At 73.9% G+C, this 54,754-nt stretch carries 53 protein-coding genes (1 of these 53 only partly in view); 28 read left to right on the plus strand and 25 right to left on the minus strand.

Translation table 11 applies throughout. The features are described from left to right. Positions 1-27: 27 nt before the first annotated feature. From MPTA5024_RS02585 to MPTA5024_RS02595, 3 genes are all read right to left on the minus strand, one after another. The gene (locus MPTA5024_RS02585; protein WP_036319323.1) at positions 28-786 is read right to left on the minus strand and encodes an alpha/beta fold hydrolase; all 759 of its coding nucleotides are present in this window, start codon (positions 784-786) and stop codon (positions 28-30) included. Positions 787-862: 76 nt separating this feature from the next. Beyond that, positions 863-1,822 carry a sigma-70 family RNA polymerase sigma factor gene (locus MPTA5024_RS02590; protein ID WP_036319326.1) on the minus strand — a complete coding sequence of 320 codons (960 nt, stop codon included), beginning with the start codon at positions 1,820-1,822 and terminating at the stop codon, positions 863-865. Next, positions 1,819-2,175 carry an STAS domain-containing protein gene (locus MPTA5024_RS02595; protein WP_036319328.1) on the minus strand — a complete coding sequence of 119 codons (357 nt, stop codon included), beginning with the start codon at positions 2,173-2,175 and terminating at the stop codon, positions 1,819-1,821. The genes MPTA5024_RS02590 and MPTA5024_RS02595 overlap by 4 nt, the downstream gene beginning before the upstream one ends. A gap of 195 nt (positions 2,176-2,370) precedes the next feature. Here MPTA5024_RS02595 and MPTA5024_RS02600 point away from each other — a divergent pair, with 195 nt between their 5' ends. The 5 genes from MPTA5024_RS02600 (at position 2,371) to MPTA5024_RS02620 (ending at position 10,807) form a co-directional block, all read left to right on the plus strand. Further along, positions 2,371-6,471 carry a SpoIIE family protein phosphatase gene (locus tag MPTA5024_RS02600; protein WP_036319331.1) on the plus strand — a complete coding sequence of 1,367 codons (4,101 nt, stop codon included), beginning with the start codon at positions 2,371-2,373 and terminating at the stop codon, positions 6,469-6,471. A 218-nt stretch (positions 6,472-6,689) separates the two neighbouring features. Further along, complete coding sequence (rox, locus tag MPTA5024_RS02605; RefSeq protein WP_036319334.1) at positions 6,690-8,153, plus strand: rifampin monooxygenase; 1,464 nt, start codon at positions 6,690-6,692, stop codon at positions 8,151-8,153. Positions 8,154-8,398: 245 nt separating this feature from the next. Then, complete coding sequence (locus tag MPTA5024_RS02610) at positions 8,399-9,088, plus strand: DUF998 domain-containing protein (protein WP_036319337.1); 690 nt, start codon at positions 8,399-8,401, stop codon at positions 9,086-9,088. Positions 9,089-9,121: 33 nt separating this feature from the next. Continuing rightward, complete coding sequence (locus MPTA5024_RS02615) at positions 9,122-9,493, plus strand: YciI family protein (RefSeq protein ID WP_036319340.1); 372 nt, start codon at positions 9,122-9,124, stop codon at positions 9,491-9,493. 33 nt (positions 9,494-9,526) lie between these two features. Further along, a complete protein-coding gene (locus MPTA5024_RS02620) occupies positions 9,527-10,807 on the plus strand; it encodes an RNA polymerase sigma factor (protein WP_051457629.1) in 1,281 nt (426 codons plus the stop codon). A 70-nt stretch (positions 10,808-10,877) separates the two neighbouring features. Here the strand turns inward: MPTA5024_RS02620 and MPTA5024_RS02625 are convergent, their stop codons facing one another. Beyond that, positions 10,878-11,579, minus strand: coding sequence for a hemerythrin domain-containing protein (locus MPTA5024_RS02625; RefSeq protein ID WP_036319344.1), 702 nt, complete (start codon positions 11,577-11,579; stop codon positions 10,878-10,880). Between the two features lie 401 nt (positions 11,580-11,980). Here MPTA5024_RS02625 and MPTA5024_RS02630 point away from each other — a divergent pair, with 401 nt between their 5' ends. Next, the gene (locus MPTA5024_RS02630; protein ID WP_036319347.1) at positions 11,981-12,964 is read left to right on the plus strand and encodes an SAM-dependent methyltransferase; all 984 of its coding nucleotides are present in this window, start codon (positions 11,981-11,983) and stop codon (positions 12,962-12,964) included. Between the two features lie 30 nt (positions 12,965-12,994). Here the strand turns inward: MPTA5024_RS02630 and MPTA5024_RS02635 are convergent, their stop codons facing one another. Next, positions 12,995-13,492, minus strand: coding sequence for a winged helix-turn-helix transcriptional regulator (locus MPTA5024_RS02635; RefSeq protein ID WP_198166919.1), 498 nt, complete (start codon positions 13,490-13,492; stop codon positions 12,995-12,997). Between the two features lie 274 nt (positions 13,493-13,766). Here MPTA5024_RS02635 and MPTA5024_RS02640 point away from each other — a divergent pair, with 274 nt between their 5' ends. From MPTA5024_RS02640 to MPTA5024_RS02650, 3 genes are all read left to right on the plus strand, one after another. After that, positions 13,767-14,321 (plus strand): DUF302 domain-containing protein, encoded by a 555-nt coding sequence (locus tag MPTA5024_RS02640; protein ID WP_051457630.1) that lies wholly within the window; start codon positions 13,767-13,769, stop codon positions 14,319-14,321. Between the two features lie 78 nt (positions 14,322-14,399). Then, complete coding sequence (locus MPTA5024_RS02645) at positions 14,400-15,158, plus strand: SDR family oxidoreductase (protein WP_198166920.1); 759 nt, start codon at positions 14,400-14,402, stop codon at positions 15,156-15,158. 64 nt (positions 15,159-15,222) lie between these two features. After that, positions 15,223-15,990, plus strand: coding sequence for a GNAT family N-acetyltransferase (locus MPTA5024_RS02650; RefSeq protein ID WP_051457998.1), 768 nt, complete (start codon positions 15,223-15,225; stop codon positions 15,988-15,990). Here MPTA5024_RS02650 and MPTA5024_RS02655 read toward each other — a convergent pair. The 4 genes from MPTA5024_RS02655 to MPTA5024_RS02670 form a co-directional block, all read right to left on the minus strand. Next, a complete protein-coding gene (locus MPTA5024_RS02655; protein WP_036319357.1) occupies positions 15,923-18,187 on the minus strand; it encodes an LLM class flavin-dependent oxidoreductase in 2,265 nt (754 codons plus the stop codon). The two genes, MPTA5024_RS02650 and MPTA5024_RS02655, sit on opposite strands and share 68 nt — an antisense overlap. 64 nt (positions 18,188-18,251) lie before the next feature. Further along, complete coding sequence (locus MPTA5024_RS02660) at positions 18,252-18,632, minus strand: winged helix-turn-helix transcriptional regulator (protein ID WP_036319360.1); 381 nt, start codon at positions 18,630-18,632, stop codon at positions 18,252-18,254. 50 nt (positions 18,633-18,682) lie between these two features. Next, a complete protein-coding gene (locus MPTA5024_RS02665; protein WP_036319363.1) occupies positions 18,683-19,285 on the minus strand; it encodes a PadR family transcriptional regulator in 603 nt (200 codons plus the stop codon). Between the two features lie 109 nt (positions 19,286-19,394). Then, a complete protein-coding gene (locus tag MPTA5024_RS02670; RefSeq protein ID WP_051457632.1) occupies positions 19,395-19,856 on the minus strand; it encodes a MarR family winged helix-turn-helix transcriptional regulator in 462 nt (153 codons plus the stop codon). A 102-nt stretch (positions 19,857-19,958) separates the two neighbouring features. Here MPTA5024_RS02670 and MPTA5024_RS02675 point away from each other — a divergent pair, with 102 nt between their 5' ends. After that, entirely contained in the window at positions 19,959-21,131 is a 1,173-nt protein-coding gene (locus tag MPTA5024_RS02675; protein ID WP_232326414.1) for an FAD-dependent oxidoreductase, read from the plus strand. Here the strand turns inward: MPTA5024_RS02675 and MPTA5024_RS02680 are convergent. Further along, positions 21,071-22,603, minus strand: coding sequence for a hypothetical protein (locus MPTA5024_RS02680; protein ID WP_051457634.1), 1,533 nt, complete (start codon positions 22,601-22,603; stop codon positions 21,071-21,073). The two genes, MPTA5024_RS02675 and MPTA5024_RS02680, sit on opposite strands and share 61 nt — an antisense overlap. Positions 22,604-22,689: 86 nt before the next feature. Here MPTA5024_RS02680 and MPTA5024_RS02685 point away from each other — a divergent pair, with 86 nt between their 5' ends. Then, entirely contained in the window at positions 22,690-23,838 is a 1,149-nt protein-coding gene (locus MPTA5024_RS02685) for a sensor histidine kinase (RefSeq protein ID WP_036319366.1), read from the plus strand. Further along, on the plus strand, positions 23,835-24,491 hold the full coding sequence (locus MPTA5024_RS02690) for a response regulator transcription factor (protein WP_036319369.1): 657 nt from the start codon (positions 23,835-23,837) through the stop codon (positions 24,489-24,491). Before MPTA5024_RS02685 ends, MPTA5024_RS02690 begins: the two co-directional genes overlap by 4 nt. Positions 24,492-24,515: 24 nt before the next feature. Here MPTA5024_RS02690 and MPTA5024_RS02695 read toward each other — a convergent pair whose 3' ends face one another. Together MPTA5024_RS02695 and MPTA5024_RS02700 are read right to left on the minus strand one after the other, a co-directional pair. Beyond that, positions 24,516-25,211, minus strand: coding sequence for a DUF1275 family protein (locus tag MPTA5024_RS02695; protein WP_084369389.1), 696 nt, complete (start codon positions 25,209-25,211; stop codon positions 24,516-24,518). A gap of 64 nt (positions 25,212-25,275) precedes the next feature. Next, positions 25,276-25,860 carry a TetR/AcrR family transcriptional regulator gene (locus tag MPTA5024_RS02700; RefSeq protein ID WP_036319372.1) on the minus strand — a complete coding sequence of 195 codons (585 nt, stop codon included), beginning with the start codon at positions 25,858-25,860 and terminating at the stop codon, positions 25,276-25,278. A 164-nt stretch (positions 25,861-26,024) separates the two neighbouring features. Between MPTA5024_RS02700 and MPTA5024_RS02705 the strand changes: the two genes are divergently transcribed. From MPTA5024_RS02705 to MPTA5024_RS02725, 4 genes are all read left to right on the plus strand, one after another. Continuing rightward, the gene (locus MPTA5024_RS02705) at positions 26,025-27,470 is read left to right on the plus strand and encodes an MFS transporter (protein ID WP_036319375.1); all 1,446 of its coding nucleotides are present in this window, start codon (positions 26,025-26,027) and stop codon (positions 27,468-27,470) included. Between the two features lie 146 nt (positions 27,471-27,616). Next, positions 27,617-27,970, plus strand: a complete 354-nt coding sequence (locus MPTA5024_RS02710) for a YciI family protein (protein WP_198167066.1) — start codon at positions 27,617-27,619, stop codon at positions 27,968-27,970. Positions 27,971-28,353: 383 nt separating this feature from the next. Next, positions 28,354-28,764, plus strand: a complete 411-nt coding sequence (locus tag MPTA5024_RS02720) for a YciI family protein (RefSeq protein WP_198167067.1) — start codon at positions 28,354-28,356, stop codon at positions 28,762-28,764. Continuing rightward, positions 28,761-29,906: an RNA polymerase sigma factor gene (locus MPTA5024_RS02725; RefSeq protein ID WP_036319386.1), complete on the plus strand. Its 1,146-nt coding sequence runs from the start codon at positions 28,761-28,763 to the stop codon at positions 29,904-29,906. The genes MPTA5024_RS02720 and MPTA5024_RS02725 overlap by 4 nt, the downstream gene beginning before the upstream one ends. Positions 29,907-29,963: 57 nt before the next feature. Here MPTA5024_RS02725 and MPTA5024_RS02730 read toward each other — a convergent pair whose 3' ends face one another. The 3 genes from MPTA5024_RS02730 to MPTA5024_RS02740 all read right to left on the minus strand — a co-directional run bounded on the left by MPTA5024_RS02730 (position 29,964) and on the right by MPTA5024_RS02740 (position 32,718). After that, positions 29,964-31,382: an MFS transporter gene (locus tag MPTA5024_RS02730; protein ID WP_036319389.1), complete on the minus strand. Its 1,419-nt coding sequence runs from the start codon at positions 31,380-31,382 to the stop codon at positions 29,964-29,966. Next, entirely contained in the window at positions 31,375-31,821 is a 447-nt protein-coding gene (locus MPTA5024_RS02735) for a MarR family winged helix-turn-helix transcriptional regulator (protein WP_036319392.1), read from the minus strand. Before MPTA5024_RS02735 ends, MPTA5024_RS02730 begins: the two co-directional genes overlap by 8 nt. Positions 31,822-31,893: 72 nt before the next feature. Beyond that, entirely contained in the window at positions 31,894-32,718 is an 825-nt protein-coding gene (locus MPTA5024_RS02740; RefSeq protein WP_036319394.1) for an MBL fold metallo-hydrolase, read from the minus strand. An 84-nt stretch (positions 32,719-32,802) separates the two neighbouring features. Here MPTA5024_RS02740 and MPTA5024_RS02745 point away from each other — a divergent pair, with 84 nt between their 5' ends. Next, positions 32,803-33,291 (plus strand): winged helix-turn-helix transcriptional regulator, encoded by a 489-nt coding sequence (locus tag MPTA5024_RS02745; RefSeq protein ID WP_232326134.1) that lies wholly within the window; start codon positions 32,803-32,805, stop codon positions 33,289-33,291. Between the two features lie 173 nt (positions 33,292-33,464). Further along, a complete protein-coding gene (locus tag MPTA5024_RS02750) occupies positions 33,465-34,868 on the plus strand; it encodes a sensor histidine kinase (protein WP_157099265.1) in 1,404 nt (467 codons plus the stop codon). Between the two features lie 5 nt (positions 34,869-34,873). Here the strand turns inward: MPTA5024_RS02750 and MPTA5024_RS02755 are convergent, their stop codons facing one another. Together MPTA5024_RS02755 and MPTA5024_RS02760 are read right to left on the minus strand one after the other, a co-directional pair. Next, positions 34,874-35,467: a TetR/AcrR family transcriptional regulator gene (locus MPTA5024_RS02755; protein ID WP_036319397.1), complete on the minus strand. Its 594-nt coding sequence runs from the start codon at positions 35,465-35,467 to the stop codon at positions 34,874-34,876. 76 nt (positions 35,468-35,543) lie between these two features. Further along, on the minus strand, positions 35,544-36,161 hold the full coding sequence (locus MPTA5024_RS02760; protein WP_232326136.1) for a TetR/AcrR family transcriptional regulator: 618 nt from the start codon (positions 36,159-36,161) through the stop codon (positions 35,544-35,546). Positions 36,162-36,217: 56 nt separating this feature from the next. On the opposite strand from MPTA5024_RS02760, the gene MPTA5024_RS02765 reads away from it, so the two are divergent. Continuing rightward, complete coding sequence (locus tag MPTA5024_RS02765; protein ID WP_051457637.1) at positions 36,218-37,054, plus strand: class I SAM-dependent methyltransferase; 837 nt, start codon at positions 36,218-36,220, stop codon at positions 37,052-37,054. 48 nt (positions 37,055-37,102) lie between these two features. Here MPTA5024_RS02765 and MPTA5024_RS02770 read toward each other — a convergent pair whose 3' ends face one another. Continuing rightward, positions 37,103-38,110 (minus strand): NAD-dependent epimerase/dehydratase family protein, encoded by a 1,008-nt coding sequence (locus MPTA5024_RS02770; protein ID WP_036319402.1) that lies wholly within the window; start codon positions 38,108-38,110, stop codon positions 37,103-37,105. A gap of 108 nt (positions 38,111-38,218) precedes the next feature. Between MPTA5024_RS02770 and MPTA5024_RS02775 the strand changes: the two genes are divergently transcribed. Further along, entirely contained in the window at positions 38,219-39,709 is a 1,491-nt protein-coding gene (locus MPTA5024_RS02775; RefSeq protein ID WP_036319403.1) for an FAD-dependent monooxygenase, read from the plus strand. A 48-nt stretch (positions 39,710-39,757) separates the two neighbouring features. On the opposite strand, the gene MPTA5024_RS02780 is transcribed toward MPTA5024_RS02775, so the two are convergent. Beyond that, a complete protein-coding gene (locus MPTA5024_RS02780; RefSeq protein WP_198166921.1) occupies positions 39,758-41,095 on the minus strand; it encodes an erythromycin esterase family protein in 1,338 nt (445 codons plus the stop codon). Positions 41,096-41,157: 62 nt separating this feature from the next. Between MPTA5024_RS02780 and MPTA5024_RS02785 the strand changes: the two genes are divergently transcribed. After that, complete coding sequence (locus MPTA5024_RS02785; RefSeq protein WP_036319405.1) at positions 41,158-41,736, plus strand: helix-turn-helix domain-containing protein; 579 nt, start codon at positions 41,158-41,160, stop codon at positions 41,734-41,736. 111 nt (positions 41,737-41,847) lie between these two features. Here the strand turns inward: MPTA5024_RS02785 and MPTA5024_RS02790 are convergent, their stop codons facing one another. After that, a complete protein-coding gene (locus MPTA5024_RS02790) occupies positions 41,848-42,708 on the minus strand; it encodes a class I SAM-dependent methyltransferase (protein WP_051457638.1) in 861 nt (286 codons plus the stop codon). A gap of 166 nt (positions 42,709-42,874) precedes the next feature. On the opposite strand from MPTA5024_RS02790, the gene MPTA5024_RS02795 reads away from it, so the two are divergent. The 3 genes from MPTA5024_RS02795 to MPTA5024_RS02805 are packed head-to-tail and all read left to right on the plus strand — an operon-like array spanning position 42,875 to position 45,078. After that, entirely contained in the window at positions 42,875-43,477 is a 603-nt protein-coding gene (locus MPTA5024_RS02795) for a dihydrofolate reductase family protein (protein WP_036319409.1), read from the plus strand. Between the two features lie 45 nt (positions 43,478-43,522). Next, complete coding sequence (locus MPTA5024_RS02800) at positions 43,523-43,846, plus strand: YciI family protein (RefSeq protein WP_036319411.1); 324 nt, start codon at positions 43,523-43,525, stop codon at positions 43,844-43,846. Further along, on the plus strand, positions 43,843-45,078 hold the full coding sequence (locus MPTA5024_RS02805; RefSeq protein ID WP_036319413.1) for an RNA polymerase sigma factor: 1,236 nt from the start codon (positions 43,843-43,845) through the stop codon (positions 45,076-45,078). The genes MPTA5024_RS02800 and MPTA5024_RS02805 overlap by 4 nt, the downstream gene beginning before the upstream one ends. A gap of 28 nt (positions 45,079-45,106) precedes the next feature. Here MPTA5024_RS02805 and MPTA5024_RS02810 read toward each other — a convergent pair whose 3' ends face one another. After that, positions 45,107-45,790 carry a TioE family transcriptional regulator gene (locus tag MPTA5024_RS02810; RefSeq protein WP_157099266.1) on the minus strand — a complete coding sequence of 228 codons (684 nt, stop codon included), beginning with the start codon at positions 45,788-45,790 and terminating at the stop codon, positions 45,107-45,109. 90 nt (positions 45,791-45,880) lie between these two features. Here MPTA5024_RS02810 and MPTA5024_RS02815 point away from each other — a divergent pair, with 90 nt between their 5' ends. Next, complete coding sequence (locus MPTA5024_RS02815; protein WP_036319417.1) at positions 45,881-47,047, plus strand: erythromycin esterase family protein; 1,167 nt, start codon at positions 45,881-45,883, stop codon at positions 47,045-47,047. A gap of 12 nt (positions 47,048-47,059) precedes the next feature. On the opposite strand, the gene MPTA5024_RS02820 is transcribed toward MPTA5024_RS02815, so the two are convergent. Beyond that, entirely contained in the window at positions 47,060-47,944 is an 885-nt protein-coding gene (locus MPTA5024_RS02820) for a helix-turn-helix domain-containing protein (RefSeq protein WP_051458000.1), read from the minus strand. Positions 47,945-48,107: 163 nt separating this feature from the next. Between MPTA5024_RS02820 and MPTA5024_RS02825 the strand changes: the two genes are divergently transcribed. Both MPTA5024_RS02825 and MPTA5024_RS02830 read left to right on the plus strand, forming a co-directional pair. Further along, complete coding sequence (locus MPTA5024_RS02825) at positions 48,108-48,974, plus strand: oxidoreductase (RefSeq protein ID WP_036319424.1); 867 nt, start codon at positions 48,108-48,110, stop codon at positions 48,972-48,974. A 34-nt stretch (positions 48,975-49,008) separates the two neighbouring features. Beyond that, entirely contained in the window at positions 49,009-49,926 is a 918-nt protein-coding gene (locus MPTA5024_RS02830; RefSeq protein ID WP_157099267.1) for a hypothetical protein, read from the plus strand. Here MPTA5024_RS02830 and MPTA5024_RS02835 read toward each other — a convergent pair whose 3' ends face one another. Then, positions 49,927-51,126 carry a hypothetical protein gene (locus tag MPTA5024_RS02835; protein WP_157099268.1) on the minus strand — a complete coding sequence of 400 codons (1,200 nt, stop codon included), beginning with the start codon at positions 51,124-51,126 and terminating at the stop codon, positions 49,927-49,929. A gap of 25 nt (positions 51,127-51,151) precedes the next feature. Then, positions 51,152-53,074, minus strand: a complete 1,923-nt coding sequence (locus MPTA5024_RS02840; RefSeq protein ID WP_198166922.1) for a BTAD domain-containing putative transcriptional regulator — start codon at positions 53,072-53,074, stop codon at positions 51,152-51,154. Between the two features lie 101 nt (positions 53,075-53,175). Between MPTA5024_RS02840 and MPTA5024_RS02845 the strand changes: the two genes are divergently transcribed. Further along, positions 53,176-54,132: a tyrosine-type recombinase/integrase gene (locus tag MPTA5024_RS02845; protein WP_036319428.1), complete on the plus strand. Its 957-nt coding sequence runs from the start codon at positions 53,176-53,178 to the stop codon at positions 54,130-54,132. Here the strand turns inward: MPTA5024_RS02845 and MPTA5024_RS02850 are convergent. Next, a protein-coding gene (locus tag MPTA5024_RS02850; protein WP_036319431.1) for a TetR/AcrR family transcriptional regulator crosses the window boundary here: on the minus strand, positions 54,129-54,754 show its 3' portion. It continues 10 nt past the right edge of the window; only the last 626 of its 636 coding nucleotides appear in the window; its start codon lies off the right edge, out of view; it ends in the stop codon at positions 54,129-54,131. The two genes, MPTA5024_RS02845 and MPTA5024_RS02850, sit on opposite strands and share 4 nt — an antisense overlap.

The following is a 54,754-nucleotide window of genomic DNA, read 5'->3' on the forward strand; positions in this document are numbered from 1 at the left end:
CCCTAACGCGGGCCGGCGCGCACCAGGTCAGGCCCGGCGGATCGGGATGAACGTCGGGCGGGGCTCCTCCGTCAGGAACGCGGCCACGATCCGCGTGCACAGCTCGGGCTTCTCGTGCAGGAGCACGTGCGAGGTCCCCGGGACGACGGCGAGCTCCGCGCCGGGCACGCCCCGATAGAGCGCGAGGGTGTGCTCCAGGTGGACCATGTCGTCGTCGGCCGCCATGACGAGTGTCCGCGCGGTCACGGACGGCAGGTCCTCCTCGGCCAGCGGCGGCGGCTCGGTCGCGGCCGCCTCGACGATCTTGCCGACGACCACGGGGAAGTGGTCCCGGCCGTCCGGGGAGACCTCGGCGTACGCGGCCACGACCTGTTCGGGCATCTGGGCGCCGGCGGTGGGGGTGAAGATCCAGCTCTCCCGGGTGACGCCGCAGCTGATCAGGACCAGGCGGCGCACGAGGTCGGGGCGGCGCAGGGCGACCAGCAGGGCGACGGTCGCGCCGATGCTGTAGCCCGCGAGGTGCGCGGGGCCGCCGACGGCCTTGTCGATGAACGCGGCCGTGTCCTCGGCCATCAGGTCGAGCGTGATCGGCCCCTCGACGTCGGGGGTGTGGCCGTGGCCGCGCCGTTCGGGGGTGAACACCGTGAACCGGCCGGCCAGCGTGGCGAGGTTGCCGGCGAAGTCGCGCGCGTCGCTGAACCCGCCGTGCAGCAGCACCAGGGGCTCCCCCGCGCCCTGCCGGTCGTACCAGGTCCGCACGCCGTTGACCTCGATGTGGTCCGCCATGATCGCGCCCTCTCGTCTCGTGTCGTCTGCCGGGAGGTGATACGACGCGGGCGGCCGGAACTCATCGGAGCCCTGGTCAGGGCGACGGCGGCAGCCCGAAGAGGGGGAACAGGCGCGGGCCGTCGAGGTAGGAGGTCAGGCCGGCCACCCGCCCCTCCCGGACCTCCAGCACCACGAGCGCGAACGGCCGGTGCCCGCCGTCGCCGTCCGGCAGGTAGTGCCCGAACGCCGGCATGCCGTTGGCCGCCGTGGGCACGAGCCGCGACCCCGCGCAGGGGCCCGCGGAGTGGACCAGGGCGGCGCGGATGTCCGCCCGGCCCGACAGCCACCAGGCGAACGGCGGCATGGACATGGTGGCGTCCTCGTGCAGGAGGGCGACCAGGGCCTCGACGTCGTACCGCTCGAACGCCTCGACGTAGCGGGCGAGCAGGCGCCGCTGCCCCTCGTCCAGCGGCCGGTACGGCTCGGCCCCCGGCTCTCCCGCCGTGGCCAGCGCCGCCCGGGCCCGCTGGAGGCCGCTGTTGACCGAGGCCACGGTCACGCCGAGCAGCCCGGCCACCTCGGCGGCCTGCCAGCACAGCACGTCGCGCAGGATGAGCACGGCCCGCTGGCGGGGCGGCAGGCGCTGGAGGGCGGCCACGAACGCCAGCGCAACGGTCTCCCGGGCGACGGCGATCTCGGCGGGGTCGCCGCCCTCCGGCAGGACGCGGCCGTCGGGGACCGGCAGCACCCACGCGCCGTCCGGCAGGGGCGCGCCGATGTCGGGCCCCGGCGCCGAGGCGGGGCCGAGGTCCACGGCCCGGGCCCGCCGCTGGGCGCCCTTCAGCATGTCGAGGCAGATGCCGGTGGCGATGCGGTACAGCCAGGTCCGGGCCGAGCCCCGGCTCTCGTCGTACCGGTCGAGGACGCGCCAGGCCCGCAGGAACGTCTCCTGGACCGCGTCCTCCGCCTCGAACGGCGAGCCGAGCATGCGGTAGCAGTAGCCGGTCAGCTCTCCCCGGTGCCGTTCGGCCAGCGTGGTGAGGTCCGGCCTCACGCGGTGAGGGCGGCCACGGCCGCCTCCTGGGTGTCGAAGACGGTGAACAGCCGGTCGAGCCCGACGATGCTCAGCATGCGGGTGAGATTGTCGTCGGGACCGGTCAGGACGAGCGGGGTGCCGCTGCTCCGGGTGTGGTGATAGGCCCGCACCAGCATCGTGAGGCCGGTGGAGTCGCAGTAGGTCACCCCGGACAGGTCGATCACGACGCCGGGGCCGGGGCTCTCGGGCAGGTCCTCGATCGCCCGCCGGAAGGAGCCCGCCGTGTGGAAGTCGAGATCCCCCGCCACGTGGAGCAGGACGAGTCCCGCCTCGTGGGGGTGGGTCGTGACGGTCAGCGGCGTGTCGGGCACCGGAAGCTCCTGCTCACGGGTGTCGTCGGTGACTCCCCATCTGGACGGACGGAACGGCGACCGCCCTGACAGGGGCCGCGCGGCCTTATCCTACGAAACGCCGCAGCCCCGGCGGTCCCCGGGCGGAGGGCCGGGCCGCGGCGGCGTCCGTGATCCGCTCGGGTCGGGGACGTCCGGACCAGGGAGGACGAGCGGATGAGCGATGCCGGGCGGAGCGGGCCACGCGACCTGATCTTCCCCGGTGGCAGCGAGATGGCCCGGCGCATGCGGGAGTTCGCCTGGGAGGACACCCCGATGGGCGACCCCGCGCAGTGGCCCGCGAGCCTGCGCACGGCCGCCCGGATCTGCCTGACGTCCCGCTTCCCCATGATCGTGTGGTGGGGTCCCGGCCTGCGGTTCCTCTACAACGACGCGTACCTGCCCCTGCTCGGCACCAAGCACCCGGCCCTCGCCACGCCGGGCGAGCACGTGTGGACGGAAATCTGGCACATCATCGGGCCCATGCTGGAGTCGGTGACGGCCTCGGGCGAGGCCACCTGGTCGGAGGACCTCCTCCTGCCGATGAACCGGCACGGCTACTGGGAGGAGACGTACTGGACCTACTCCTACAGCCCCCTCCACGACGACGACGGCACCGTACGCGGGGTCTTCACGGCCGTCAGCGACACCACCGAGCGGGTCATCGCCGGGCGGCGGCTGGCGGCTCTTCAGGACCTGGGCGCGCAGGCCGGCATCGGGCGGAGCGTCGAGGAGGCCTGCCACCTGGTCGCGGGGGCGCTGGAGCGCGCCGCGCGCGACGTGCCGTACGCCGCCGTCTACCTGCGCCGGCCCGACGGGGCGGGCCTCGACCTCGCCGCCACCAGCCCCCGCGGCGCCGCCGCCCTGGACGGCTGGCCGCTGGAGGAGGCGCTGGCCAACCGGCCCGTCGCCGTCGACGACGTGATGGAGCGGTTCGGCGAGCTGCCGGCGGGCGGCTGGCAGACGCCTCCCACGCAGGCGGTGGTGCTGCCGCTGCCGGGCGAGACCGGATCCGCGCCGGCCGGCGTGATCGTGCTGGCCGCCGGCGCGGGACGGGCGCTCGACGAGGCGTACCGGACGTTCCTCGACCTGGTGGCCCGGCAGACCGCGGCCCTGGTGAACGGGGCGGTGGCCTACCGCGCCCAGCAGCGGCGGGCGGAGGAGCTGGCCGAGCTCGACCGGGCCAAGACGGCGTTCTTCTCCAACATCAGCCACGAGTTCCGCACGCCGCTGACGCTGATCATGGGGCCCCTGGAGGAGCTTCGTGCTCAGCTCGCCGCCGGCGGCGGCCGGGCCCGCGAGGAGCTCGACGTCATCCACCGCAACGGGCTGCGGCTGGGCAAGCTCGTCAACACCCTGCTGGACTTCTCCCGCATCGAGGCGGGCCGGATGCAGGCCGGATTCGAGCCCGTCGACCTGTCCGCGTTCACGGCCGAGCTGGCCGGCGTGTTCCGCGCCGCCGTCGAGAAGGCCGGGCTCACCTTCGAGGTCGACTGCCCGCCGCTGCCGGAGCCGGTGTACGTCGACCCCGGCATGTGGGAGAAGGTCGTCCTCAACCTGCTGAGCAACGCGCTGAAGTTCACCTTCGAGGGCGCGATCCGTGTCGAGGTGCGGCCCGGCGACGGCGAGGCGGTGGTGCGGGTCTCCGACACCGGCATCGGGGTGCCGGGCAGGGAGATGCCCCGGCTGTTCGAGCGGTTCCACCGCATCGAGAACGCGCGATCGCGGTCCAACGAGGGCAGCGGCATCGGCCTGGCCCTGGTGCGGGAGCTGATGGCGCTGCACGGCGGCACGATCACGGCCGACAGCGCCGAGGGCATCGGGACCGTCTTCACCCTGCGGGTGCCGTACGGGCACGGCCACCTGCCGGCCGGGAGCGTGGCCCCGGCGGCCGGGGGCGCCGCCGTGTCGGCGACCGCGACCCCGTTCGTCCAGGAGGCGCTGCGCTGGCTGCCGGGCACCCCCGGCGACCAGGAGGAGCGGATCGGCGCGGTCTCCGCGCCGTTCGACGGCGGGCGCCGGGCGCGGGTGCTGGTCGCCGACGACAACGCGGACATGCGGGAGTACCTGCGGCGCCTGCTCCAGCCCCACTACGACGTCGACTCCGTGACCGACGGCGCGGCCGCGCTGGAGGCCGTCCGGGCCGCCCCGCCGGACCTGGTGGTCACCGACGTGATGATGCCCCGGCTGGACGGCCTCCAGCTCGTCGCCGCGCTGCGCGGCGACCCGCGCACCGAGGGCATCCCCGTGCTGCTGCTGTCGGCCCGTGCCGGTCAGGAGGCCTCGATCGAGGGGCTGGAGGCGGGAGCCGACGACTACCTGGTCAAGCCGTTCTCGGCGGCCGACCTGCTGGCCCGGGTCCGGGCCAACGTCGAGCTGGCCCGCCTGCGCAACCACCACGCGGGCTGGCGCGCGGCCCTGATCGACTCGCTGCAGGAGGCGTTCTTCGTCTGCGACGCGGCGGGAACGGTCCTGGAGATCAACGCGGCCTTCGCCGACATCCTGGGGTACGGCCCGGAGGGCCTTCCCTACGCCCCGCCGTACCCCTGGTGGCCTTCGGAGACCGACGACCCCGAGGGACACCGCCAGGTGGGCGAGGCGTACGGGCTGCTGGTGGGCCGGCCGCGGGGCAGCGTCATGACACCCGTACGGCACCGGGACGGACGCCGGATCTGGGTGGCCGCCACCTTCAACCAGGTGGAGGACCCCGGCAGCGGGAAACGCGTGATCGTCGGCACGCTGCGCGACGTGACGGCCGAGCGGTTCACGGCGCAGCGGGAGGCCGCCCTCGCCGCCCTGGGGGTGCGCCTGTCCCGGGCCGACAGCCTGCCGGAGGCCCTGCGGGCCGCGGTCGACGAGCTGCGGGAGATCTGGCAGGCCCGCCGCGTGCTCGCCGCGATGTGGGACGGCGCCCGGGAGCCGCTGGTGACCTCCGCGGCCGCGGAAGGGGTCCGGGCCGAGCCGGACCCCGCGCTGACGACCGCCATGGAGGGCCTGCGCGGCGGCACCGCGTTGCAGCCCGTCGTCACCGGCGGCCCCGCCGGGCTCGGCATCGCCCTCGACCACCCGGCCGGCCCGCTCGTGCTGTGGATCGAGCCCGCCCCGGCACGCCCGCTCGTCGCGGAGGACCACACGCTGCTCGCCGTGCTCGCCGGGCACCTCGGCCAGGCGCTGCACCGCATCCACACCTTCGAGCAGCAGCGGGAGACGGCGCTGGCGCTGCAGCGGGCGATCCTCGGGCCCGCGGAGCTGCCGCCCGGCTTCGCCGTCCGCTACGAGCCGGCCGCGCGGCCGCTGGAGGTCGGCGGCGACTGGTACGACACCGTTGAGCTGCCCGACGGCCGGATCGGCATCGTCGTGGGCGACTGCGTCGGCCGCGGGCTCCAGGCGGCCACGGTGATGGGGCAGCTGCGCAGCGCCTGCCGCGCCCTGCTGCTGTCGTCGGGCCCCGCGCAGGCGCTCATGACGCTCGACCGGTTCGCCCGCATGATCCCGGGAGCCCTGTGCGCCACGGTCTTCTGCGGGATCCTCGACCCGGAGACCGGCCGGCTCACCTACAGCAGCGCCGGCCATCCGCCTGGCATCCTGACCCGTCCCGACGGGTCGACGCAGCTGCTCGACCAGGCCCGGTCGATGCCGCTCGCCGTCCGCCGGGAGGAGGACCGGCCCGAGGCCACCTGCCTGCTGCCGGCCACCGGAACGCTGCTGCTGTACACCGACGGCCTGGTGGAACGGCGCCGCCGGCCCATCGACGCCGGGATCGGCCAGGCGGCCGACGCGGCCCGCCAGGGGCTGAACGACTCTCCGGAGTCCCTGGCCAACCGGATCATGAAGGGGCTGGAGCCGCCCGAGGGGTACGACGACGACGTGGCGCTGCTGCTGTACCGCCACCCCCGCCCGCTGGAGGTGACGTTCCCCGCCGACTCCGCGCAGCTCGCGCCCGTGCGCACCGCGTTGCGCCGCTGGCTGGACCAGCTCGGCATCACCCCCCGGCTGCTCGGGGACGTCCTGGTCGCCGCCGGGGAGGCGTGCGCGAACGCGATCGAGCACGGCCACCGGGACACGCCGGGGCAGCGGGTGCGGCTGGTCGCCCACGCCACGGCGGACGAGATCCACCTGGCCGTCGCCGACACCGGCCGGTGGCGGACGCCGCGGCCCCGCGGGGACGACTACCGCGGTCGGGGCCTGGCCCTCATGCGGGCGCTCATGGCCCACGTCTCCGTCGAAACGGGCGACGCGGGCACCACCATCACCATGCGGACGCAGATCCACCGATGAGCAGGCCCGCGATATCCGTGATCACGTGGCTGGAAAAGAATTGGACGGGATGACACAGGGGCTTGTACCTTGCAGTCGACCGTGACACCGCCCAAGGAGGTGAGCCCCATGAACGCTGTATCGATGTGGGTGCTCCCCCTTCCCCCCACGGTCGGGCGATTGACGTAGGTGTCGCCGGGAGCGCCTCGCCACAAAGGCACTCCCGAAAGGCACCACCTATGGACTCTCTTCCGTTCACCACCGAGCGCACGCCCCTCACGTTCGATGTGATCATCGCCGGGTGCGGGCCGGCCGGTGCGATGCTGGCCGCCGAACTGCGGCTGCACGATGTGCGGGTACTCGTCCTGGAGAAGGAGACCGAGCCCGTCTCCTTCGTCCGCATCGTCGGTCTGCACATCCGCAGTCTCGAGCTGATGGCGATGCGCGGACTGCTGGAGCGCATCCTCGAACACGGACGACGGCGTCCGGCCGGCGGCTTCTTCGCCGCCATCGCCAAACCCGCGCCCGAGGGCCTGGATTCCGCGCACGCCTATCTGCTGGGCATCCCGCAGCCGGTCATCGTCCGCCTGCTCGAAGAACACGCGATCGACCTGGGCGCGCAGGTCCGGCGCGGCTGCGCGGTCACCGGTTTCGAGCAGGACGACGAGGGCGTGACCGTCGAGCTGGCCGACGGGGAACGGCTGCGCTCGCGCTACCTCGTCGGCTGTGACGGCGTGCGCAGCACGGTGCGCAAACTGCTCGGCGTCGGCTTCCCCGGCGAGCCCTCACGGACCGACACGCTCATGGGCGAGATGAAAGTGGGCGTACCGCAGGAGGAGATCGCCGCCAAGGTGGCCGAGATCAGCGTGACCCACAAGCGGTTCTGGCTCAGGCCCTTCGGCGAAGGGGTCTACAGCGTCGTCGTCCCCGCCGCGGGCGTCGGCGACCGCGCGGAACCGCCCACCCTCGACGATTTCAAACAGCAGTTGCGCACCATCGCCGGAACGGATTTCGGCGTCCACTCCCCGCGCTGGCTGTCCCGCTTCGGGGATGCCACCCGGCTGGCCGAGCGCTATCGGGTCGGGCGGGTGCTCCTGGCCGGCGACGCGGCGCACATCCATCCACCCATCGGCGGGCAGGGCCTCAACCTGGGCGTTCAGGACGCGTTCAACCTGGGCTGGAAACTGGCCGCGCAGATCCGCGGCTGGGCGCCGGAGACACTGCTGGACACCTACGAGGCCGAACGTCATCCGGTCGCCGAGGACGTGCTGGACAACACCCGCGCCCAGATGGAACTGCTGTCCGTCGAACCGGGCCCGCAGGCCGTGCGCAGGCTGCTCACCGAACTGATGGACTTCGACGAGGTGAACCGCCACCTGATCGAGAAGATCACCGCGATCGGCATCCGGTACGACTTCGGCGAAGGCCCCGACCTGCTCGGCCGCCGCCTGCGCGACATCGACGTGAAACAGGGCCGCCTCTACGGTCTTCTGCATCGCGGCCGCGGCCTGCTGCTGGACCGCACCGAACGCCTCACCGCCGGCGGCTGGTCGGACCGGGTCGACCACCTCGCGGATCCCACTGCGGCACTGGACGTTCCGTGCGTCCTGCTGCGCCCCGACGGTCATGTCGCCTGGGTCGGCGACGATCAGCGGGACCTGGACGACCACCTGTCCCGCTGGTTCGGCAGGCCCGCCGGCTGATGTCGCCTGAGCGGTGGTCGTCCGCAGGATGGCGAGCCTATGTGCGGCACTGTCGGCCAGGAGCCGGGATGGGGCGTGCGGGCCCCGCTGACCGTCCGCGGGCGCTCCGACGCGGCCGCCGTGAGGCGGGCTGAAAAAAGTCCGGAGAAAAATCGGCGCCGATGTCGAAGCGGGGTCCTCCCGTTCGAGGCCGTAGTGGAGGGCCGGTCCGGAGCCGGTCCCCGGACTCGGAAGGAGAACGGGCGATGACCCAGCAGACCCACCTCGCGACGGCGACGGCCGCCCCGGCGTGCGACCCGGCGACCGCCACCACCAGGAGCCTCCTCGGATACGGCGTGCTCGCGGGGCCGTTCTACGTCGTCGTGTCGCTGACGGAGGCGCTGACCCGTGACGGCTTCGACCTGTCCCGGCACTCCTGGAGCCTGCTGAGCAACGGCGACCTGGGGTGGATCCACGTCGCGACCTTCGTGCTCACCGGGCTCATGACGATCGCGTTCGCCGCCGGGCTGCGGCGGGCGCTGCGTCCGGGCCGCGGCGCCGTCTGGGCGCCCCGGCTCGCCGGGGCGTACGGGGCGAGCCTGCTGGCCGCGGGGGCGTTCCGGGCGGATCCCGCGATGGGCTTCCCCGCCGGCACCCCGGAGGGCCCCGGACAGGTCAGCTGGCACGGGCTGCTGCACCTGGCCTCGGGCGGGGTGGGCTTCGCCTGCCTGGTGGCGGCCTGCCTGGTGATGGCCGCACGGTTCTCGCGGGAGGGCCGCCGGGGCTGGGCGGCGTTCTCCCGGGTGACGGGCGTGGCCGTCCTCGCGGCGTTCGCCGGCATCGCCTCAGGCGCCGGTTCCCCGGCGACCGTCCTGTCCTTCACCGCGGCGGTCGTGCTCGCCTGGGCCTGGGTCGCCGCCCTCGCCGTCCACCTCTATCGTCGCGCCGGCGCCTGAACCGCCTACACTGACCGACCGAAGGAGATCGACATGCGCTACCTGGTCCTGCTCGAGGCAGCCCAGCCGGACACCCCGCCGCCGCCCGACCTGATGGAGGCCATCGCCAAGCTCGGCGAGGAGGCCGTCGGCGCGGGCGTGCTGCTCGACACCGCCGGCCTCGCCCCCAGCGCCGCGGGGTCCCGCGTCCGGCTGGCCGGCGGGAGCCTCAGCGTCACGGACGGCCCGTTCGCCGAGGCGAAGGAGATGATCAGCTACGCCCTCTACGAGGTCAGGTCGAAGGAGGAGGTCGTGGAGTGGACCTCCCGCTTCGTCCGGCTGCACCGCGACCTGTGGGCCGGCTGGGAGGGCGACGCCCGCATCCTGAAGGTGTTCGGGCCGGAGGACTTCGGCCCCCCTGCCTGAACGCGCGGGCCGCGGATGGTTGGATCGGTGGCCATGACGGCCGCCGATCCCCCTCCGTACGAACCTCACGACCACAACGCCGCCCGCCGCGCGGTGGAGACGGTCTGGCGGATGGAGTCGGCCCGGCTGGTCGCCGGGATCGCCCGGCTCGTCCGGGACGTCGGCGTCGCCGAGGAGATCGCGCAGGACGCCCTGCTGATCGCGCTGGAGCGGTGGCCCCGCGAGGGCGTGCCCGGCAACCCCGGGGCCTGGCTGATGGCCACCGCCAAGCACCGGGCCGTGGACCTGCTGCGCCGCCGCACCCGGTACGAGGACAAGCTCGGGGAGCTGGGCCGCGATCTGCGGGCCCGCCAGGAGGCCGAGCCCGACCTGGACGACGCCCTCGACGACCACATCGGTGACGACATGCTGCGCCTCGTCTTCACCGCCTGCCATCCCGTCCTGTCGACCGAGGCCCGGGTGGCGCTCACGCTCCGCCTGCTGTGCGGCCTGACGACCGAGGAGATCGCCCGGGCCTTCCTGGTTCCCGAGCCGACGGTCGGCCAGCGCATCGTCCGGGCCAAGCGGACGCTCGCGGCCAAGCAGGTCCGGTTCGAGCTGCCCGCACCGGGAGAGCTGGCCGCCCGGCTGGCCTCGGTCCTGGAGGTCGTCTACCTCGTGTTCAACGAGGGCTACTCGGCGACCGCCGGGGACGACTGGGTGCGGCCGTCGCTCTGCCAGGAGGCGATGCGCCTCGGCCGCGTCCTCGCCGGGCTCGTCCCCGACGAGCCGGAGGCGCACGGCCTGGTGGCCCTCATGGAGATCCAGGCGTCCCGGATCCCGGCGCGGACCGGCCCGTCCGGCGAGCCGATCCTGCTGCTCGACCAGGACCGCCGGCGGTGGGACCGGCTCCTCGTCCGGCACGGCCTGGCCGCGCTCGACCGGGCCGAGGCGCTGGGCGGCGGCCCCTACACGCTGCAGGCCGCCATCGCCGCCTGCCACGCCCGCGCCGCGCGAGCCGAGGACACCGACTGGGAGCGGATCGCCGCGCTCTACCGGGTCCTCGCGCACGTCTCGCCCTCCCCCGTCGTCGAGCTCAACCGCGCGGTCGCCGTGGGCATGGCAGCCGGTCCCGCCGAGGGCCTGCGCATCGCCGACGCCCTGGCCGGCGAGCGGGCGCTCGCGTCCTACCCCCAGCTGCCCGCCGTACGGGGGGACCTGCTGGCCAGGCTGGGCCGTACGGAGGAGGCGAGGCGGGAGTTCGAACGGGCCGCGGCCCTGACCCGCAACGAACGGGAGCGGGCCGTCTTCCTGGCCCGCGCCGCCGCCTGCTGACCACGCCGGACGTCCTGGCAGGGGACCGCACCCGCGGCGGGGACGGGCCCGTCGCCGCGATCCCGCCGGGCTACCGGCGGCTGCGATCTTCGTCGAACCTGGCGGGCGTGGGGGTGCCGTGGATCCGCCGGGCGTACCTGGCGTACGCGCGGGGACCGAGCCGGGTGACGACGAACCACACCGGCGGCGGCATGGCGCCCTTGATGACCTCCAGGTGGGCGGGGTCGGCGTCGTAGAGGGCCATCCCGAAGTTCACCAGCAGCGCCTTCTTCGGCTGGTCCTTGACGGCCTCCTCGGCCACCTGTGCCCACTCGGCCGCCGTGAGGTACGTGTCGATCAGCGGCAGGACGTGCTCCTCCTCGGTGTCCAGGTGCTCGCCCAGCGGCGCAAGCATCGCGTCGAGCGCGACGGCGAGCGCGTCGCGGTCGCCCGCGTCCGCCCGGGGCCGCCACCGGTCGAGCGCGGTGTCCACCCGCACCAACGCGTCGTGCAGCACCTTGTGCTGACGCTCCATGGTCTCCACCATCGGCAGGATCTCCGTCGGTGCCCGGTCCAGCAGCTTGGGCCACACCAGCCGATCCTCGCCCTGATGATGCCGGTCCAACTCGTGGGTGAGCTTCGCGACATGGTCGGCGACCAGCCGGGCGCGGGCGACGTCCCCCGGTTCCACACGGCGCACCAGGTCGGGCGCGGCCGCGAACTCGCGCCGGAAGACCCGATGGGCCACGTACATGTCACGGCTGTCGGCCAACCGCACGGAGGTGCTGGACATTCTTTCTCCAATAGCTGGTCGATCGGCTCGGCTCGGCCACAGCGGGCCGGCGTGGACAGGCATGTGAGCGCGATGCGAACGAAGGCAGGCGCTCTCCGACCGCCTGGGGGCGGTCACGCCTCCGGGGCCTCCCCCTGTCCTTTGCCCCCGGAGGCGTGGAGTCCCTTTCCTATCACAGGTAAGATGCTTCACATAATCTAAGACAGTGAAGCGCCTCGTCACGCATGCCCCGGGGGTGCGAGGGGCGAGCTCCGTGGGACCGTACCGACCGATTGTTGATGCCACGTTTCAATTGGTTTACCGCGATACTTCGGCCGGAGAAACGGAAGGCCGTTACCTCCTCGTCGAGCCGGTCGTGAGCCGGTCTCCACGGCGCCGCGCACGGGAAAGGTGTTCTCCTCATGTCCGAACCGCAGTCTCCGCCCGGGGTCGCGCCCGGCGTGGCGCCGCATCCTCTCGGCCCGGACCCGGTGGCCGCGCTGGAGGCCTCGGCGTGGGCCCTGGCCGCCGCGCTCGGCACGATGCGGGACGCCCTGTCGGCGCCGCTCGCCGAGGTCCTCGCGGCGTCGCCCCGGCGCACCGCCGTGCTGGAGGCCGCCGGGCTGCTGTCCTGGGACGGCGCGACGCCCGTCCCGCATCCCTCACTCGTCCCCGCCGACGGTCCGGCCGGGCGGAGCGCTGTCGAGGCGCGACTGAGCTCGCTGCGCCAGGCGGTCGCCGCCGCGGCGCAGGCATCCGCCCCGGCGGGCGGCGGCTGGGCCGACCTGGACGACGAGGTGCTGCTGAACCAGGGCCGGGCGTCCGCCGCGACCGGACGAGCCCTGGCCACCCGGGTGGTGCCCAGGCTGACGGGCCTCGCCGAGCGCCTGGGCACGGCGGACGGACGCGTCCTGGACGTCGGCACGGGCGTGGCGGCGCTGGCCGTCGCCCTGGCCAGAGAGCTGCCCCGGGTGTCCGTGGTGGGCGTCGACATCCTCCGGCGCGCCCTGGACCTCGCCCGCACGGAGCTGGCCGGCGCGCCGGACGTCGCCGAAAGGATCACTCTGCGCCATCAGGACGTCGCCGAGCTGACCGAGACCGGCGCGTACGACCTGGTGTGGCTTCCCGCGCCGTTCCTGGCCCAGGAGACGCTGGAGGCCGCCCTGCCCCGGCTGACCGGCGCGCTGAGGCCCGGCGGGTGGATCGTGACGGGCACCAACCCGCCCGCCGCCGACCCCCTGCGCGCGGCGGTCGGCCGCTGGACCGCCGTCCGCAACGGCGGCAACGCCTGTGACACGGACCGCATGGCCGAGGACCTGGCCGCGGCCGGCCTGGACGACGTGCAGCGCTTTCCGACCGTCCCGGGAGGGCCCGTCCTGGTCGCGGCGCGCCGTCCGATCTCCTGACGCCCCCCGCCGCTCACGCCCGGTGTGACGTCAGGTGCCGTTGGTGACGGGGCTGGCCAAGGTGATCGGGTCGGGGGAGAGCCAGGGGCGTACCCACGCCTCCTCCTCGCGCAGGATGAGCTCGCCGCAGCTGTCGCACACTCTGCCCGGGGTCGTGACCTGGCCGCACCTTTGGTGGATCACCTGCATCGAGCCGGTCGGCTCGGCCGGCTCGGTGTGTTCCTCGCCCCAGACGGCCAGAGCGTGCAGCACCGGCAGCACCTCGGCTCCCGCGGTCGTGAGCCGGTATTCGTGCCGGGTGCGTCCCCCGTCGCGGTAGGGCACCCGCGTGAGCAGTCCGGCTTCGACCAGCCGGGCGAGTCTGTTGGACAGGATGTTGTCGGCGATGCCGAGCTCGGCGCGGAAGGCGTCGAAGCGGGTGGTGCCGAGGTTGGCGTTGCGCAGGATGAGCAGCGTCCACCGCTCGCCCAGCAGGCCGACGGCGCGGCCGATCGGGCAGGGAACGGGCATCTGTGGCGTGGTCGTCACACCGGCCTCCTTGCGCACCCGACACTGGCTTGCATGAAGCAAGTCTAGCCCAGGGGGCCGGAAAGAGGGTCGGTCCCCCACTGCGCAGCGCTTCGACCTGGCAGCCGCCTCTTCGGCCACTCCCAGTAGGTCGAGCCGTCAACGCCTGCGCGTTCTGGCTTGCATTCCGCAAGTTGTCGACGTAACGTCGCAGGTGAAAAGACTTTCGTTTCGAAAGTCAGGCCGGTCGGCAGGCCTGTTCTGACCGGCCCGCACGGGTGAAGGGGGAATCGCCATGACGGCCATCCGGACCCATCCTGTCCAGGACGTGGCGCGCGAGGTCCACCGGCTGAGCGTGGACACGGGCATGCCGTTCGCGGCCTTCCGGGAGGCGTACGAGCGGGCCGTGCCGCCGCTCGACATGGCGGAGTTCGAACGCCTGCGCCTCTCCGGCGCCGGCTGGGACGTCGTCCTGCGAACCGTCGCGGACAACGCGCCCCACGGCTTCATGATCTTCTGGAGTCTGGACAACACGGCGATCATGCAGGGCTCCGGCGACCGGTGGCGCAGCGTGCAGTACCTGATGGGCAACCAGACCATCGCTCAGCGGATGTTCCACCACGATCCCGGTGTCCTGCTCTACGCTCCGCTGCGCACCACGATCTACGAGGACGCCCGCGGGGTGACGCGCTTCTCCTTCGACCAGCCGAGCGCCCAGTTCGCCTCCTTCGGCGATCCCGACATAGCGGCCGTCGGCGTCGACCTCGACCGGAAGGTCGCCGCCCTCCTCGACCACCTCGGCGTGCCCGTGCCGGAACGGCTCGTCCCGGCGGACGCCGCTACGAGATAGAGACGCGGCGTCGATCCGCGTCCAATCGCAGGGCCGGTTCGACATCACCACTTCATGAGGAGATCTGTCATGTCCGCTGTGCTCATCACCGGCGCCTCGAAGGGCATCGGCCGGGCTGTCGCCGTCGAGCTGTCAGCCCGGGGTCACCGGGTGATCGCCACCGCGCGCCGTCCGGAAACGCTGGCCGACCTGCCCGTCGACCGGCGCCTGCGCCTTGACGTCACCGACCAGGACAGCGTCGACCAGGCCATCCGCGACGCCGGCGACATCGACGTGGTGGTCAGCAATGCCGGCGAGACGGTACGCGCGCCTCTGGAGAGCGTCCCGCTGGCGGAGGTCGAACGCCTCTTCCAGCTCAACACTCTGGGTGCGCTGCGGGTGGCGCAAGGCGTGCTCCCGGCGATGCGCGAAAGGGGAGCGGGCCGCCTCGTCTTCATCTCCAGCATCCAGGGGCGTCTCGTGCTGCCGATGATCGGCCCTTACGGCGCCAGCAAATGGGCGCTGGAGGCCCTCGCGGAGACGCTCGCCATCGAGACCCGTCGCTTCGGCATCAAGGTGAGCGTGGTGCAGCCCGGCGCGGTCTCCTCGGGTGGCGCCGAGCGTGCCAAGGTGTTCCTCAAGGTGGACGACCCGTACACCCCGCTGTACGAGGCGCTCGCCGTCCTCCGCGGCGAGTCCGTCACCCCCGAGGAGGTGGCAGCCGCGGTGGCCGACACGATCGAGCAGCCTGACCCTCCGCTGCGTGTGCCGGTCGGTGCACCCGCCAACCGGGTCCTACGGGCCCGCAAGGAGGCTCCGGAGAACGAGCCCTTCCTGACGGCCGAGATCGAGTGGTAGTCGTGGTGCGCCCGGCGCGACGAGCCGACCGTCCGAAGAACCCCTGCGGGGAGTGGTGTCGGCCATGGCGGTGAACAAACCCGGCTCAGCCGGCTCGCTGATGGGACAGCCGCATCCGCTGGACAACTCCGTCTACGCGGCGCTGACCGGGCCGCACGCCCACCTGGCGCTCCGACGTGGCAACGCGTTGCGGTATCCGTCGGACGTGTCACCGTTCATGGCGCTGCCGGACTCCCCTGACGACACCGACTGGGCGGACATCGGGGCACTCGCCGGTCCCGGCGGGGACGTCGCGCTGACTGGCCGCACGGTCGAGCCTCCGGACGGCTGGAAGGTCGTGAGGCGAGACGCCGTGCTCCAGCTCATCGGCGACAGGATCGTCGCCGCGCCGGACGCGGAGGCCGTCCGTCTCACCGAGGCAGACGTTCCGGACATGCTAGCTCTGGCCGGACGCACCAAGCCGGGACCGTTCCTGCCGCGCACGATCGAGCTGGGTACCTACCTGGGTATCCGACACGGCGGGCGGCTGGTGGCGATGGCCGGTGAACGGCTGCGCCCTCCGGGCTGGACGGAGATCAGCGGAGTCTGCACCGACGCCGACCGGCGCGGACAGGGGTTGGGGACGCGGCTGGTGCTCGCCGTCGCGGCCGGCATCCGCGAGCGCGGCGAGACGCCGTTCCTGCACGTGGTCGCGTACAACACGAACGCCCTCCGGCTGTACGAGTCGTTGGGGTTCCGGCTGCACCGCACGGCGACCCTCGTGCTCACCCGGCCGCCGGGGGAATGGGGAAGTTCTGGTCGAAGACGTTCCCTGGGTCGTACCGCGCCTTGATCCGGCGGAGCCGGGTGAGCGTCTCGCCGGGGAAGGCGTCGTGCAGCCGCTCCGGGCGCGTGTCGGTCTCGAAGTTGAGGTAGAGACCGTCGAGGTGGGGGCGCAGCGCGTCCCAGTGGCGCAGGAAGGCCGCCTGCCGTCCCCCGACCGACGAGAGCGAGAAGTTCTGGTGGCGGTGGGCGTAGGCCGTCGCCAGGGGGTCGACGTCGTTGACCGCGCCGCCGACGGAGCGGATCGCCACCCAGTGGATGTCCCGGTCGCGCAGCCCCGCCTCGATCCGTCCGGCGATCTCGGGGGTGAGGTGGCCGGCGAGGCCGCTTCCGAGGAGCGGCCGGTCCACGCCGCCGTTGTGCGGGGTGTCGCTCGCCGGGACGATCGCGGCGTAGGGGACGACCGCGGCCTGCTGGTCGAGGAGCGGTCCGAGCCCCAGCAGGGGGGTGAGCACGTCGGTGGCCGCCTGTGTGTCGTCGCCGGCGTACACGCTCACGAGCTGCGCGATCGGGGACGCGCCCCGCTGGGCCGACAAGTAGAGGAAGCCGGTCAGCTCGCGCGGCGCCTCCTCCTGGAGACGGCCCCACTGTTCGAGCAGCGGAGCGGTGGCGGCGGCGTCGAAGACCATCCTCGCGTAGACGACGTCGCGCAGCGGGTAGGCCTCGAGCTCGATCGCGGTGACGACGCCGACGTTGCCGCCCGCGCCCCGCACGGCCCACAGCAGGTCCGGATGCGTCTCGGGGTCGGCGCGCACCACGGCGCCGTCGGCGAGCACGAGGTCGGCCGCCACGACGTGGTCGATGGTCAAACCGTGCCTGCGGGCCAGGAACCCGATGCCCCCGGCCGTGGCCAGCCCGCCCACGCCGACGTCCCCGAAGTCGCCGGAGCTCATCGCCAGCCCGTACGGGTGCAGGGCCTCGGCGACGTGACCCCAGCGGGCGCCGGGGCCGAGCCGGATGCGGCCGCCGGCCGGGTCGAGGACCTCGATCCCGTTGAGCCGGCCGAGGTCCACGACGACGCCGCCGTCGTTGGTCGAACGGCCGCTGATGCCGTGGCCGCCGCTGCGGATGGCGAGCGGGACGTCCTGCGCCCGGGCGAAGCCGAGCGCCGCGACGACGTCCTCCACGCTCTCCGGCTGGATCACCAGCCCGGGTGATCCGGAGCGCATGTAGGTGGAGCGCACCGAGGCGTAGCGCCGGTCGCCGGGCTCGACGGCCTTGCCCCGCAGCGCCGCCGGGAGGCCGTCGTAGTCGATGCCGTCACGCCGGAGCGCCCGTGCTTTTGGGCGCACCACCTCCCCCGCCGCCGTCCCGGAGGCGCCGCGTTCGCGCGCCACGGCCTCGCGGAGAGCGGGCGCGACCTCCCCGCCCCACACCTCGATCGCGCGGGGCTCGTCGCCGAACAGGATGAAGGTGCTCACGCCCTGCTCCAGGACCAGCGGCAGCAGGTCGTCCACCCACTGCTCAGGGGGTCCCTGGAGGAATCCCCGGCCGGTCGGCGCGAAGGTCCCGCCGACGTTGAGCAGGCGGCGGATCTCGCGGGGGTCGCGGCCCGCCTCGGCGGCCGCCTCGTCGATGATCGTGTTGCCCCGCTCCAGGTCGCCGTCCTTCATGTAGGGGAGGCTGGGGAGCCAGCCGTCCGCCTTCGCGCCGACGAGCCGCAGCATGCGCGGCTTGAGGGCGCCCAGCCAGATGGAGATGTCGTGCGCCGGCGCGGGTCCGCGCTTGGCGCCCCGGACGCGGTAGTGCTCGCCGTCGACGCGCACCCCGCCGCGCTCGGAGGGGTCCCACACCGCCCGGATGACGTCGATCGCCTCGCTCAGGGCGTCGATCGCCTCACCCGGAGTGCGACGGGGGCCGCCCATCGCCTCGATGGCGTCCCAGAACGCGCCCGCCCCCAGGCCGAGCTCGAACCGCCCGCCCGACAGCAGGTCGAGGCTCGCCGCGGACCGCGCGAGCACCGCCGGCGGCCGCAGCGGCAGGTTGATCACGTTGGCCGACACCCGTACCCGCTCGGTCTGCGCGGCCACCCAGGTCAGCAGCGTCCAGGTGTCCAGGAACGCGGCCTGGTACGGGTGGTCCTGGAAGGTGACCAGGTCGAGCCCCGCCCGCTCGCTCAGCCGCGCGAGGGCGACGACGTCCTCCGGCCGGTCGTTGCGCGGGGTGATGAACGTGCCGAAGGCCGGTTCGTGTCCGTAGTCCGCCATGGCCCTTGTCCTCGCTTCGAGATTAGAAGTGACTACTTATCTCCTAGCGAGCTCGGGGATGGGCCTATTCCCCTGCCTGCCGCCGCCCCTCGGACGGCAGGTTCTCCTGCGCCCATTGGGAGATCTGCTCGAGCGCGGGCATGAGCGCCCGGCCGCAGTCGGTCAGGGCGTACGAGACGGAGACGGGCGGGCCCTCGTCGACGGTGCGGGCGATCAGGCCGGCCCGGGTGAGCTCGGCGAGCCGCTCGGACAGGACGGAGTCGGAGATCCGGCCGATCGCGCGCGACAGCTCCCGGAATCCCGACGGCCGGCGTCCGAGGACGCCGAGGAGCACGGCGTTCCAGCGCTTGCCGAGGAAGGTGAACGCGCGGGCCAGCGCGGCGTCGCCGCGCAGGCAGGGCTCGGAGACGGTGTCGGACGGGGCGGTCTCGGATGTGCCGGGCATGCGTCCAGACTAAAACGCCTTTTCGATGTCCCTTCGGAAAACGAAGCAGGTCAGTCGCCGGGGGCCCCGCCGAAGAACTCGTGCCAGCCGCGGACGTAGCCGGGGTGCTCCAGCGAGGCGATCAGGCCGGTCACGAAGCGGCTTTCCGCGTCGAGCACGGCCACCCGGTACTCGTCGTCCGCCAGGAACACCCACGTCACGCCGCCGTCCGCGGCCTCCCGGACGGCCGTGCGGATCTCCTCGATCTCCCCCGTCAGCGCGTCCAGCCGCCGCCGGAGCAGGCCGGCCGCCTCCTCCGGCGGGATCGCCCCGAGCAGGGACAGCGCGACGCCGAAACGCGGGTACTCCGGCCGCGGGGTGGCCAGGAGGTCGCGCAGCCAGTCGAACAGCTCGGTGCGGCCCTCGCCGGTCAGGGCGTACAGGGTCCGCTCGGGCCGCTGGGTGTCCCGGACGGTCTCCTGCTCGGCCACGAACCCGGCCTTGTGGAGCTGCTCGACCACCATGTACAGCGACCCGCGGTTGTACTTGATGTGCCGGTCCTTGCCGTGCTCCTGAAGCCGCCGGCCCATCTCGTACGGATGCATGGGCCCCGTCAGCAGCTCCGCCAGCACCGCCAGCGCCAGCGGGTTGGCCACCTTGCGCCGCTTGTCCACGCCCCCTCGACCCCTCATCCTCCCGGCAGGACGATCCCCCGAAGGCGACCCTAGCGGGCGGCGCGCCCGGATGGAGCGCCCGGATGCTCCGCATGCTCAGCGGCCGCGCTCAGGACCTCCCCCGGCCGGTGAGGTTGTCGAGCATCCGCCGTAGCAGGCCGGTCACCTGGAGCACCTCCTCCTCGGAGAACCCCGACAGCAGCCGGGCGCTCGCCGTGCCGAAGACCGGCGCCAGCCGGGGCGCGAGGGCCCGGCCCTCGGGCGTCACCTCGACCACGACCGACCGCCGGTCGCCCGGATGCGGGCGGCGCGCGAGCAGTCCCTTGGCCTCCAGCCGGTCGAGCAGCCGCGTCATCCCGGCCGTGTCGGTGCCGACCTCCGCGGCCAGCCGGTTGGGGCTGGTCTCCTGGCGCGACGCGTGCAGGAGCACCGCGGCCTGCTGCGCGGTCAGGTCGAAGGGGGCCAGCAGCGCGTCGACCGTCGTGCGCAGCTCCCTGCCCACCTGGTTGAGCAGCGAGCCGCCGCCCAGCACGAGCCCGAAGGGGACGCCTGTGTTCTCGCGAGGTTCCATGGGCCAACATTAGCTGCCGCGACGGTTGCTGTCGTGACAGCGATTGCCGTACGGTGGGCTCGCTCCCCCACCGTCTCCCTCCAAGGACCCCGTGTGAACGTGATGATCATCGGCGGCGGCGTCGGCGGCCTCTGCCTCGCCCAGGGGCTGAAGAAGGCCGGCGTCGGCGTCACCGTGTACGAGCGCGACGCCTCGCAGCACTTCCGCGGCCAGGGCTGGCGCCTGTCCCTCAAGGAGGAGGGCGCCGACGCCCTGCGCGCCTGCCTGCCCGCCGACCTGTTCGAGCTGTGCGTGGCGACCGCCATCCGGCCCGCCACCCGGATGACCTTCCTGGACCACCTGCTGGTCCCCAAGTTCGGCAAGCCCATCCCGCCGCTCCCCCACGACCGCTTCTTCGGCGTCAACCGCCTCACGCTGCGGGAGATCCTGCTGTCCGGCCTGGAGGACGTGCGGCGCTTCGGCGCGGAGTTCGTCCGGTACGACCTCGTGGACGACGGCGTGCGGGCCCACTTCGCCGACGGGACCTCGGCCGTCGCGGACCTGCTCGTCGGCGCCGACGGCACGTACTCCCGGGTGCGCAGTCAGCTGCTCCCGCACGCCGAGGTCGACGACATCGGCGGCTTTGTCTACGGCCGTACGCCGCTGACCGGGCGGACGCTGGAGTGGCTTCCCGAGGTCCTCCTCGACTCGTTCAACCGGGTGATCGCCCCCGACGGCAGGGCCATGTCGGTCGTCACCTGCCGCACCCGCGAACCGCTGCCGGAGGCGGTCGCCCGCCTGTCCCCGTCCGTACGGCTGACCCCGATGCCCGACTACCTCGCGTGGATGGTCTCGGCCGCCGAGCCGGGCGGGTGGACCGTGCCGGGTGCGGGGGGTCCCCGGGCGTTCCGTGAGGCGGACGGGGAGACGTTGCACGGCCTGGCGCGGCGGATGATCGAGGACTTCCACCCGGCGGCCCGGCGGGTCGTCGACGAGGCGGACGTCCCCGCGACGTTCCCGGTGGCCCTGCGCTCGGCCCGGCCGGTCGCCCCGTGGCCGGCGACCCGCGTGACGCTGCTCGGCGACGCGATCCACAGCATGTCGCCCGGCCGCGGCGAGGGCGCCAACACCGCGCTGCGGGACGCCGAGACGCTGCTGCGCGCCCTCACCGCGGCCGCGTCCGGGCAGGTCTCCCTGCTGGAGGCCGTGCGCGGCTACGAGGCCGAGATGCTGGACTACGGCTTCACGGCCGTGACCGCGTCGCTGTCCCAGCCGTTCATGCCCCGGCGCTCCTGACCCTCGTCCGCCGGGGCGCGCCTCACGGCCGGCCACACCACGATCAGCGTGTACGCGCCCAGCACGGCGAGGCCCGCCCAGCCGGGAAGCGGGAAATACCCGGCGGACGGCGCGTAGTGGGCGACCACCTGGGGATACGCCACCCTGGTCTGCGCGACGGCGAAGCCCGCGGCCGGGGTGAGCCGCAGCAGCCACTCCGACACGGCGTCGGGCAGCAGGGGGACCGCGGTCAGCGCGTAGGGCGCGGCGACGAACGCCAGCGCGACGAGGATCGCCGCCCACCCGCGCCGGAGCAGGACGCCGAGCCCGTACGCCAGGACGGCGCACAGCGCGAGCACCGCCGCGACGCCGGCGACGACCCGGACGCCGGTCAGCAGGGAGATCGGCTGGACGGGGACGCCGTTTCCCCTCAGGATCGCGACCCCGGCCGGCACGACCACGCCGGCGGCGGCGAGCCCGGTCACGAACGTCGCGGCGCCGGCCACCACGGCCCGGGCGGCCAGGGCCCGGCGGGACGCCGCCCTGCCGGTACGGGCGCCGAACCGGGCGGCGACGACGATGACGACGATCAGGGCGACCACCAGACCCAGCAGCGTGCTCTCGACGGGGCGGGCGCCGTCGTCGGCGCTCGGGCCGATGTCACCGGCCCCGCTGACGGTGACGACGCCGTCCTTCTCCACGGCGCTGGAGGCGTTGTGGTACCTCTCCCAGTCGGTGTGGTTCATCTCGCCAACGGCCTCGCTGCGCCACGGGCCGGCGGTCGCACCGTCCACGGCGACGTGGTCGAAGACGCCGGTGGCCTGCGTGAAGCGGACCTGCTCGACGGCCCCGCCCAGCCCGACGGGGCTCAGCGTGAGGTCGCCGGGCGAGGTGGCGAACAGCCCGACCTGCGCCGTCGCCGGGAGGCCGGCCAGCTGCACGGCCGCGACCGTCCGCCACCGCCGGCCGTCGGCGGACTCCGAACCGGTGATCGTGTCGCCGGCCCTCGTCAGGCGCAGCCAGCGCGGGGACCCCGGTGCGAGGCCGCCCGGGCTCCCGGCGACGTCGTGGCCGTAGTCGTACTGCATCCGCACGCCGTGGTGGCCGGTCATCATGAGCGCCGCGTAGGAGGAGCCCTGCCGGACCCCGTCCTTGACGATGATCCCGGCCTTTGCCCAGGGCACCAGGCCGGAGACGATCCGGTCATGGCGAGGCGGGGGGTAGGTGATCGTGCCGGTCATCGACGTCAACCGCACGGTGACGGAGCCGTGGGGGCCGAGGCCGCGGTGCAGGAACCAGAACTGGTCGCTGACGGTCGAGCCGTCCGCGGCGGTGGGCGGGGTGGGGCACGGTCCGCCGCAGTCCACCCGGTTGCCGAAGGACTGGAGCAGGCCGAGGGCGATCACGGCGAGGGCCGCCGCCGCCAGGGCGATCAGCCGGCCGGGGCGGCGGAAGGCGGTCCACTCCCGGTGGAGGAGTCGTCTGAAGGGCATGCCGCCGTTCCTACGGGCACGGGCCTCACAGGGGCCGAACGCCGCCTGTCATCCCGCTGTTAGGCCGGGCCGGGCATGCTGGAGGGATGATCAGGCTGCGCACCGGGACCGTGGGGCTCCGATTCACGATCCTGTACGCCGGGGTGTTCCTCATGTCCGGCATCGGGCTGCTGGCCCTGGCCTTCCTGTTCTCCGGGGAGAAGGTGACCAGGGTCGCCCCCGGACAGGGCCCCGCCGGCGACGGCGGCGTCCACGACCTGCCCGGTCATCTGGCCGATGCGGGCGCGGACCACTCCCGCCAGATCCTGATCGGCTCGGCGCTGGCGCTGGTCGTGATGGCCGCCGTCTCCCTGGTGGTCGGCCGGGTGCTGGCCAGGCGGGTGCTGCGCCCGCTGCGGCTGATCACCGCGGCGACCCGGCGTATCTCGGCCGACAATCTCCACGAGCGGCTGGGCGTCAGCGGCCCGGCGGACGAGGTGAAGGACCTCGCCGACACCGTCGACGGCCTGCTGGAGCGGCTGGAGACGTCGTTCGCCGCCCAGCGCAGGTTCGTCGCCAACGCGTCGCACGAGCTGCGGACCCCGTTGGCGACCATGCGGGCGTCGCTGGACGTCGCGGTCGCCAAGCCCGGCGTGCCCCGGCAGACGCTCGTCCTGGGCGACCGGCTCCGCGTGCAGCTGGATCTGGTGGACCGGCTGCTCGACGGCCTCCTCGTTCTGGCCCGGGCGGAGCACGGGGCGCTGGCCCGCTCCCCCGGCGCCGACCCCCAGGTGGACGTGGACGAGCTGGTCACGCGGGCGCTGACCGGCCGCGGCGAGGAGATCGCGGCGAGCCGGCTGACGGTGACCAGTGATCTGGGCGCGGGAACGGCCATCCGCGGCGACGCCGCCCTGCTGGCCCGGATGGTGGGCAACGTGGTCGACAACGCCGTGACCCACAACGAGGAGGGCGGCTGGATCCGCGTCGAGACATTCCGGGAGGGCGCCGAGGTCCGGCTCGTCGTGCAGACCGGCGGACAGGTCCTCGACCAGCGGGACGTGGACCGGCTCGCGCGGCCCTTCGAGCGGCTCGGCGCGGACCGCACCGGGTCGGACAACGGCTCCGGCCTCGGGCTGTCCATCGTCGCCGCGATCGCGGCGGCGCACGGCGGACGGCTCGACCTGCTCGCCCGGCCGCGGGGCGGCCTGCGGGTGTCCGTCGCGCTGCCGGCCGCCGCGGCCGGGGTGCCGGCATGAGGATCCTGGTCGTCGAGGACGCGCGACCGCTTGCCGAGGTCGTCGCGGAGGGCCTGCGCGACCAGGGGATGGCCGTCGACGTCACCCACGACGGGCTGACGGCCGCCGCGAAACTCGACCTCACGGCGTACGACGTGGTGGTCCTCGACCGGGATCTGCCCGGCCTGCACGGCGACGCGCTGTGCCGGACGATCACCGAGCGGCACGACCGCCCGATGGTGCTGATGCTGACGGCCGCCGGGGAGCCCGGCGACCGCGTCAGCGGCCTGACCCTCGGAGCCGACGACTACCTCACCAAGCCGTTCCACTTCCCCGAGCTGGTCCTGCGCGTCCACGCGCTGGCGCGCCGCAGGCCGGACGTTCACCCGCGGACCCTGCGCGCGGCGGGGATCGAGGTGGACCCGGTGCGCCGGGTCGCCGTGCGCGACGGCCGGCAGCTCAACCTCTCGGTGAAGGAGTTCGCCCTGCTGCAGGCGCTGATGCGGGCCAGCCCCGGCTTCCTCAGCGCGGAGGCCCTGCTGGAGCAGGTCTGGGACGAGAACGCCGACCCGTTCACCAACACGGTGACCGTGACGATCGGCCGGCTGCGCCGCAAGCTGGGCGAGCCGCCCGTCATCACGACGACGCCCGGCGTGGGGTACCGGCTGGCCTGAATACTCCCTGCGCGAACCGTCCCGTCAGTGGCCGGCGCCCACCGGCGCCTCCCGCGCCGCCACCACGGTGAGCGCGGCGGCCACCAGGGCGACGGGGAGGACGGGCGCGGCCGCCGGGGCGTGGAACGCGAGCCACCCGGCCGCCGCGGCTCCCGCCGCCAGCCCCGCGAGCAGCACCACGCTGTGCAGCCGGACTACCCCCTCGCTCACCAGCCCGGTCAGCACACCTGTCAGCGTGCCCGTGAAGAAGGTCGTCGACAGGCCGGGGATGCCGAACGTCCGCGAGGCGCCGCTCTGCACGCCCATCGCGAGCGAGGCCGCCGCCACCATGCCCAGCCGGAGGATCTCCCCGGGCCGTCCTCCGGCCGCCGACGAGACGGCCAGGACGGCGACCAGCAGCACCGTCTCCCCCGCCAGCACCAGCGCGAGCCGCTCGCGCCACTGAGGCCGGCCCGCGGCGAGGGACCCCATGGCGCGCGCGCCCGCCGCCACCCCCAGGACGAAGCCGGCGAACGCGGCGCCCGCCCGGGCCGCCAGCATCGGGTCGGGCTCGGCCGCCGCCAGGCCGAGCACCACCAGGTTGCCCGTCATGACGCTGGCGAACACCCCGCCCAGCAGGACGAAGCCGATCGCGTTGGTCGCCCCGGCCGCCATGGTCAGGGCCGTCGCCATGACCATCCGCCACGCGTCCGTCGGTCTCGGCGTGGCCGCTGTGCCCATGTTCGCGCCCTTCGTCGCCCGGACGGCACCGGTCCTCAGGGCATTCCCCGCCCGGGGCGCTCCCCTACCCGCCGGACGGCCGGGCCCGCAGGCCGTCGAGCGCGACGCCGAGCACCCGCTCGCGCTGCGCGTCGTCGGCGTACCCGATCCCGGTGATCCCAGCGATCATGCGCAGGAGGTCGTCGAAGCCGATGTCGGATCGGGCGTACCCGGTCTCCTGGGCCCGTGCGAGCAGGGGCTCCCCGGCGGCGTACAAGGCCTCGCGGCAGGACCGGATCATGTCCGAGTCGCGGTTGAGGGACTCGTAGAGCGCCCGCTTCGTGCCGATGTAGCCGACGAAGCGGCGCAGCCACGCCACCAGCGCCTCCCACGGCGGGAGCCCGGCCAGCTCGTCCGCGGCCCGGCACAGCTCCTCGACCTCCCCGACGTACACGCTGTCGAACAGGTCCTGGCGGGTGGGGAAGTTGCGGTAGAGCGTGCCGATCCCGACGCCCGCGCGGCGGGCGATGTCCTCCAGGGACGCGTCGGTCCCGTGCTCGGCGAACGCCTGCCGCGCCGCCTGCAGCAGGGCGTCGAAGTTGCGCCGCGCGTCGGCCCGCTGCGGCCGGCGCACCGCGACCCGGGGGTGTCCGGGCGCCTTGTCCGTCACCGATTCCTCCCAGACTCCGTCTCCGGTTGAAGTGGAGGCACACCTCCGCTAATGTGGAGGCAGGCCTCAACTTTATCAGGCCGGCCTTCCTGCCGCGCCCTCGCCGGCACCTGTTCTTGCGCCGCCCTCCGAGCGGCATTCACTTCCGGTCCGAAAGGACTTCAATGGCATCCACTGTCGTACCCTCACCCTCGCGCGCCTCGACCCGGCCCACGTTCCTCGTGTTGTCGGCCGCGACGGGCGCGTTCTCGATGTTGCAGTCGCTGGTGGGTCCGGCGCTGCCCACGATCCAGCACGATCTGCACACCACCCAGAGCGCGGTGACCTGGGTGCTGACCGCGTGGCTGCTGGCGGCCTCGGTGGCCACCCCGCTCATCGGCCGGATCGGCGACATGATCGGCAAGGAGCGGACGCTGCTGGTCAGCCTCGGCGCGGTCGCGCTCGGCTGCCTGGTGGCGGCCCTCGCCCCCAACCTGCCCGTGCTGATCGCCGCGCGGGTTCTCCAGGGGCTCGGCGGGGCGATCTTCCCGGCGTCGTTCGGGATCGTCCGGGACGAGTTCCCCGCCCAGCGGGTGCCCTCGGCGATCGGCGGCCTGTCGGCCCTGATCGCCGCCGGAGGCGGGCTCGGCGTCGTGCTGGCCGGCCCGGTCGTGGACGGGCTGGGCTGGCGCTGGCTGTTCCTCCTGCCGATGGCCGTCGTGACGGTGGCGGCCGTCCTGGCCCGCCGGTACGTCCCGCGCTCCCCGGTCCGCACCCCCGGGCGGGTGAACTGGGGGGCGGCCGTGCTGCTGTCGGCCTGGCTGGTCGCGCTGCTGATCCCGCTGAGCGAGGCCCCGGCGTGGGGCTGGACGTCCTGGCGCGTGCTCGCGCTGCTCGCCGTCGCGGCGGTGCTCCTCGTGGCGTGGGTGGCGGTCGAGCTGCGCTCGCGCTCCCCGCTGATCGACATGCGCATGATGCGGATCCCCGCCGTGTGGACGACCAACCTGGTGGCGCTGCTGTTCGGGGCCGGCATGTTCTCCGTCGTCGCGTTCCTGCCGCAGTTCATGCAGATCCCCGCCTCCACCGGGTACGGCCTCGGGGCCGGCGTGACCGAGGCCGGGCTGCTGATGGCCCCCATGCTCGTCACGATGGCCGCCGGCGGCTCGCTCAGCGGCCCGATCTCCTCGGTGGCCGGGCCGAAGGCGCAGCTCGTCGCAGGATCCGCGTTCAGCCTGCTCGCCTGCGCCGCGTTCGCCGTCTACCACGAGCGGCTCTGGCAGCTGGGGGTCGCCGGCGCGGTCCTCGGGATCGGCCTCGGCCTCGCGTACGCCGCGATGACCACCCTCGTCGTCGGGAGCGTTCCGGCGCACCAGACGGGCGCGGCCGGCGGCATGAACGCCAACATCCGCACCATCGGCGGGTCGATCGGCGCGGCGGTCGTCAGCTCCGTCATCACGGGGAGCTCCGCCCCCGACGGCCTGCCGTACGAGTCGGGGTTCACCCACGCCTTCCTGCTGCTGACGGCGGTCTCGGCGGTCACCCTCGCCCTGGCGCTGCTCGTCCCGTCCGCGCGCCGCTCCGCACACCGGCGCGCGGAGGAGCCGGAACGGCTCCCGGAGCCGGTGCGCTGAGCTCGGGGGCCGGCGGCCGCCGGAAAACGGACACGCGAAAATCGGTCACGGGGAGACGTCGAAGACGCGCGGACGGCTCCGACCATCCGGTGAGAGGTCTCCGAAGGGACGCCCGAATCTCATCGCAAGGAGTGACCGTGAAGTACATGATCCTGATTCACAACCGCCCCGGATACGTCGACGAGCTGCCCGAGGGTGAGCGCACCGAGCTGTTCGCCCAGGTCGACGCCATCATGAAGGAGCTGTCCGCCTCCGGCGAGCTGCTGCGCGGCGAGGCGCTGGCCGACCCGGCCGAGACCAGGACGGTCCGGGTCCGCGGCGGCGTCCCAGCGGTCACCGACGGGCCGTTCATCGAGGCCAAGGAGCAGTTCGCCGGCTACCTGCTCGTGGAGTGCGACGGCGTCGACCGGGCCGTGGAGATCGCCGCGAGCTGGCCGGACGCCCGCTACTTCGCCATGGAGGTCCGGCCCGTCGTCCACCAGTCGGGCCCGGAGGCCTAGGTCCTTCGGGAGCTGCAGCCCGCGTCACCACGTGGTCCCCGGCCGGAGTGCGGCGCCGGCCGGGACCACGGCACCGCCCGCCCGGACACGGGCCCGGCTGACCGCCGAGCGTGGTCGCATCGATGCCCAGATCGCCGCGCTGACCCGTACCCGTGACCGCCTCGACGCGATCATCCTGTTCTCCGGAAGTCCGGCCAGCGGCTGTAGACGGATCGCCGGCCAGGACAACGCCGCGCGGGCGAACCACGCCGCGACGCCGTGATCGCGACGGCCGGAAGAAGGTTCTGGGAGTTGACGCCCGTCGGGGTGTCGAGAATGTGGTGGCGGCTCCGTCCCAGGGACACGAGCGGCCACGACGGGCCGCGCGACCCAGAAGGAGAACCATCGTGAAGTACCTGCTGCTGAAGCACTACCGAGGTGGCCCGGTCCCCGTCGTCGACTACGGGTCGATGGACCGGTGGACGCCGGAGGAGGTCGACGCGCACGTGCAGTACATGCGCGACTTCGCGGCCCGGCTGGAGGAGACGGGCGAGTTCGTCGACGAGCAGGCGCTGTCACCGGAGGGGACGTTCGTGCGGTACGACGGCGAGGGGCGCCCACCGGTGACCGACGGCCCGTTCGCCGAGACCAAGGACCTCATCGCCGGTTGGATGATCATCGACGTGGAGTCCTGGGATCGCGCGGTCGAGCTGGCCGGGGAGCTGTCCGCCGCTCCCGGGCCCCGCGGCGAGCCGATCCACGAGTGGCTCGAGGTCCGGCCGTTCTACGCCGAGCCGCCCACGGTCATCGAGTGAACGAGTCGCTGCTGCGGGAGCTCGTGCCCGCGGTGATCGGTGTCCTCGTCCGGCGCGGAGCCGACTTCGCGTCGGCCGAGGACGCCGTTCAGGAGGCCCTGCTCCGCGCGCTGGAGATCTGGCCGGGCGATCCACCGCGCGACCCGAAGGCGTGGCTCGTCACGGCGGCGTGGCACAGGTTCCTCGACGCCGCCCGTGCCGAGGCGTCGCGGCGGGGGCGGGAGCTCGCCGTGGAGGTCGAGCCCCCCGCCGGTCCGGCGCCCGCCACGGACGACACGCTGCGGCTCTACTTCCTGTGCGCCCACCCCACCCTTCCGCCGGCCTCGGCCGTCGCCCTGACGCTGCGCGCGGTCGGCGGCCTCACCACGCGGCAGATCGCGGCGGCACACCTGGTCCCCGAGGCCACCATGGCGCAGCGGATCAGCCGGGCCAAGCGGCGGATCGCGGGCCTGCCGCTCGACCAGCCCGGCGACCTCGCGACGGTGCTGCGGGTCCTGTACCTCGTCTTCAACGAGGGGTACGGCGGAGACGTCGATTTGGCGGCCGAGGCGATCCGCCTCACCCGCCAGCTCGCCGCCCTGACCGACGAGCCCGAGGTCGCGGGGCTGCTCGCGCTCATGCTGCTGCACCATGCCCGCCGCGCGTCCCGCACCGGCCCGGGAGGTCGCCTGGTGCCGCTCGCCGAGCAGGACCGATCCCGCTGGGACACCGGCCTGATCGCCGAGGGGGTGACGATCCTGCAGGCCGCGCTGGCCCGCGACCGGCTCGGCGAATACCAGGCGCAGGCCGCGATCGCCGCCCTGCACGCCGACGCGCGCAGCGCCTGCGAGACCGACTGGGTGCAGATCGTAGAGTGGTACGACGAACTGGTGCGCCTCACCGGCAGCCCGGTGGTGCGGCTCAACCGCGCGGTGGCTGTCGGCGAGGCCGACGGACCGCGGGCCGGCCTGGCGGCGCTGGCCGGCGTGGACCCCGGCCTCCCCCGCTACACCGCGGTGACGGCGTACCTGCACGAGCGCGCCGGCGACCTCACGCGGGCCGCCGAGCTGTACGCCGAGGCCTCCCAAGCCGCCGCCAGCGTGCCGGAGCGCGACCACCTCACTCGGGAGGCCGCACGGGTACGGCAGCTGCTGCGTCCGTGAGTGCGGCGTCCGCGCCGTTCCTGAAGATCTCGCGGGTCCGGGCCGCGAGCAGGAGGTCTAGTTCGCCGCCGGGGCGTCCGGCACCGCCACGCGGCCGAGCGTGCGGTCGAAGACGGTCAGCAGGAGGTAGACCGCGCCGGAGCCGAGCATGACCCAGGCGAGCCGGTGCATGCCGCCGGTGTCGGCGTGCCGCCCGAAGGACGCGGCGGTCGCGGACGAGGCCACCATCGAGCCGAGGTAGGCGAAGGTGCGCAGCAGCCCGGCCGAGGAGGCGGTGCGCTCGGGGTCGGCCTGGAAGTAGACGGAGTTCTGCAGGGCCAGGTTGTTCAGCCCCTGGGGGACGCCGAAGATCAGGGCGACGAGGATCAGCAGCCACAGGGGGCTCGTCCCGGTGAGCGTCAGCATCACCAGGCAGGCGACGATCTGCCCGGCCGCGCCGACCAGCAGCTTGGCGCGCACGCCCGGGCGCCGCCCGGAGACGACCGAGACGCCGATCGCCATCAGGAACAGGGGGATCTGCGCCAGCCCGGCGTGGAAGGGCGTCAGCCCGTACCCCTCCTCGGTCCACTGGCTGAAGCCGTAGAGGAAGGCGTAGGCGACAACGTAGGCGACGAGCGCGCGCCCGTAGGTGGTCAGGAGCGGTGTGTTGCCCCCGAGCACCCGCAGGTCGATGAAGGGGGTGGCGGCCCGCAGCTCCCGCGCCGCGAACGCGGTTCCCGCGGCGACGGCGATCACCGCCAGGTACCAGTCGCGCAGGTGCAGGTTCATCAGGAACAGCAGCAGCGAGATGAGCATCGCGGCGAACAGGCCCATGCCGGGCAGGTCGAGGCGGGCGGCCATGCCCCCGGCCCGCGGTGACGCGCCCGTTCCGGCCGTCTTGGGCAGCCGCAGCAGCCCCAGCAGGACGGCCGCGACGGCAAGCGGCACGTTCAGCGCGAAGGTGGCGCGCCAGCCGCCCGCCGCGATCAGCAGGCCGCCCAGCAGCGGGCCGACGACGGCGATGGTCTGGTTGGCGACCGCCAGGGCGGTCAGCACCCCGGCCGGACTGTCCCGTCCGGTGCGCCTGGCCTCGCTGCGCAGCAGTGCCATCGCGGCGGGATAGCCGGCGCAGGTGCCGAAACCGAGCAGGACACGCGCGACGATCAGCACCCCCAGGTTCGGCGCCAGGGCGCCGGCGACTCCGGCGACGCCGATGAGGCCGGTGCTGAGGAGGAAGAGCCTGCGCGGCCCGAAGATGTCGACGAGCCGGCCCACGACCGGCTGCCCGAGCGCGGTGGCCAGGTAGAGGGCGGAGACCAGCCACGCGGTCTGCGAGACCGGCGCGCCCAGGGCCGTGCCGATGGGGACGAGCGCGACGGAGATGATCGTCGAGTTGATCGGGTTCAGGACCGAGCCCAGCAGCATCGGCGGCAGCAGCCGGCGGTCGAAACCCGTCGTGTCGGTGGCTCGTAGAGCGTCCGCCTTCGAATCAGTCATGGGTCAGCCGCGCCAGGACGGCCATGGCGGCGATCACCGTCTGCCGTTCCTCCTCCGTGCACTTGTCCTGCAACTGGCCGGCGAGCCATTCCTTCCGGGCCTGCCGCCCCTCCTCCACCCGGCGGTGGCCCTCCGCGGTCAGCGCGATCAGCAGGCGCCGCCCGTCGTCGGGGTCGGGGGTCCGCTCCACCAGCCCCATCGCGGCGAGCGATGCGACCGTGGCCGTCATCGACTGGTGCCGCACCCCTTCGGCGGAGGCGAGCTCACTCGCCGTGACGCCCTCCTTGCCGGACAGGCGGGCCAGGACGGACGCCTGGCCCAGGGTGAGGTCCTCGACCTCGGTGGCTTTCAGGATGCGGCGCCGCAGGCGGCTGATGACCGCCCGGATCTCGCGCGACGCCTGGACCGCCGAAGGCGACAGGCTCGGGTTCTCGCTCATGCCCCAACCGTAACGTCCGCAGGTTCAGCTGTACAGTTCAACCTGTACAGAATGAGCTGCGTCACGAGCTAGCTAGCCGGGCGTTCCGTCGCGCTCGCCTCGTCCGGCGAGGTGCTGGACCTGCCGGTCGTGCACTCCGGCCACCCAGTCGTAGGTGGCCGACGGGCCGATCCGCGGGTCGCCGGGCACCTGGGCGTCACGCAGGGCGTGCACGTACGCGCGATCCCGGTCGATCCGCGCGCGTACCTCATCGGCTCCGCCGACGGACCCGTGACCGGGGACGAGGACCTCGACGTCGTCCGCCGCGCGCTCGAGCAGCAGCAGCGCGGCGAGGTAGTCCTCGATCGGGTCCGCGGCGTTCAGGTCGAGCATCGGAACCAGGACATCGGACAGCATGTCGCCGGCGACGAGAACGCCGCGCTCCTCGATCAGCAGCGCCGCGTGGCCCGGGGCGTGCGCCTGGTGCTCGACGATCCGGACCTGAGGGCCATCCCAGGGGATCCCCGCGGCGCCGGCGGGCACGCCGGTGATGAGGCCGAGCAGGTCAAGCGGCACCTGCTCGAGGATGTCCGGCGGTATCAGCTGGGCGACGCGGGCCTTCGCACCCGGGTCCGACAGCCGATCTCGGACGGTGGCCGCGCAGCGGGCCGTGCCGTAGCGAGGCGCCGAGCCGAGCCCTGGGTGCCAGAGCAGGTGATCCCAGTGCGGATGCGTCGAGAAACCCGCCACAACGGGCCGGCCCAGTTCACGAAGGTCGTTCGCGAGGCAGGCCATCTCGTGGCCCTGCACCCCGGGGTCGACGAGCAGCACACCGGCGCGGCCCTGCACGACGACGGCGTTGCTTCGGCAGAACCCGCTCTCGTGGACCAGCACGCCCTCCGCGACCTGCCTCAGCACGGCGGCCCCTTCCGCTTGTGATTTGCAACCGCTCGTCGAGACGGTAGTGCCGGGCGGTGGTAGATTGCAAGCAGTATGGGCGAAGTGAATGAGCCACGGTCGGAGTGCCCGATCAACGCCGCCATCGAGGCGTTCGGCGATCGCTGGAGCCTGATCGTCCTTCGCGACATCGTCTTCGGAGGCCGCCGCTACTTCCGGGAGCTGCAGGCGAAGTCGATCGAGGGGATCGCCTCGAACATCCTCGCCGACCGGCTCAAGCGGCTCGTCAGGTCGGGACTGCTCACCCGCGAGGACGTACGGCCCGGCCAGCGGGCGCGCTACAGCCTGACCGAACCCGCGATCCAACTCGTACCGGTGTTCGCGCAGCTGGGCAGCTGGGGACTTCGCCACCGGCCCACGAGCAGCGCGCTGAACGCTCGCGCCGTGCTGCTCGAACAAGGCGGCCCCGCGCTCTGGCAGGAGTTCATGGACGAGCTTCGCCACGAGCACCTCGGCTCCGGACAGCCGGCGCGATCACCGAGCGTTCGCGAGCGCCTGAACGCGGCCTACCTCGCCGCCACCGACTCCTCGTAGCCCGTCGGCCGTGTCCTAAGGTGCCGACGGAGCGTGGCTTCGGGAGGCGACGGGGTCTGGGGCGGGTAATGATCGGGCCTCGTTCCGGTCTTCCCCGGGCCTCTCGTTTGCCGCACCATTCCCGAGACGAATACCGTCATTAGGGACTTATGGGGGCGAAAGGGAGATCCGTCGTGGGAAGCAGACGCCTGTCGCCACGTCCCCGATCCCTTCGCGGCCGCACCACGATGGCCGTCGCCCTGCTGACCCTGCTGTTCCTCGGCGTCATCGGCGCCACCGCCGACTTCCTCGTGATGGACCGGCTGCAGATCCACGCCTTCCGGGAGGCGCAGCGGGCGGCGACCGACTGGATCGGCGCCTTCCGGCCGGGCGCCCCGCCGCCGACGCCCGCCGTCCGCGGCGCCGTCGACCTCCTCCAGCTCGTCGACACCCGCGGACGGGTCGTGGCCGCCAGCGACGCGGCGGCGGGCATGCCGCGCCTGAGCACGCTGCGGCCCCCGGACGGCGACCGGATCCAGGACGGGGTGACGTGCTTCCATGACGGCGGATGCGTCCTGGTCAGCGCCGTGCTGCCCCCTCCGCTCTACGTCCAGCAGGTGTGGCGGGGCGAGCCCCACGTCGTGTACGCGGGGATGGCTCAGCCGCCCATCCTGGCCGGGAACCGCCTCGAGATCCTCACCGCCGCCGCGATCCTGCTGACCACCGGCCTGGTGGCGTGGGGGAACTGGTGGATGGCGGGCCGATCGCTGCGCCCCGTGGCGGAGATCCGCGAGGCCATGGCCGACATCACGGTGAGCGATCTCAGCCGGAGGGTGCCCGAGCCGTCCGGCCGGACCGAGTACACCTTGCTCGCCCGCACCGCGAACCAGACCCTCGCACGGCTGGAGGAGGCGGTGAGCCACCAGCGCCGATTCGCCTCCACCACCTCCCACGAGCTGCGGAGCCCGCTGGCCGGGCTGCGCGCCCTCCTGGAGGAGGCCGTGCTCTATCCCGGCGAGGTGGACCCCCAGGTGACCGTCAGGGAGGCCCTGGCGGTCAGCCGGCGGCTGGAGACGATCGTGGACGACCTGCTGGTGCTGGCCCGGCTCCGCGCGGGCGACCCGGCGGCGCAGGAACCGCTCGACCTGGGCGCGCTCGTCCGGGAGGAGGCGCCGCTCCACTGCGACAGGGTGACGATCCACGTCTGCGCCCGCCCCGGGATGACCGTGCGCGGCAACCGGATCCAGCTCGCCCGGATCCTGCAGAACCTCCTGGCCAACGCCTGCCGCCACGCGGCATCCCGGATCGACGTGACCGCCGAGCGGGGCGACGGCATGGCCGTCGTCACGGTGACCGACGACGGCGAGGGCATCGCGCCACAGGACCGGGAACGCGTCTTCGAGCGCTTCCTCCGCCTGGACGACGCCCGGCGCCGCGAGCCCGGCGGCAGCGGGCTCGGCCTGGCCATCTCCCGCGACATCGCCACGGTCCACGGGGGGACGCTCGTGGTCGAGGACGCCCCGCACGGCGCCCGGTTCGTCCTGCGGCTCCCCCTGGAGGACCGTCCGCGGGACGGGCCCGGCGCCGCGGACGGCTGATCGGCTCAGCGGCTGTCGCGCAGGTGCCGGATGCCCATGTCCAGCGCCGCCTCCAGGTGGGTGAGCCGGCCGGTGGACAGGTGGAGCAGCACGCCGCCCTGGATCCCGGCCAGCAGCGCGGCCGCCGCCTCCTCCGGCTGGACGGCAGGGCCGATCTCCCCGGCGGCCTGCATGTGGCGGACTCCGGCGGCGATCTCCGACTCCCAGCGGCGCATCAGCTCGGTCACCACCGCCTGGGCGCCCGGCGTGCTGTGGCCCACCTGCGACATCACCACGTTGAGCGGGCACTGCCGCCCCTGCCGGCGGTAGCGGTCCACCACCTGGTCGCGCCAGGCCTGCCAGGACGCCCAGGACGTGAGGTCGCCGAGGTAGGGCTGCTGGTCGGAGAGCACCCGGTCGGCCTCGAACCGGGCCACGGCCAGCAGCAGCTCCTCCTTGCCGCCGGGGAAGTAGTGGAACAGCTGGCTCTTGCTGGTGGCCGTCCGCGCCCGTACGTCGTCGAGGGTGGTGTCCATCACGCCGATCTCGCGGATCGCCGCCGCCGCGCCCTCCACGATCCGCTGCCGGGTCGCGGCTCCCTTCGCCGTCACCGCCCCCACGACGCCTCCCCTTCTGGACCTGCCGGTCCATTCTGCCGCAGATGACGTGACGCGACGCAGGCGGACCGGTTCGGCCTCAGAGGAGCCGTCTCTGCACGACGTCGGCGACGACGGCGCCGACGACCCTGTCGACGGCCTCAGAGTCGGGCGGCGCGCCCTCCCGGCCGGCGAACAGCAGGTGCCCGGCCCCGATGAGCGACAGCGCGAGGGAGTCGACGTCGGCGTCGGCCGCGATCCGGCCCAGCTCACGCTCCTCGGAGAGGTAGGCGGCGATCATCGCACCGGCCTCCGCCAGGACCGGGACGCCCCCGCCCGGCCGGCCCGCACGCAGCCGGACGCGCAGCTCGTCCCGGAAGACGACGAGGCCGACGATCGCCACCGCGACCCCGTCGAACAGGTCGATCAGCGCGCCGGTGAGATTGCCGGCGACGGTGCCGGTCCCCGCGGACGCGCGCAGGGCGGCGGCCAGGCGCTCGACCCGGGCGATGCGATCGCGCACGAGCTCGGCGAGGAAGGCGTCGAAGTCGGCGAAGTGCCGGTGCAGTACGCCCTTGGCGACCCCCGCCTCGTCGGTGACGGCCCGGCTGGTCAGCGCGCTGGGTCCGTCCCGTAGCAGGACGCGCTCGGCGGCGTCGAACAGGTGCCGGCGCGCGTCGCGGATGTGCACCCCGGTCGGCACCCGTCGTCCCTCCATGCCTCGTGGCCGGCCCACCGTTGACCGAGTGGGCACATGCCCACTAGGGTGGGCGCATGCCCACTATACCCGAGGAGCAGCACCGTCCCTCCGGACAGGCGCCCCGTGAGGCGCATCAGGTCCGGGAGGTGGCGGAGTCGTTCGGCGTGGATCCGGCGCGTTACGACCGGGCCCGGCCCCGTTACCCGGAGGCCCTGGTGGAGCGGATCGTCGCCGGCAGCCCCGGCCGCGACGTGCTCGACGTCGGCTGCGGCACCGGCATCGCCGCCCGGCAGTTCCAGGCAGCCGGCTGCCGCGTGCTCGGGGTCGACCCGGACGCGCGGATGGCGGAGTTCGCCCGGCGGACCGGCATCGAGGCCGAGGTGGCGACGTTCGAGGCATGGGACCCGGCGAGCCGGCTGTTCGACGCGGTCGTCGCCGGCCAGGCGTGGCACTGGGTGGACCCGGTCGCGGGCGCGGCGAAGGCTGCGCGGGTCCTGCGGCCCGGCGGCCGGCTGGCCGTGTTCGGGCACGTGTTCGACGCCCCGCCCGAGGTGACGGACGCCTTCACCGCGGTGATCCGGCGGGTGGCGCCCGGCGCGCCGGTGAGCTCCGGGCCGGCTAGGACCGCCCTGGAGACCTACCAGGCGATGTTCGCCACCGCCGCCGACGGGATCCGGCGGGCGGGCGGCTTCGGCGAACCGGAGCAGTGGCGGTTCGACTGGGAGCAGTCCTACACGCGCGACGAGTGGCTGGACCATCTGCCCACCACGGGCGTCCTCACCCGGCTGCCCGCGGACGCGCTGGCCGAGGTGCTGGAGGCCGTGGGGGCCGCCATCGACGAGATCGGGGGCGGCTTCACCCTGCCGTACGTCACGCTGGCGGCGACCGCGACGCGTGCCGGCGCGGCCTGACCCGCCCGGCACGCACGACGACGCGGGGCACCGGGTTGGGCGGACAGGTCAGGCGGTCGCGGCGTCGCGCCAGGCGGCGATGACGGCCCGTTCCCTGCCGGGGTCGATGCCCAGGGGCGGCTCGCCGGGCGGCAGCGGCGGCGGGCCGCCCGCCTCGGTCAGCCACCGCCAGGTGTCGGCGACCGTCTCCTCGACGGGGCGGCAGCGCAGCCCGGTCGCCTCGGCCCGCGCGGTGTCCGTGTGGACGAGACCGGCCAGCTCGGGCTCGGGCGGGACCCACCCGGGCAGGGCGGCCCACCGGTCCACGCCCGCGGCCTCGATCACCGGCCAGTCGGCCCAGACGAGCCCGGCCGCACCCCCGGTCACCGCGACGGCTGCCTCCAGGAGCGTCCCGGTCGTGGCGTGCCCCTCCGGGTTGACCAGGTTGACCGGCCCCGAGACCCCTCCTCCGGCGGCGTCGAGCAGCCACGCGGCCAGGTCGCGGGCGTCGACGTACCGCAGGGGCAGGTCGCGCGGCCCCGGCGCGAGCATCTCGCCGCCCTGCCGCGCCCGCCGCAGCCAGTACGGCAGGCGGCCCCTGTCCTCGTGCGGCCCGAGGATGAGCCCGGCACGCGCCAGCACGGCCCGGTCGCCGAAGGACTCCTCGACGGCCAGCTCCCCGCCCCGCTTGTCGTGGGCGTACCCGGCGGTGCCTGCGTCGGGGGACGACGCGACCGTGGGGTGGGTCTCGTCGAGGCCCGGCGGGAGCGGCGGCTCGTACAGCGCGCGGCTCGACACGTACAGGTACCGCCCGGTTCGTCCGCTCAGCGCCCGCGCGCTGTCGCGCACCACCCGCGGCGCGCCCGCCCAGGTGTCGACGACCGCGTCCCAGCGGCCCTCGGCGAGCCGCGCCAGGTCGTCCGCGCTGAGCCGGTCCCCCGTCATCTGTTCGGCCTGCGGGTGCGCCCAGCCGCGCAGCCCCCGGTTGAAGGTCGTGACCCGCCATCCCCGCTCCACGGCACGGGTCACCACCCAGCGGCCGACGAACGACGTCCCGCCCAGGACAAGAATGCGCATCGTCCGATTGTCCCGGGTTCCCGGGAACGCCGGCGACGCGCCCGGGGCGGCCTGGTCCCGGCAGGGGGATGACAGCGAAACGGCAGCGGCGGCGGCCACGGTGGCTCCATGACGCAGACCACCGTTCTCATCGCGGGGGCCGGGCCGACCGGCCTCACCCTCGCCGTCGACCTCGCCCGGCGCGGCGTCGACCTGCTGCTCGTCGACGCCGTCGCCGAACGCCCCGGCTCCCGGGGCAAGGGCCTCCAGCCGCGCACGCTGGAGGTCTTCGACGACCTCGGCGTGGCCGGCGCGCTCCTCGCCACCGGCGCCGAGTACCCGCCGCTGCGGACCTACCACCGCGGGCAGGTCGTGTGGGAGGGGCGCATGCACGAGCCCCGCCTCCCCACCGCCGCCGTGCCGTACCCGATGGTGATCATGCAGCCGCAGTGGCGCACCGAGCGCGTGCTGCGCGAGCGCCTGGCCGGTCTCGGGCATCGGGTACGGCACGGCGCCCGGCTGACCGGGCTCGACCAGGACGAGGACGGCGTCACCGCCGTCCTGGAGGACGGGGAGCGGATCCGCGCCGCCTACCTGGTCGGCGCCGACGGGGGCCGCAGCATGGTCCGCAGGGCGGCCGGCGTCGGCTTCCACGGCGAGACCCGCCCGGCGGAGCGGATGCTGCTCGGCGACGTCACGACCGGCGACCTCGACCGCGACCACTGGCACATGTGGGGCGACCCGGCCACCCGCAGCCTGGACGTCGCCCTCTGCCCGCTGCCCGGAACGGGCGACTTCCAGCTCACCGCCCCCGTTCCCGCTGCTGCGGACGGCGAGGGGGATCTTCCCGAGCCGGCGCTTGAGACGTTCCAGGCCGTCCTCGACCGGGCCGGGGCCGGCGTCCGCCTCACTGGGGCGGGCTGGACGTCCGTCTACCGGGTGAACATCCGGATGGCCGAGCGGTTCCGCGCCGGACGGGTGTTCCTGGCCGGCGACGCCGCCCACGTGCACTCCCCCGCCGGCGGCCAGGGCCTCAACACCGGGGTGCAGGACGCCTACAACCTCGGCTGGAAGCTGGCCGCCGTCCTCGCCGGCGCCCCCGGCCGCCTGCTCGACACCTACGAGGAGGAGCGCCTCCCGGTCGCCGCCTCGGTCCTCGGCCTCAGCACCGCCCTGCACGAGAAGGGCACGAAGGGCGACCCCGACGCGCACGTGCGCGACGAGGAGACGCGTCAGCTGCTCCTCGCCTACCCCGGCGGGTTCCTGAGCGAGGGCCCGCGCGGCGGCGAGCGGGTCCCCGACGCCGTCCTCGGCCGGGGCCGCCTGTTCGACGTTCTGCGCGGGCCCCACTTCACGCTGCTGACGTTCGGCGACGCCGCCCCCGATACGGTCGGTGCGGCCGGTGCGGTCGGTGCGGCAGCCTCACGCGGCTCCGTCGTACGGGCCTTCACGGTCGCGCCTCCCGGCCGTACGGGCGACCTGGTGGACGTCGAGGAGCGCCTCCACGAGCACTTCGGCGCGGGGACGGCCGTGCTGGTGCGGCCGGACGGCTACGTGGGCTATCACGGGGCGCCCGGGGGGCTGGAGCCGTACCTGTCCCGGGTCCTCGGCCCGCGCTGAGCACTGGGCGAGCACTGGGCGAGCACCGGCCTTGCCGCAGCAGGCGGGTCAGGATCCGGGCGGCGTCCACCGGGCGAACGTGTCCCGCACCTCCTGCGGCGAGTGGGCGAGCGCGCCGGGGTCGGGGGCGGCGGCCGTGACGCGGGGCAGGTGGACCACGACGTCGTAGGCGTCCAGGGGGCTCAGCTCGGCGTAGAAGTCCCCGACGCCCGCGCGCTGCCGGCCCGCGGCCCGGACGGCATCGGCGTCGGACGGCGACAGCCGCCGCAGGTCGGTCGCGAAGGGGCCGTCGTGGGCGGCGTCCATGAGCGCGTCGAGGCTGCCGGGCCGGGGCGGCGCCAGCTCGGCGAACAGCGTGCCGGTGTAGAAGTCGGCCCCGTTGTTGAGGATGTGCCCGGTCCCGGAGGTGGTGCCGACGACCAGGTAGTCTTCGCCGAGGCGGTCGCCCAGGTGCATGCCCAGCGGCGTCAGCGGGGGCATGCCGGGCAGGGCCGCCGGCCCGCGCTGGACGTGGCCGTTGTGGGCGGCGAGGACGATCCGCTCCTCCCTGCGCAGGATCCACTCGACGGTGTCGGCCATCGCGGCGTCGCGTGTGAGCATGCCCCCCTGCCGGTCGCCGCTCATCATCTGGCGGACCAGCGAGTCGAGGGCGACCGTGACCTCCAGCGCGCGCAGCGCCCGTTCGTAGGCGTCGGCCGTGGTCCGGCGCAGGTACTCCAGGCGCCGTCCCCGCATGCGCGCGGCGAGGTCGGCGAGGCCCGCCGTCAGCGCGTCCCTGGCCTCCTGGGCGAGCCCCGCATACCCGGCCAGCGCCTGGGGGGCGGAGAACGCCGACGGCGCCGGGAAGGCGGAGGCGGTCTCACGGATCTCCGGGCCGATCCGGAACTCCGGGTCGGCCCGACCGAGGTAGGCGGCGACGGCGTCCAGACCGGGCTGCAGGGACACCATCGAGCAGGGAAGGTCGAGCCCGTAGAACCCGACCGGACGGGCGGCGGCGCTGTTCCACTCCCGCATCCACTCGAGGTGAGCGCGCATCGGCGCCCACAGTCCCATCAGCGAGGTCATGCCGCTCGCCAGGACCGCGCCGGGATCGTCCTCGCCGCCCCGCACCCAGGCGTCGGCCCGCCATCCCTCCACGAACCCGGTCTCCATGACGTAGGCGCCGAACCCGTGCCGTTCGACCAGGTGGCGCAGCAGGCGGTGGCGGAGCCGGTAGAACTCGCCGTTGTAGTGCGCGCTCTCGCCGATCGCGACCACCCGCGCGTCGCCGACCGCCTCGTCCAGCCACTCCAGGTCGTCCGTGGGCGCGGCCGGGTCCAGCGTGCGCAGCGGCCGCACCGCCTCCCCGCTCAGCCGGCCCATCCCCGTCGACACGTCCGCGATCATCTTCAGACCCTCCCCATTATTCCCGTTTTTGGGAACAGTACCAGGTTTGGAATCATAGGGGGGTGGACACCCTCGACCTGCTTCTGCACCCGGTGCGCCTGCGCGTCGTGCACGCCATGTCAGGCGGCCGCACCCGCACCACCTCCGAGCTGTGCGAACGGCTCCCGGACATCCCCAAGACCACCCTGTACCGCCACGTCGGGCTGCTGGTCGAGGGCGGAGTCCTGGAGATCGTCGACGAGCAGCGGGTGCGCGGCGCCGTGGAACGGCACTACCGGCTCCACCGCGACAGGTCGGCCATCGACCCGCGCGCGGGCGCCACGATGTCCCTCGACGAGCACCGCCGGGGGTTCGCCGCCGCCATGGCCGCCCTGATCGCCGAGTTCAACGCCTACCTCGACCGGCCCGGCGCGAACCCCTACGCCGACTCCGTCGGCTACAGGCAAGCCGTCTTCTGGCTCGACGAGGACGAGATCGCCGAGATGATCGGCGAGATCCAGGCCCTCGTCGCCGCCCGGGCGGGCAACGCCCCCCGGGCCGGCCGAACCCCCCGTCTCATGAGCCTGATCTTCTTCCCGGCCGAGGACCCGTCCGGCGGCCCCGCCGGGGACGGAGCCGGGCCCGCCCCCGGCGCGGGGTGACGCGCGGCATGCCTCGCCCCTGGTGCGGCCGGTGTGCCGGCCTGGCGGACCACAGGGACGGACAGGCGAAGGCCGGCCCCCGCGTGTGGCGAGGGCCGGCCTTCGCCGTGCTCAGCGCGCGGCGCGCACCGCCGAGACCAGTCCGCCGGTGGCCTCGTCCTGCTGCGACGGGGTGAGCACCGGACGTCCGTAGGCCTCGGCGCGCTCACGCAGGGTGAAGGTCTCCGCCTTCCAACCGAGGCCGTCCAGCCAGCCGACCGGGTCCTCCGGCATCTCCGAGACCCACATCGACGCTGCCGATCCGGGAGTGGCGTCCTCGCGGAAGCGTTCGACCACACCGCGCGTGCCCAGTGTCAGGCCCATCCTGCTGCCCGCAGCGGACAGCGCGCCGACCCGTTCGAGCAGCAACTGGACCGCGTCCTCGGGCAGATAGATCAGCAGTCCCTCGGCGATCCACACCGTCGGCTGCGCCGGATCGTGCCCGGCCGCGGCCAGGGCGCCGGGCCAGTCCTCGCGCAGGTCGACCGGGACGGTGATCCGCTCGCAGCGCGGAACGGCACGCTCCTGATGCAGAACCGCGGCCTTGAAGTCCAGCGGTTCGGCCGTGTCGACCTCGAACAGCCGGGTCCCCGCAGGCCAGTCCATCCGGAAGGCCCTGCTGTCCATCCCGGCTCCGAGCAGCACGACCTGCCGGACGCCGGACGCGACCGCTTGGTCCAGCAGGTCGTCCAGGAACTTCGTCCGGATGACGATCGAGAAGGCCACACCGAGCCAGCGGCGCCGCGCCGCCTCGTCCGCGTGGAGGGGCGAGGGCGTCCCGGGGCCTCTCCCGCCGGCCGTGGCGAAGGCCAGCGCCAGCGGGTCCCGGAACAGCGGCTGCTCGCGTGCCGTCTCCATCGCCCTCACCCGGGCCACGCCCACGGCTGTGGCCCACACCCCGGACGGCTCGACCCGTCCCGCCGCATCAGTCATGCGTTCAGCCTAGGCTGCGGGGGCGTCACACCGGCGCGGTGGTAAACAGCGCTCCGGGGCGGGTCCAAAAGAAGTCCTGGCGAGGGTGTCGGATCGGGGCGGTGGTGTTCGTGGCAGAGGTGAGGCCGCCCACAAGGGGCGGCGCCAAGGCCAAGGAACCACGATCATGAAGCTGACGACCATGACCCAGATCACCCTCGACGGAGTGATGCAGGGAAACGGCGCCGCCTCCGATGAGGACCGCAGGAACGGTTTCGAGCGCGGCGGATGGGCCCTGGGGGCGGGTGACGACGAGACCAGGACGTTCATCACACAGACCTACCAGCGCGCCGACGCGTTCCTGTTCGGCCGGCGCACCTACGAGCTGTTCGCCGGCTCCTGGGGAGCAATCGACACACATCCCATCGGCGTGGCCGTGAACGACGCTCCCAAGTACGTCGCCTCGACCACGCTCACCGCGCCGCGATGGGAGAACACGACCGTTCTCCGCGGCGACCTCGCGGCGGCCATCGGTGCGCTGAAGGCCGAGCCCGGGGGTGAGCTGCAGGTGCACGGCAGTGGCGTCCTGACCCGGTGGCTCCTGGAGAACGATCTGGTCGACGAGATGACTCTGATCGTGATCCCGGTCATCCTCGGCCAGGGCGCCAGACTGTTCCCGGAGACAGGTCCGGATCTCGCGCTCGACTTGGTCGAGTCGCGGGTCGACGCGAAGGGCGTGACGATTCAGGTCCACCGGCCGGCCGGGCGCCCGCGGTATGCGACGGCCTGACGTCCCCGACCACGATGTCCCTACACCACAGGAGATGATCTGACGATGCGGTACCTGGTTTCCGTGATCGACGACAAGAGCAATCCCGGCAGCACGGACAGGCAGCCTGCCATCAGCGTGTTCAACGAACGACTGATCGCCGAGGGCTACTGGGTCTTCGCGGGCGGACTCGCGGACACCGACGCGGCCACGGTCGTCGACAACCGGGGCGAGCAGGCGGTGTTCAGCGACGGGCCCTTCGTGGAGTCGAAGGAGTACCTCGCCGGCGTCTGGGTGTGGGAGGCCCCCGATCTGGATGTGGCGCTCACGCTCGCCGCCGAGGCGTCGAAGGTCTGCGATCGGAAGATCGAGGTGCGGCCGTTCCTGTGAGCGACGTCGAGGAGACGATCATTCGGGCCCACCACGACGAGTGGGCGCGGGTGGTGGCCGCCCTGACCAGGCGTTTCGGTGACCTCGACATCGCCGAGGAGGCGGCTGCCGAGGCGTTCGCGACCGCCGTGGAACGGTGGCGGGCCGACGGACCGCCCCCCAACCCGGGCGCGTGGCTGACCACCACCGCCAACCGCAAGGCCATCGACCGGATCCGGCGCGAGAACAAACGCGACGACAAGCACAAGGAGGCTCAGGTGCTGCACGACACCACCCCACCCGAGCCGCTGGGCGCCGTCGACGACGACCGGCTCCGGCTGATCTTCACCTGCTGTCACCCGGCGCTGGCGGTGGAGGCGCGCGTGGCGTTGACGCTGCGCATGGTCGGCGGTCTGACCGTGCCCGAGATCGCCCGCGCCTTCCTGGTACGGGAGACCGCAATGGAGCAGCGCATCACCCGCGCGAAGGCCAAGATCAAGGCGGCCGGCATCCCCTATCGGATGCCGGCCGCCGGCGATCTGCCGGCTCGTGTCTCCGGCGTCCTGACCGTCCTGTTCCTCGTCTTCAACGAGGGTTACCTGGCCAGCGGCCCCGGCACCGATCCCGTACGGCACGACCTGACCACAGAGGCGATCCGGCTCACCCGCCTGATCCGCGCACTCCTGCCGCAGGACGGAGAAGTGGCCGGGCTGCTGGCGCTGATGCTGCTCATCGAGGCCCGCCGCCCCGCCCGGGTCTCGGCCGGCGGCGAACTGGTCCCCCTGGCCGAGCAGGACCGCGGCGCCTGGGACGCGAACCTGATCGCCGAAGGTCACCGGCTGGTGCGCGAGCGCCTGGCCGCTGCCGCCGCCGGGGTGGCTCCGGGGCGCTACCAGATCCTGGCCGCGATCAACGCGGTGCACACCTCCGCCCGCGACATCCGCGACACCGACTGGTCGCAGGTCCTCGCCCTCTACGACCAGCTCGTCCGCCTCGACCCTTCGCCGATCGTCGCCCTCAACCGGGCCGTCGCCGTGGCCGAACTCGACGGGCCGGAGGTGGCACTGGCCATCGTCGACCGCCTCGCCGAGGCCCTGGCCGGCTATCACGCCTACCACGCCGCCCGCGCCGACCTGCTGCGCAGGCTGGGCCGAAGTGAGCAGTCACGCGCGGCCTACGACCGGGCCATCGAGCTGGCCGGCAACACCGGCGAGACCGCCTACCTCACCCGCCGCCGCGACCAACTGCGGTAGCGCCGCGTCCGACGAGCGCGGCCCGGTCTCAGGGGTCGCGGGCGCGGAGGTAGGCGTCCAAGGCGGCGGCGCCCCCGAGCATGGCGCGGCCCCGCGCGGACAGGCGGGCCTGCCAGTCGCGCAGGGCCGACTCCAGTGGGGCGACGCCGCCGGCGGAGCGGACCTGCGCGATCAGCGGGGCGATCTGCTCCAGCAGGTAGCCGCCCCGCCTGAGCTGGTGGGCCAGCCGGACGTCCCGTACGTCGGCCGCGCTGTAGACCCGGTAGCCCGTCCGCGGGTCGCGGCGCGGCCGGACCAGTCCGGCGCTCTCCCACTTGCGCAGGGTGGCAGGACGAAGGCCCAACCTTCCAGCCAGGGGGCCGATGAACGTGTCGCCGCGCTCCCGCGGCACGGGCGCCAGATCCCGGAGCGCGGCCTCGACGGCCTGGAGGGTGCGGCGGTCGTCGAGGAGCCGGCCGTGGCTCTCGTCGATGAGCCGCAGCGCGTCCTCGGCGGCGCCCCGGTTGACCGCCCGCATGATCGCCGTCGCCGTCTGGTGACCGTGCCCCGGCACGAGGGCGAGGAACGCGCGCAGCGCGTGCGCGTGCAGCGGCGTGTAGGTCCGATACCCGTGGACGGTGCGTCCAGCGGCGGGCAGGACGCCGGCGTCCTCGTAGTTCCTGATCGCCTGCGTGGACAGGCCGTGCTCACGCGCCAGGTCCACCGGCCTCATGGATGCGTCATCGGTTGAAGGTCCATCGCGATTCAGCAGGGATTTTTCGTCAAAAGTCTACAGCGGAGGTTCAACGATAGCGTTGAAGGCATGGACATCACGGACACCGCCCGGCCGCTCGACGGCGCGGGCGTCTCGGCCTTCCTGCGGTCGCTTCCCGCCGCGCCCCTGCTGCTCGGCCTGGGCGAGGCCAGGCACTTCGTGGGGGAGCTGGGCGAGGTGCGCAACCAGGTCTTCCGGCATCTGGTCGAGCACGAGGGCTACCGGGCGTTCGCCATCGAGAGCGACTGCCTGATGGGCCTCGTCGTGGACGACCACATCGCGACGGGCGCGGGCACGCTCGACGACGTCATGACACGCGGCTTCAGCCACGGCTTCGGCGCGTCAGCGGCCAACCGGGAGCTCGTGCGCTGGATGCGGGCGTACAACGAGGAACACGAGGAGAAGATCCGGTTCTTCGGGTTCGACGGCCCGCTGGAGTACTGGGCGGCGAGCCCGCGCCAGGCGCTCACCGCCCTCCACGCCCTCCTCCAGGGCCCGCTACCCCGTACGGTGGTGACCGCCGAGACGCTGGACACGCTGCTGGGCCCGGACGACGGGTGGGCGAACGAGGCCACGGCCATGGATCCGTCCCAGTCGATCGGCCGCTCCGCCGACGCCCAGCGGCTGCGGCTGATCGCCGACGACCTGGTGGCGCTGCTCGAGACGCAGACGCCGCAGCTGAGCCCCGAGGACGGGGAACGGGCGGCGCTGTACGGGCGCACCGCCACCGGCCTGCTCCGCTACCACTACTGGATGGCCGACGCGTCCCCCGCGCGGTGGGCCCGGCTGTCGGCCCTGCGGGACGCGATGATGGCCGCCAACCTGCGTGCCGTCGCCGAGCACGGCCCGGCCCTGGTCTTCGCGAGCAACCTCCACCTGCAGCGGAACACGAGCGTGATGCCGTTCGGCGACCAGCGGCTGGAGTGGTGGAGCGCCGGCGCGATCACCGCGACGCACCTGGGCGACCGGTACGCCTTCCTCGCCTCGGCCCTCGGCACCGTCCGCGACGACACCCCGCCCCCGGACACCCTCGAAGGCATCCTGTCCACGCTCCCCTGGGACCGCTCTCTCGTCGATCCCCGCCGCCTGGCCGAGGCCGTCCCACACCCCGCGCCGCGCAAATCCAGCGATTTCGCCTATTTCTCCCTGGACCCGTCCCACCTCGACATGATCGACGGCGTCGTCTTCCTCAACCAGGCCCTCAAACTGGGGTAACAGGCGCGTCCGTCAGGGACGCTCCTGGTCCTGCACCGGGTGCCGCCGCACGTCCCGGTCCGCCGTGAGGCTCCCGAGGATCGCCAGGAGCTCGGCGCTGCGGCTGCCCGGCTCGGCGTGGCTGACGACCAGGACGAGCCCGTCGGTCCCCCCGATCGTGAACTTGTTCGACTGCAGATCGATGTCACCGACCTGCGGGTGGGTCAGCCGGCTCACCCGGCCCCTCTTCGGATGCACGTCGTGGCGGGCCCACAGCTGCCGGAACAGGGCGCTGCGCACCGACAGCTCACCCACCAGATCCACCAGCCGCGGATCGTCGACGTCCGGGCCCACATTCGCCCGTAGCGTGGCGACCCCCTCGGCCACCGTCTCCTCCCAGTCGCGCCGCAGCTCCCGTTCCGCCGGATCCAGGAACACGGCCCGCAGGATGTTCACCCCCACGGCGTAGTTGGGGGACAGCGCGGTCGCCAGCGCGTTGACCGCGAGGATGGTGGAGAACCTGTCCTGGACGTACGACGGGTTGGCCGTCCACCCCTCCATCAGCTGGACGACGCTCGGCGGCACCCGCTCCGGTGCCGGGAACGCCCGCCTCCGCGAGGGCGCCCGTCCCCGCCCCGGCTGGGACGACCGCGCCAGCTCGATCAGGTACGCCGTCGCGTCCGCGTCCAGCAGCAGCACCCGCGCGAGCGCGTCGAGGACCTGCACGGACGGGTTGCGGTCGCGGCCCTGTTCCAGCCGCAGGTAGTAGTCCGAGCTGATGCCGGCGAGCATCGCGACCTCCTCCCGGCGCAACCCCGGGACCCGCCGCAGCCCTCCCCCGGCGATCCCCGCGTCCTCCGGCCGCACCAGCTGCCGCCGGGCCCGCAGGAACTCACCGAGCGCGTTCGTGCCGTCCATGCCCTCCACCGTAGTTCCGTTCTCCCGCGGGTGCCTGTGCCCTGGCACTCCCAGGAACGACGGGGCACTCCCACAGGAACGCAGGACGCCGCACAGTGAACACGTCCCGGCCGGCCCGGGCATCACCGCATCACGACCGCATCACGCCGACGAAAGGCACACCATGACCACCAGCGTTCCCGGCGGAACCCTCACACTCGCCGACGACCTGACCATCAGCCGCATGGGCTACGGCGCGATGCAGCTGGCAGGTCCCGGGGTGTTCGGCCCGCCGAAGGACAAAGACGAGGCGATCGCCGTCCTGCGAACGGCGGTCGAGCTGGGGGTGACGCACATCGACACGAGCGACTTCTACGGCCCGGCCGTGGTCAACGAACTGATCCGGGAGGCTCTCCACCCCTACCCGGCCGACCTGCGCATCGTCACCAAGGTCGGCGCCCGGCGCGGCGGCGACGGCAGCTGGCTGTTCTCCCGCGAGCCGGCGGACCTCAAGGCGCAGGTCCACGAAAACCTCGACCATCTCGGCCTGGACGTCCTCGACGTGGTCAACCTGCGCGCCGGCACCCCCGAAGGCACCGACGAGACCTCCATCGCCGAACAGTTCACCGCCCTGGCCGAGCTCAGGCAGCAGGGACTGATCCGCCACCTCGGCCTCAGCGGCGTCACGGAGGCCCAGCTCACCGAGGCGCAGGCGATCGCGCCGGTCGTCACCGTCCAGAACCTCTACAACATCGCCAACCGCCACGACGACGCCCTCGTCGACCGGTGCGCCGCCGACCACATCGCCTACGCCCCCTTCTTCCCCCTGGGCGGATACACCCCGCTCCAGTCGGAGACGCTCGCCGGCGTGGCGTCCCGGCTCGGCGCCACCCCGCAGCAGGTCGCCCTCGCCTGGCTGCTCCACCGCTCCCCCACCATCGTCTTGATCCCGGGGACCTCGTCGGTCGCCCACCTCCGCGAGAACGTCGCCGCCGCCGGCCTCACCCTCCCGGCCGACGCGCTCGCCGAACTCGACGCCATCGGCGGATAGCCCGCGACCGGTGTGTGCGTGCAGAGTGTCCGTCATGACGGCTTCGCACACGCCGGCCACATCCTGCGGCGACGACGTGAGGCGGCGGCTCGCCGCCGCAGGCCTGTGCGCGCTGGCCGCCGCCGCGCTGGCCGCCGTACAGGTCCTCGCCGCCGATCGCCTCGGCATCAACCAGTGGACGACCAGGCTGGGCCCCTACGACGAGTTCGTCGGCTGGGACCACGCCGTCACCCGCTCCACGTGGTACCCGGCCGCCTCCACGCTGCTCGCCTCCGCGATCACGTACCGGGCATTCCACCGTGCGTCGTGGTCCCGGCGGTGGCTGCCGGTCGCGGCCTGGCTCGGCTCCTGCCTGATCGCCGCCCCGCTTCTCCACGGCCTGGCAGCCGCGGCGCCCGAACAGGGCCACCACTCCAGCCCGTCCGAGGTGGCCCAGGCGACGATCGTCGGCGGCGCGATCGGCGCCGCCGCCGCACTGACGGCGCTGCGACATCGGGAGGTCGGCGCCGGACTGGTGGCCTACACCCTGTGGGTCTCCCTCCTGGAGTTCACCCGCCCCTGGTGGTGGGACAGGCCACCCACCTTCGATCCCATGCTCACGCAGGGCGTGCTCCGCAGCGACACCGGGGAGTACGCGGTGGAGGCGACACTCTCGGAGGCCGGCGGGATCACCGCCGGACTCATCGGACCGGTCGTGGTCAGCGGCCTCGTCGCGGCATGGGCGGCGGCCCGGCAGGCCCGATGGACGAGCGCCGCCCTCGCCGGCGCGGCCGGCCCGCTTCTGCTCTGCGCCGTCTACCTCACGACCGATCCCCAATTGGGCGACCAGGAGAGCATCCAGGTCACCCTGTGGGTCTACTCCATCTTGGCGGCCCTGATCGGGCTGTGCGTCAGCGCGACCGTCGCCGCCGTCACCCGCGTCATCACGAAGCGCGCGCAGGCCGCCCCCTGATCAGCGCGACGCCCGTCCCGCCACCAGATCCTCCGGATGCGCCAGCCCCGCACCCCAGGCCAGCGCCTCACGGCAGCCGGCCTCGCCCAGCGCCGCGGCCGCCTTCGCCACCACCGCCAGCACCTCCGGATCCGCGGTCTCCGCGGTCTCCGCGAGCCCCCGCAACGCCCGCGCCGCCCCTGCCAGCGCCGCCGCCCGCTCCGGGTCCTCGGCGAACACAACGGCCGCCGCCTCCAGCACCGCCGCCCGCACCGTCGCGTCCCCCGACGGCCCCGACAGCTCCACCGCCCTGCGCATCCACTCCCGCGCCCCCGCAGCGTCCCCCCGCGCCGCCTGGACCCGGCCCATCTCCATCCGCACCAGCGCCGCCAACTGCGGCGGCGCCCCCGCCCGGCCCTCCAGCAACCGCAGCGCCTCCGCCAGCAACGCCTCCGCCTCCTCCGGCCGCCCCCGCCGCCGCGCCACCTCCCCCAGCGCATGCCGCACCCGGCCCACCGCCACCGGATCCGCCAACCGGTCTGCGACCTCGCCCACCCGCCGCAACTCCGCCGCCGCCCCCTCGAGGTCCCCCGCGCACGCCCGCAGCCGCCCCAGCCGCACCCGCAACATGACCGGCCCGGGCAGACCCTCCCCACCCCCGATCACCTCGGCCAGCGCCGCCGCCTCCTCCTGCAGCGCCAGCGCCCCCGCCGCGTCCCCCCGGTTCTCCACCACGAACGACAACCAGTAATGCGCCAGGGCCAGCCCCCACCGATCCCCCAGACCGCCGAACACGCCGAGCGCCTCCCGCAGCCGCGCCTCCGCCGCCCCCTCGCCAGGCCGGCCGTACTCGAACTCCACGATCCCGCCCACCAGCAGCGCCGTCGCCCGCGTCCACGCGTCCGGATGCCCCTCGAACCGCTCCACCGCCGCAGCCGCCCGCCGCCTGATCTCCCCGGCCCCACCCGCGTACGCGGTCGCCCCCATCCACGACCACAGCGCCGCCGGATGGCCCGACTCCTCCACCACCCGCAACGCCCGCTCCGCCCCTGGCGTCCCGTTCACCAGGTACGGATCACCGGGCGCCACCAGCGCGCACAGCGCGTGGGCCACCTCCAGGCCCTCCGGCGCGACGTCCCCCACCACCCCGAGCACCGCCCGGGCCCGCTCGGCCGCCTCCCTCCTGCGCCCCCGCATCATCCACGACCAGAACCGGGCCATCACCATCCGCAGCGCCGCCCGCCCGTCACCCGACGCCAGTGCCAGATCCAGCGCCGCGTCCAGATCTCCCCGCTCCGCGTCCCAGCACCGCCAGCACCCGCGACTGCTCCCGGCCCCGAAGCAGCGGCTCGACCGCCTCCGCCACCTCCAGGAAATGCCGCGCGTGCCGCGCCCGCGTCTCGTCCGCCTCGCCCGACTCCACCAGCCGCTCGGCCGCGTACGACCGGACCGTCTCCAGCAACCGGTACCGGACCTCCGCCGCCCGCTCCACCACCACGACCAGCGACTTGTCCGCCAGAGAGGCCAGCAGGGCCGGCACCCGCGCCCCGCCGCCGCACACCCGGCCTACCGACTCGGCCGTCACACCGCCCGCGAACACCGACAACCGCCGCAGCAGAGCCTGCTCCTCCGGGTCGAGCAGATCCCAGCTCCAGCCGATCACCGCGCGCAGCGTCCGGTGCCGCGGCTCCGCCGTACGGCCCCCACGGAACGCCAGCCGCCCGCCCAGCCCCTCCACCAGCCGCGGCAGCGGCATCGACCGCAGGCGCGCCGCCGCGATCTCGATCGCCAGCGGCATCCCGTCCAGCTCCCGGCACACCCGCACCACGTCGGCCACACCCGCGTCGTCCACCACGAACCCCGGCCGCACCGCCGCCGCCCGGTCGGCGAACAGCGCCACCGCGCCACACGCCCGCGCCTCCTCCACCGTCGCCCCGACCGCCGGAAGCTCCAGCGCGGGCACCGGATGCAGGTGCTCACCCGGGATGTCCAGCGCCTCACGGCCCGTGGCCAGGATCCGCAGCCCCGGCACGCCCGCCAGCAGCCGCCCCGCCACCCGCGCCGCCTCCGCCACGACGTGCTCGCAGTTGTCCAGCACCACGACGCCGCCGAATCCCCGAAGATCCGCGACAAGCGCCTCCACCGCGTCCCGCCGCCCGTCCCCGACCCCCGGCGCCGGCAGCGGCAACGTCGCCCGCACGGCCGCGGCCACCCCCGCCGGATCGGTGACCGGCGCCAGCTCCACCAGCCACACCTCCCCCGCGAGCCCCCGCGCCGCCTCGACCGCCAGACGCGTCTTCCCGGCGCCGCCCGGGCCGGTGAGCGTCACCAGCCGCGCCCTCCCCAGCAGCTCGCGCACCCGCAGGACGTCGGCCCGCCTGCCCACGAAGCTCGTCACCGCCGCCGGCAGGTTCCCCTCCCGTACGGCGGGGCCCGCCCCGTCCTCCCGCAGCGCCGCCAGATGCGCCTCCCGCAGCTCAGGCCCCGGATCCACGCCCAGCTCGCCGGCCAGCCGCCGCCTGATCCGCTCGAACGCCGCGAGGGCGTCCGCCCGCCGCCCGACCGCGAGCAGCGCCCGCACCAGCAACGCGTGGAACGGCTCCCGCAGCGGATGGGCGGCCACCGCCTCCTCGATCTCGGCGATCAGCTCCTCCGGCGCCGGGACCCCCTCACGCCCGCCCGGCCGTACGGCGAGGTCGGCCGCGATCCTGCCCTCCAGGGCGACGGCCCGCAGCTCGTCCAGCCGGGCCGCGGGCGCCGTCGCGAGTGGCAGGCCGGCCACGTCGGCCAGCGCCGGCCCCCGCCACAGGGACAGCGCCCGCCGCAGCAGCGACCCCGCCTCCACCGGATCGGCCGACGCCGCCCGCCCGGCACGGGTGAGCCGCTCGAACTCCCAGGCGTCCACGGCCTCCCGCGGCACGTCCAGCAGGTACCCGGACGGATGGGACGCCACCAGCCCGGGCGCCTGCCGCCGGAGCCGCGACACCAGCGACTGGAGCGCGGCCGGCGGATGCTCCGGCGTGTCGTCCGGCCACAGGTCCTCCGCCAGACGCTCGTACGTGACCACACGTCCCGGGTCGAGCGCCAGCCTGACCAGCAGCGCGCGCACGCGGGCGCCGCCCACTTCGGCGCCGGGCACCGACAGCGGCCCCAGGATCCGTATTCGCATGGCGCGGCCCATTCTCGCTGATGGGGTTGACTGGGTGAGTGGCTAGATTTTGCTACAACCGAGTGCCTTTACAAAGTAGATTCATCGTAGGATCACGGGTGATGAACACGCCCGCGGTCCCCGAGCGGCGCCCCGCCGAGCAGCCCCCTCGCGACCCGTACCAGGTGTACCTGGACGGCCTGCCCTCCCCCGAGTCCCGCCGGACCATGCGCGGCTGCCTCGACCGCGTCGCCCGCCTCATCACCGGCGACCCCGGCGCCACCGGAGCCGGCCAGCCGTGGGAGCTGCTGCGGTACGAGCACACGGTCCGGCTGCGCACGCTCATGCGGGAGCAGGGCTGGTCCCCCTCTCACGTGAACAAGCACCTCGTGGCGCTGCGGCGCGTGCTCAAGGAGGCCTGGCGGCTCGGCCTGATGACAGGTGAGGACTACCAGCGGGCCGCCGACCTGCCGGCCTACGCCCACACCCGCGTCCCCGCCGGGCGGCACGTGGAGGCCGACGCCCTGGCGGCCGCGCTGGGCGGATGCGACGACGACCACTCCCCCGCCGGTCGGCGCGACGGCGCGCTGCTGGCCGCCCTCTACTCCACCGGCTGCCGGCGCGCCGAGGTGGCCGGGCTCACGCTCGCCGACTTCGACCCGGCGGCACGCTCGCTGCGCGTGCGGGGCAAGGGCGACAAGGAACGCCTCGTCTACCTCACCCCGGAGGCCGCCGACAGGCTGGAGCTGTGGCTGTCGGTGCGCGGGCGGGCCGACGGGCCGCTGTTCTGCCCCATCAACAAGGCGGGCCGGCTCCGGCTGTCGCACATGACCGGGCAGGCCGTGGCCGACATCGTCTCCCGGCGCCTGGCCGCCGCGGGCGCCTCGCCGCGGACGCCGCACGACTTCCGGCGGACGTTCATCGGCGAGCTCCTCGACGCCGGCGTGGACCTGGCGACCGCCCAGGCCCTCGTCGGCCACGCCTCCCCCGCCACCACCGCCCGCTACGACCGGCGGCCGGAGCGGCGCCGCCGGGAAGCCGTCGACCGGCTCCGCCTGCCCGGCGTCCCGGGCCGCTAGGCGCCCCACGTCATCAGGCGGGTGACGGTCGTGGTCAGCCATCGCTCGTAGCCGTCCGCCGTCCATCCGATCATCCCTCTGGCCAGCAGATACGTCTCGGCATGGACGAGCACCGCGGTGGTGTCGGTCAGCCACTCCAGGTCGCGGCCCCCGGGGAGGAGCCCGTCGGCGTCCATCCGCGTCCAGAACTCGGCGACCGCGTCACGGGTGGCCACGCGACCCGCCTGGGCGGCGGCGGCCAGGTCGGGTTCGACGACGGCCGCCTGCAGAGCGACGGCAAGGATGTCCCCCGAGCGTTCCATCATCCGACGGGTGCCCGCAGCCAGGGCGGTGATCCGCTCGGCGGCGGTGGGCGCGGTGCGCGCGGCGACGAACCAGGGGCGCGCGGCCACCTCGACGGGTGCTGCGTCCCCGGCGAAGGCGACGTCCACGGCACGTTTGAGCAGGGCGGCCTTGGTGCCGAAGCGGACATACAGGGTGCGGGCGGCGACGCCCGCGTGCTCGGCGACCGCGGTGAGCGTGGTGGCGGCGTAGCCGTGCTGGACGAACAGCTCGGTGGCGGCGCGCAGGATCTTGTCCTCGGTCTCGGCGACGCGGGCGGCGCGCAGGTCGCGCTTGACGG

It is taken from the genome of Microbispora sp. ATCC PTA-5024 (genome assembly GCF_000511135.2).
GTDB lineage: Bacteria > Actinomycetota > Actinomycetes > Streptosporangiales > Streptosporangiaceae > Microbispora > Microbispora corallina.

Coding starts and splice junctions, on each gene's coding strand:
- MPTA5024_RS02585 (WP_036319323.1), bottom strand. CDS start 786: ATGGCGGACCACATCGAGGTCAACGGCGTGCGGACCTGGTACGACCGG.
- MPTA5024_RS02600 (WP_036319331.1), top strand. CDS start 2,371: ATGAGCGATGCCGGGCGGAGCGGGCCACGCGACCTGATCTTCCCCGGT.
- rox (WP_036319334.1), top strand. CDS start 6,690: ATGGACTCTCTTCCGTTCACCACCGAGCGCACGCCCCTCACGTTCGAT.
- MPTA5024_RS02610 (WP_036319337.1), top strand. CDS start 8,399: ATGACCCAGCAGACCCACCTCGCGACGGCGACGGCCGCCCCGGCGTGC.
- MPTA5024_RS02615 (WP_036319340.1), top strand. CDS start 9,122: ATGCGCTACCTGGTCCTGCTCGAGGCAGCCCAGCCGGACACCCCGCCG.
- MPTA5024_RS02620 (WP_051457629.1), top strand. CDS start 9,527: ATGACGGCCGCCGATCCCCCTCCGTACGAACCTCACGACCACAACGCC.
- MPTA5024_RS02625 (WP_036319344.1), bottom strand. CDS start 11,579: ATGTCCAGCACCTCCGTGCGGTTGGCCGACAGCCGTGACATGTACGTG.
- MPTA5024_RS02630 (WP_036319347.1), top strand. CDS start 11,981: ATGTCCGAACCGCAGTCTCCGCCCGGGGTCGCGCCCGGCGTGGCGCCG.
- MPTA5024_RS02640 (WP_051457630.1), top strand. CDS start 13,767: ATGACGGCCATCCGGACCCATCCTGTCCAGGACGTGGCGCGCGAGGTC.
- MPTA5024_RS02650 (WP_051457998.1), top strand. CDS start 15,223: ATGGCGGTGAACAAACCCGGCTCAGCCGGCTCGCTGATGGGACAGCCG.
- MPTA5024_RS02655 (WP_036319357.1), bottom strand. CDS start 18,187: ATGGCGGACTACGGACACGAACCGGCCTTCGGCACGTTCATCACCCCG.
- MPTA5024_RS02660 (WP_036319360.1), bottom strand. CDS start 18,632: ATGCCCGGCACATCCGAGACCGCCCCGTCCGACACCGTCTCCGAGCCC.
- MPTA5024_RS02670 (WP_051457632.1), bottom strand. CDS start 19,856: ATGGAACCTCGCGAGAACACAGGCGTCCCCTTCGGGCTCGTGCTGGGC.
- MPTA5024_RS02675 (WP_232326414.1), top strand. CDS start 19,959: ATGATCATCGGCGGCGGCGTCGGCGGCCTCTGCCTCGCCCAGGGGCTG.
- MPTA5024_RS02680 (WP_051457634.1), bottom strand. CDS start 22,603: ATGCCCTTCAGACGACTCCTCCACCGGGAGTGGACCGCCTTCCGCCGC.
- MPTA5024_RS02685 (WP_036319366.1), top strand. CDS start 22,690: ATGATCAGGCTGCGCACCGGGACCGTGGGGCTCCGATTCACGATCCTG.
- MPTA5024_RS02690 (WP_036319369.1), top strand. CDS start 23,835: ATGAGGATCCTGGTCGTCGAGGACGCGCGACCGCTTGCCGAGGTCGTC.
- MPTA5024_RS02695 (WP_084369389.1), bottom strand. CDS start 25,211: ATGGGCACAGCGGCCACGCCGAGACCGACGGACGCGTGGCGGATGGTC.
- MPTA5024_RS02705 (WP_036319375.1), top strand. CDS start 26,025: ATGGCATCCACTGTCGTACCCTCACCCTCGCGCGCCTCGACCCGGCCC.
- MPTA5024_RS02710 (WP_198167066.1), top strand. CDS start 27,617: ATGATCCTGATTCACAACCGCCCCGGATACGTCGACGAGCTGCCCGAG.
- MPTA5024_RS02730 (WP_036319389.1), bottom strand. CDS start 31,382: ATGACTGATTCGAAGGCGGACGCTCTACGAGCCACCGACACGACGGGT.
- MPTA5024_RS02735 (WP_036319392.1), bottom strand. CDS start 31,821: ATGAGCGAGAACCCGAGCCTGTCGCCTTCGGCGGTCCAGGCGTCGCGC.
- MPTA5024_RS02760 (WP_232326136.1), bottom strand. CDS start 36,161: ATGGAGGGACGACGGGTGCCGACCGGGGTGCACATCCGCGACGCGCGC.
- MPTA5024_RS02765 (WP_051457637.1), top strand. CDS start 36,218: ATGCCCACTATACCCGAGGAGCAGCACCGTCCCTCCGGACAGGCGCCC.
- MPTA5024_RS02770 (WP_036319402.1), bottom strand. CDS start 38,110: ATGCGCATTCTTGTCCTGGGCGGGACGTCGTTCGTCGGCCGCTGGGTG.
- MPTA5024_RS02775 (WP_036319403.1), top strand. CDS start 38,219: ATGACGCAGACCACCGTTCTCATCGCGGGGGCCGGGCCGACCGGCCTC.
- MPTA5024_RS02780 (WP_198166921.1), bottom strand. CDS start 41,095: ATGATCGCGGACGTGTCGACGGGGATGGGCCGGCTGAGCGGGGAGGCG.
- MPTA5024_RS02790 (WP_051457638.1), bottom strand. CDS start 42,708: ATGACTGATGCGGCGGGACGGGTCGAGCCGTCCGGGGTGTGGGCCACA.
- MPTA5024_RS02795 (WP_036319409.1), top strand. CDS start 42,875: ATGAAGCTGACGACCATGACCCAGATCACCCTCGACGGAGTGATGCAG.
- MPTA5024_RS02800 (WP_036319411.1), top strand. CDS start 43,523: ATGCGGTACCTGGTTTCCGTGATCGACGACAAGAGCAATCCCGGCAGC.
- MPTA5024_RS02810 (WP_157099266.1), bottom strand. CDS start 45,790: ATGAGGCCGGTGGACCTGGCGCGTGAGCACGGCCTGTCCACGCAGGCG.
- MPTA5024_RS02815 (WP_036319417.1), top strand. CDS start 45,881: ATGGACATCACGGACACCGCCCGGCCGCTCGACGGCGCGGGCGTCTCG.
- MPTA5024_RS02820 (WP_051458000.1), bottom strand. CDS start 47,944: ATGGACGGCACGAACGCGCTCGGTGAGTTCCTGCGGGCCCGGCGGCAG.
- MPTA5024_RS02825 (WP_036319424.1), top strand. CDS start 48,108: ATGACCACCAGCGTTCCCGGCGGAACCCTCACACTCGCCGACGACCTG.
- MPTA5024_RS02830 (WP_157099267.1), top strand. CDS start 49,009: ATGACGGCTTCGCACACGCCGGCCACATCCTGCGGCGACGACGTGAGG.
- MPTA5024_RS02835 (WP_157099268.1), bottom strand. CDS start 51,126: ATGGCCCGGTTCTGGTCGTGGATGATGCGGGGGCGCAGGAGGGAGGCG.
- MPTA5024_RS02840 (WP_198166922.1), bottom strand. CDS start 53,074: ATGCGAATACGGATCCTGGGGCCGCTGTCGGTGCCCGGCGCCGAAGTG.
- MPTA5024_RS02845 (WP_036319428.1), top strand. CDS start 53,176: ATGAACACGCCCGCGGTCCCCGAGCGGCGCCCCGCCGAGCAGCCCCCT.